Origin of the sequence: Anaerovirgula multivorans (assembly GCF_900188145.1) — a bacterium.
Taxonomy (GTDB): Bacteria; Bacillota; Clostridia; order Peptostreptococcales; family Natronincolaceae; genus Anaerovirgula; species Anaerovirgula multivorans.
In genome coordinates this window covers 57,672-115,342 of the sequence record NZ_FZOJ01000012.1, presented here as the reverse complement: position 1 = coordinate 115,342, position 57,671 = coordinate 57,672, and the positions used below count along the sequence as shown (strand labels likewise).

Genomic DNA, 57,671 nt, shown 5'->3' with positions numbered 1-57,671 from the left:
AGTAATAAAAAAATTGAAACACAATTTGAGATCATAAGAACCTTTGTGGCAATTTTGATGGCAATGACGCTAGCACTACTTATTATTTTATTAGTAAGTAAGCAACCAGTAGATGCCTTAACCTCTTTTTTAACAGGTCCCTTTTCCTCCATAAGACGATTTGGAAACGTAATAGAGATGACGATTCCCTTCGTTTTTTCTGGCTTAGCGGTGTGTGTTATGTTTCAGGCAAAGCAGTTTAATATGATCGGGGAGGGAGCTTTTTATGTTGGTGGCGTGGCGGCTTCCTTTATAGCGGTTAAATTTCTTCTCCCAGCGGGAATACATCCTTTTGCAGCTATTTTATTTGGAGGCGTTGTTGGAGGTCTTGTTGGTTTACTTCCGGGTTTTTTAAAGGTAAAATGGAATGCCAATGAGTTGGTTTCCTCTTTAATGCTAAACTATGTCTGTTTATACCTAGGATTATATATGATGAAAAGCACCATAAGAGATCCTAATGCTGGCATGATTGGTTCTTATGTGTTTCCTGAGACAGCTATGTTAAAGAAAATATTGGCTGGAACAAGAATTCATTCTGGTCTATTTATTGCTATATTATTTATTGCCCTCACCTATTTATTTATGTATAGAACAAAATGGGGTTATGCTTTAAGAATGACGGGATTAAACGAAAGTTTTGCAAAATATTCTGGTATCAATACGAAAAGAGTTATCATCTATTCTCAGGTTATAGGCGGTTTGATAGCAGGCATAGGAGGTGCTACAGAAATACTGGGGATGTACCAAAGATTTCAATGGTCTGCTTTGCCAGGATATGGATTTGACGGAATTATTATTGCAATATTAGCTAGAAATAATCCAATTTTTGTACCCATTGCGGCCTTCTTTTTAGCTTATCTAAGGGTAGGTGCAGATATCATGGCAAGAATGACAGATGTTCCAAGTGAAGTTATATCTGCGATACAAGCAATTATTATTGTATTAATAGCAGCAAAAAGATTTTTGGCAAAATGGCAACATAAAAGAATTATTAAAAATTCTCAAGAAAAACTTGCTGTTAAGGAGGGATAGTAGATGGAAAATTTATTGCCGATCATATTTTCAACCAGTTTTGCCTACTCAGTCTTAAGGGTAACAACCCCCATACTATTCGCATCTTTAGCAGCCATCATATCAGATAAAGCAGGTGTTATTAATATAGGATTAGAGGGAATTATGCTTTTTGCAGCTCTAATGGGGGTGATTTCCAGTGCCTTTACCCAAAGTGTACTCATAGGAGTATTATGTGCAGTTGCTACCGGAGTTTTATTATCTTTGGTATTAGCTTATTTCTCCTTAAACCTTAAATCTGATATTATTTTGACGGGGATTGCGCTTAATCTCTTTTCCAGTGGAGGGACAGTATTTCTATTGTTTTTAGCGGCACAAGACAAGGGTATTTCTGTATCACTACAGAGCAAGGTGGTGCCAGAAATTTCTATTCCATTGATCAATAGCATACCTGTGTTAGGAGAAATCTTATCAGGACATAATATTTTGACCTATGTCTCTTTACTATGTGTATTTTTAATTCATCTGTTTTTATATAAAACGCCTTTGGGGCTTAGAATAAGAGCAGTGGGAGAAACTCCAAATGCAGCTGATTCAGTAGGGATCAGTGTAAGAAGGATACAGTACATGGCGTTAATGATCAGTGGTGCCCTTGCAGGTTTAGGAGGAGCTTATATGTCAATGGGCTACGTTTCTTGGTTTTCCAGAGATATGACGGCAGGAAGAGGGTTTATAGCCCTTGCTGCGGAAGCTATGGGAAGAGGGACTCCTTTAGGAACATTTTTGGCAGCTATAATATTTGGTTTTGCAGATGCCTTATCTAATGTGATGCAATCCTTAAGGGTACCAGCAGAGTTTGTACAAATGATTCCCTATGTAACCACTATTTTGGGATTAGTCATTTATTCGATAAAACAAAACAACAAAATTAAGAAATATAGGAGGAACCAGGTATGAAGAAACCAGTGATTATGGATTGTGACCCTGGGCATGATGATGCCATCGCCCTTTTATTGGCCTTTGCTAGTGATAAACTGGAGGTAAAGGCAGTAACGATTGTTGCAGGAAATCAAACCCAGGAAAAAACATTAAATAATGCCTTAAGGGTATTAAGCTTTGCCAATATAGAAGCACCTGTTGCTAGAGGGGCTGAGAAGCCTTTGATGCGGGAGCTAATCACTGCCCCAGAAGTTCATGGAGATAGTGGATTAGATGGTCCTGAATTGCCAGAAGCTACCTTAAAACCAGTAGATTTATCTGCCATAGAGCTTATAGCAAAGGTTGTGAGGGAAAGTGATGAGAGGATTACTTTAATTCCAACCGGTGCTTTAACAAATATAGCGAAGTTTATTTTATGTTATCCGGAGTTGAAGAATAAAATCGAGCGAATTTCTCTTATGGGAGGGGCTTGCGTTGGTGGAAATTGGAGTCCTGCGGCAGAGTTTAATATACTAGTAGATCCAGAGGCAGCAGATATTGTTTTTAAGTCAGGGATACCTATTACCATGTGTGGACTAGATGTAACCCATAGGGCCTTAATCTATGAGGAAGATATAGAGAGAATTAGAAGTGTAGGGGGGAAGGTAGCTGTTATGGTGGCGGAGCTTCTAGAGTTTTTTGCCAAGTTCCACATGGACACAGGTTTTGAAGGAAGTCCTCTTCATGACCCATGTGCAGTAGCTTGGGTGATCGATCCTACCATTATAAACACAAAAAAACTCCATGTAGATATTGAAACAACAGGAATCCATACACTAGGAGCAACAGTGGTGGACTATCATGATGTTTTAAAAAAGGAAAAAAATGCAGAGGTTGCTTTTGATATTGATAGAGAAAAATTTGTTGACATGTTGGTTGAGGCAATGAAATTCTACCAATAAAGGAGGAACAGCTATGAAAACACCTGTAATTATTGATACGGATCCAGGAATTGATGATGCAGTAGCCATATTTTTAGCCTTCTCACAGGAGAAGATTTTAGATGTTAGAGGCATTACAACTATAGCTGGAAATGTAAATGTAGATAGAACTACAAGAAATGCATTGGATTTAGTAGGCCATATAGGGAAAAATGCAAAAATAGCAAAGGGAGCTCCCAAACCATTACTAAGATCATTAAAAACTGCTGAAGAAGTCCATGGAAAAACAGGGTTAGGACCTGTAGTGTTGAAGGAAAGTAAGCTGAAGTTCTATGAAAAGAAGGCTTGGGATCTTATTCATGAAGAAGCTGAAGCTTGGGATGGTGAACTTGAAATAATAGCATTAGGACCACTTACCAACATAGCTATCACATTGATAAAATATCCTGATATCAAGAAAAAAATCAAGAAAGTCACTTTAATGGGAGGGGCTTGTTTTTTAGGGAATGTCACTCCTTCGGCGGAATTTAATATATATGTAGATCCAGAGGCGGCAGATATTGTATTTCAGTCTGGGATACCTATAACCATGGTGGGGTTAGATGCAACCCATCAAGCACTTCTTTATGAAGAGGATATAGAAAACCTTACTTCTAGGAAAAATGTGATTTCTGAAACTCTAAAGATAATTTTAAAGGAAAATCTGGCCTTTCAGAAAAAAGTGGCTGGTCTTGAAGCTGCCATCATGCATGATGCTGTTGCAGTGGCTGCTGTGATTGATCCAACCATTATCCAGAAAAAGCATTATTATGTAGCTGTTGAAAAGGAGGGCTTCTTCACCTATGGGAAAACGGTGGTGGATTTAAATAAAGTCACGAAAAACAGCCCCAATGTAGAAGTAGCCTTAGGTGTTGATAGATTAAGATTTATTGATATGCTTAAGGAGATGATGAAGACTTATGAATTATTATGATATTGTATTAAAAAATACTAACATGATTGATGAAGAGGGAACCATATCTTATGGTAGAAATATCTGTATTCTCAAGGGGAAAATAGTAAAAATAACAGAAAATTGCCAAGAGGATGGACAGGAAGTTCTAGATTGTAGTGATCACTTCATTACCCCTGGCTTTGTAAATCTACATACCCATGTTCCTATGGGAATACTGAGGGGTTTAGCAGAAGATGTCTATATAGAAGATTGGTTTAATAAAGAGATATTTCCCTATGAAAGCCAATTTACAGCTCAGCATGTTTATTATGGAGCTTTGCTAGGGATTCATGAGATGATGGATAATGGTGTAACTGCCTTTGCAGATCACTATTTTTATGCAGAGGCAATTTGTGATGCGGTTATTGAAAGTGGCATTAGAGGGGATATTGCACCGACTTTATTTGGAATAACCGATAACTTTGAAGAAAGCTTTGAAAGTGTAACGCTTCTTATTGAGAAAAGAAGAAATGAAAACAATCGACTAAAGCTAAGAATGGGTCCCCATTCACCCTATACCTGTCCCCTAGACACGTTAAAAAAAATCATTAAAAAAGCTAAAGAATTAGAAGTAGGAATTCATATACATCTATCAGAAACAAAAGAGCAGGTAGAGGAAAGCTTAAAGCTTTATAAAAAAACTCCTTTTGAAGTATTGAAGGAGGTGGGAGGATTTGAGATTCCTGTTATTATAGGACACGGACTATGGATAACAGAAGAAGATAGGAAATACTTAAATGAGAAAACCTACATAGCTGTAAGTCCAAAAACCTATATGAAGCTAGGGATGGGTATTGGGAGGATATGGGAAAAATCTCATGAATTGTCCTTATGCATAGGTACTGATGGGGCTGCCAGCTCCAACACCTTAAATCCACTAGAACAAGTAAGGTTGCTGGCATTACTGGGGAAATTAAATGACAATGCTAGAGCCTTTACCCTTAAAGAGATGTGGCAGATACTAATGAAGGGGCATGAAGCGCTGTCTTTTAAATCTGGGATTTTGAAGGAAGGGTATGCTGCGGACTTATTAATATGGGATTTACATAAGAGCAATACCTATCCTGTCTACAATCCTCTAGCCTCCATTCTTTATAGTGGTGAAAGCAAAAATATAGTTCATTCCATTATAGATGGCAAATTTGTAAAAAAGAACAACGAAGTATTGTTCATGAATAATGCTATAAAAGAGGGGCTTAAGCAATGCTGTCAAGATATTTTAAGTAGAGGAAAGGGAGAGAAAAAAGTCAACTATTAAAAGGAGGACTTAGGGATGAGGAAAGCTTGGGAAATGGAACATGAATTAATGCAAAATGCTATTCCTGTTGTTTTAGAGGAAGAAGATCAAACGTGGGAAGAAGGAGCAGAGTTTGCAGGAGACTATGAAGTAGCAAAATTAAAGCTTCAATGGAAAAGTAATGTACCAGGCTCCTATGCTCCAGAGAGAATTATCATAGGTGCTATACAATCTATGGAGAACATGGGTTACTATGTTGAGGAAGCGGAAAAACTTATACCTCAAGGCTTAAAAGCATTGGAAGAGGAGGATATTATAAGTTTAAATAAAGTATCTGCTAAAATCTATCATATCCTAAATGAGGCAAAAAAAGATCTAAGTGCAGATTATTGGCAATATAAGCAGTATGAGGATTGGGAGGATTATAAAAGATCAGTAAGCTTTGTGAACTATCCTAAACTTGATTTTGATGGAGAATCTTTTCAAGAGAAAATATTAGCTGGATGGTTGGCACAAATATGTGGAGGAGCTTTAGGAACTGCTATTGAAGGATATACAACAGATAATATTGAGAAGACCTTCGGAGAGATATGGGGTTATGTAAGAAAACCAAACACTTACAATGATGATATTACCTTTGAATTGGCTTTTTTAAAAGCCTTCTATGAAAAGGGATATGCTATTACCTCTGAAGATATTGCTGAAGAATGGGTTGGGATGATTCCCATGGGTTGGTCAGCGGAAGACATTGCATTAAAGAACATAAGATCTGGTGTATATCCGCCTTTAAGTGGAAAATTCAATAACTATTATCGTGAGTGGATAGGGGCTCAAATGAGAGGAGCTATCTGTGGCATGGTGGCACCTGGAAATCCAGAGGAAGCAGCCAGACTAGCTTGGCTGGATGCTGTTATTTCTCATCATAACAATGGTGTTATTGGGGAGATTTTTAATGCAACCTTAGTATCTCTAGCTTTTGTTGAAGAAGATGTAAGGATTTTATTAGAAAAAACAATAGAAATGCTTCCAAAGGATTCAGAGTATTACGCTGTAATAGATTTTGCCTATACCCAATGTAAAAAACATCACCATTGGAAAGATGCTTGGAGGCCCTGTGAAGAAAAGTTTAAAAAGTATAATTGGATTCATGCCTATCCTAATGCGGCAGCAGAAGTGATCGCCCTTTATTTTGGAGGAAATGATTTTGATGAGACTATGCATATTATATCTATGGCAGGACAGGATGTAGATTGTAATGCTGCACAGATTGCAACCATCTACGGAATCCTTCATGGTTTAAAGGGTATAGATAAAAGGTGGGTAGAACCCATTGGTGACGATTTAAATACTTATGTAAGAGGGATGGAAAAGTTAAAAATCAGCGAGGTAGCAGCATTAACAATTGTGGCTATAAAAAAAGCTGAAAAGGGAGAATAAAGAATGAGATTTACCATAAAAGATATTGCTAGAGAAGCGAATGTTTCTATAGCCACAGTTTCTAGAGTGATTAATAATAAAAATGAGGGTATGAGTCTAGAAACAAGAGAAAAAATCTTAAATATTATGAAAAAGCATAACTATGTCCCAAGTAGTCTGGCTAGGAGTATGATAACGAAAAAAACCAATATCATAGGCCTTATTTTGCCTGATATTAACAATCCTTTTTTTCCTGGAATTGTTAGGGGGGCAGAGGATGCTGCCAATAGTTATGGATATAATATCATCCTATGCAATACTGACGATAATCCTGAAAAAGAAAAAACCTATATAGAGATACTGAAGGAAAAATGTGTAGATGGAATGATCTATACCTCCACATTAAATCCTATTGATGAAAATCTACAACTATTTAAACGGCATAAGATACCTACTGTATTTGTGGATAGAATTGTAGAATCTGATGATATACCTTTTATTTTTACTGATGGGAAAAAAGGAATGTTTAAAATCGTAGAATATCTAATACAGAATGGACATAAAGAAATAGCTTACATTGCTGGAGAAAAAAAATCACAGTTTAACCATAGTAGATTAGAAGGCTATAAAAGTGCTCTTAGTAAATACAACATACCTTTAAATCAGAACTTAATTTTTATGGGAGATTATAAGCTTAGTGGAGGAAAAAGATGCATGGAGTCATTGTTAGACTTAAAGGAAAAATTTTCTGCAGTAGCCTGTGAAAATGACCTTATGGCTATTGGTGCCTTAGAAATGTTAAATGACAGAAAAATAAAAGTTCCTAGAGAAATATCTATTACTGGATACGATAATATTTTTTTAACCAATGTAACTTCTCCTAAAATAACCACCATAGCTCAACCAATTTATGAGATGGGATACAAAGCAATGGAGCTACTTATAAAAATCGTCAATAAGGACAACGATCCAGTAGATAACAAAATCATATTAGAACCAGAGCTAGTAATAAAAGACTCTGTTTGGAAAAGAGGGGATTGATCTGAAAGTATTAGTGATAGGAAGCATAAATATGGATTATGTTTACACAGTAAAGGAACTACCTAGAAAAGGAGAGACTCTTTTAGTAGAGACTTTTATAGAAAATCCAGGAGGAAAAGGTGCTAATCAGGCGGTAGCGGCAAAGAGACTTGGTGCAGAGGTTACAATGATAGGTGCTATTGGGAAAGATATAGTAGGTAATAAATTAAAAGAAAATCTAGAAAAAGAAGGTATAAATGTTAAAAACGTTAAAAAGGTTGATTTCCCATCTGGTAATGCTATGATTACAGTTGATCAAAATGGAAACAATACGATTTTGGTTTATCCTGGTGCAAACCTTCATATTGAGAAGGAGGATATTGACAGATGTGAAGGGATTATTAAAGATAACGATTTTATCATATTACAACTGGAGATATCTATAGATACTGTGCTGCAGGCTGCAAAACTAGGAAAAAAGAATAACAAAAAGGTGATTTTAAATCCTGCTCCTGCAAAAGATTTACCAGAAGAAATCTATCAATACATTGATTATATTACCCCTAATGAAACAGAACTAACGGCTATGACTGGTATAGAGGATATTGAATTAGCAGCAAGAGAATTAATAAAAAAAGGCGCAAAAAATGTTGTGGTTACTTTAGGAGAGGAAGGTTGTTATTTCCTTGGAAAAGAGGAACTAAAGGTGCCTAGCTTTAAAGTAGAAGCTATAGATACCACCGCAGCAGGAGATTCCTTTAACGCTGCCTTGGCGATAGCCTTAGGAGAAGGTAAAGAGATAGAAGAAGCATTAAAATTTTGCAATGCTGTTGGAGCAATATCTACCACCAAAAGAGGAGCACAGACTTCCTTACCCTTTATTACTGAAGTGAAAAATTTCTATAAATAAATTCAATTTAGATGAGAAAAGGATAGAAAAATTTTATAATAATATAATAAAGGGATGACATAATACATAGGAAAGAATATGTTATAATATATATTAAATTAAAGCTTGTCATAAAGGGGAGATTTCTGTGATTTATTTAGATAATGCAGCTACATCCTTTCCAAAGCCAGAGATTGTATATGAAGCTGTTCTAAACAACATGAAAAATTACGGTGCTAATCCTGGTCGATCAGGCCATAAATTAGCGTTAGAAGCAGGAAGAACTATATATAAAGGTAGAGAATTGGTTTGCAGGTTATTTAATATAGACGATCCTATGCAGATTATTTTTGTATCTAATGCTACAGATGCATTAAATTTAGCTATAAAAGGAGTGTTAAATCAGGGAGATCATGTTATTACCACCAGCATGGAACATAACTCTGTATTAAGGCCTATAAAAGCAATGGAAGCCAATGGAGTAGAAAATACTATTGTTCAATGTGATAATAGAGGAGTGCTAGATCCTCAGCTTATAAGAGAAGCTATAAAAACCAATACAAAGCTGATTGTTACAACCCATGCTTCAAATGTAACAGGAACCATTATGCCTATTGAAGAAATTGGGGAAATAGCTAAGAAACATGGTATTTTGTTTTTAGTAGATGCTGCTCAAACCGCAGGAGTATATGATATAGATGTTGAAAAATTTCACATAGATCTTTTGGCTACTGCGGGACATAAAGGTTTAATGGGACCGCAGGGGACAGGAATACTCTATATAAAAGAAGGTGTTGAGGTAAGACATTTTAAAGAGGGAGGAACTGGAAGCAAATCCCAGGAATTATTACAGCCGCTGATGTTGCCTGATCGATATGAAAGCGGAACGCCGAATACTCCAGGCATAGCAGGATTAGCGGCAGGAATTGAATTTATATTAGAAGAGGGTTTAGATAAAATTAGGAAGCATGAGGAGGGACTTACTCAATATTTTATTGAAGGGTTAAAGAAAATTCCTGAAATAAAAATATATGGAGTACAGGATGCAGCAAAACAAGCGGCGGTTATCTCTATCAATATTGGAGATGAGGATTCTTCGGAAATAGGCTATGTTTTAGATAAGGTGTTTGATATAGGTGTGAGACCGGGGTTACATTGTGCCCCTATGGCCCATAAAACTATAGAAACCTTTGAGCAGGGGACAGTGCGGTTTAGCATTGGATACTTTACAAAAAAAGAAGAGATTAATGCTGCGCTAGAGGCATTAAAAAATATCTGTGAACAATTGTAAAAAAGGTAGTGTTTTAAGAGGGAGCTTAAAGGTTTATCCAAGTGAATAGAGTATAAATAGAGTATAAATAGAGAGAAGCGATGCTTCTCTTTTTTGCTGTAAAAGAAACATAATAAAATAAAGAGTTGAGAGGGAAAAATTACATGATGTTATTTTGAAAATTAAGAAGGGAAACTATAAAAGATTGTAGAATATTATTAAACTGCACTTCTAATTAATTTATACAAAATTTATTACTAGAATTATGAAATAGCTATCGAGGGGAGAATGAATATGCAGTCGATTTTATCTATTATAGATACTTACTCTTTAACCTTTATTTTTACTAGTTTAGTTATGAACTTATTTTTAATCATCTTATTAGTCATTAATTATAGCATGGTATCTAATCTAAAGGATAAATATAAGCGTCTAGTAAAAGGTACGAGTGGAAAGAACATAGAAAGTGTTTTAATGGAACATATTGATAAAGTAGAAGAGGTTCAAGAGGAATTCAAAGACCTGCATTCTAAGCTAGATATAATAGAAAACCGTATAAGTTTTTCTATTCAAAAAGTAGGAATTGTTCGTTATAATGCATTTAATGATGTAGGAAGTGATTTAAGTTACTCGATCGCCCTATTAGATGGTAATAACAATGGTATTGTTCTAACAGGCATTCACGGAAGAACAGAAACAATTTCCTATGCAAAACCTATTAAAGAGGGAAAATCCAATTACAATCTTTCGGTAGAAGAATTACAAGCTTTAGATAGAGCTAAATCCAATGACTTAGACAAAGCCAAAATAAAAGGTGCTAGAAGTAATAAAGATCAGGGGTAGGTGAAAAATTTGTCCTATCTATTATGCGGTGTCTATTTATAGAAGAGGGAGTCTTAGCAATATACTGAAGAATAAATAAAAAAAGATTTCTTAGAATGAAATCAACACCTTTTTGGCATAATAATCCAAGGAGGTGTTTTTTTGAAAAGGATAGCTATACAGGAAAATTTAGAGGAAATAAAAGCTGCTTTAATAGATAAAGGCTATGAGGTTGTTGGGTTTAAAGATCAAGGTTATATTGATGCCATTGTTTATACCGACGACTATGGAGGTTTAAAAAATGTAAATGATTCTGGCGAGACAAATAATTATGGTGCTGTATTAATTAATGCTAACAGCAAATCAATAGAGGAGATACAGTATATCATAGAAACAAGAAGATATGGAAGTTTGTTTAGTTAGAGACAGTTCTCTTTAGTCAATAAACCTCTATACAAACTTAAAGCTATGTAAATATAGGTCTCAATACGTTAATTTCAATACACAGGGTTCTATGGTTTCACCCTTAATGTATTCAAATTTATGAGCACATATCCATAAACAAGAATATGAGACTTTTTCAACAACCTGAATATTTACATAGCTTTATTTTTTTCACAAATAAATTTAGTTTTAAGTAAAGATCATGATAATAATTTTTCTTTGTTGATTTTCCAAATAGAAAACTTGATTCCCTCTGCTATAGCATCTGCCATTTTCATCACCAACTGCAACCTTGTATTTTGAAGAATCATATACTCCATATAGCCACCTAAATTAACTATTCCCATGATATGAAGATTTCCAACAGAAGGTAATCGCTTATTTACGCCAGCTCCGGGGGTCAAAGGACCTTCACCTATTGTTATACATCCAACCCTATCCACTCTACCTAAACAAGCATCAATAGCTATAATAAAAGGATTTTTACAGGTTTTATTAATTAAATTAATATACTCTTGTAGATTTTTTGCGTGGACAGGTTCAGCGAGGGTTCCATAGACATAAATATGATCATGTCTTGATAAAGGACGCTCCAGCTTATGACCAACAAGAGGACCCAAAGCATCTCCTGTGGAACGATCTGTTCCAATACACAGAAAAACAAGCTCATTATAGGAGGAAGTATAGTATTTACTTATATGTTTAATAAATAAACTGCTAAAATCTAAAGAAGCCAAGTTACTATTAATATGAATTGAATTAGAATCTTCTACAGGGTTTAAAGACACGTTCTTTCCTCCTTAGGGAATTTATAGTTAGAGTTTGCCCTAAAAAAATATATTCAATACCAATTTATTACGAATAACCCCCATATATGAAAAAATATAATGACTTTGAGGGGGGGATTTTATGACAAGAAAAAAATCTATAAGTACTTTAGCAAGTGTCTACATTGGCACTGTTATAGGTGCAGGATTTGCATCAGGGCAAGAAATATTGCAATTCTTTGGAAAACAGGGGATGTCTGGTATACTAGGGGTAGGGCTTTCAACCCTTCTCTTGGCGGTTATTGCATCAAAAGTACTCAAAAAAGTTTATAGACAAAGAATCCGTAACTTCGAAGAGTTTGGAGCCTATTACTTTTCAAAAAGGATTTTAACTTGGATTAATTTGATATTAGCTTTTTTACTGTTAGTTGGATACTTTGTGATGTTGGCAGGAAGTGGAGCGATAGTGAATGAACATTTTGGTTTTCCTGCTATCTATGGAATAATAGTTATGTCTTTATTGAGCTTTATAGTTTTTAACTTTGGAGTTAATGGTATTGCTAAAGCCAATAATCTTATTGTGCCTTTATTGATTGGGGTTATTTTTGTTGTGACATTTTTTGTTGTAACAAACAATCGATTTTTTTTTAGCAACTTAAATGCAGAAATTTTCTTAAGCTTTGATTCTATAAAACTATTTGGAACAGAAATAACTATAAAAAATATGATCCAAATAAAAACTGGCTGGATATGGTCGGCTTTTGTATATGCATCTCATAACAGTATAGGTGCTACGGTGGTAATGACATCTTTGTTACCCCTCATTTATGATGAAAGAGCAGCTGAATATGGAGGTATACTTGGAGCATTGGTGCTTGGTTTTATGGCTTCATTAATTCTATTATGTCTTTTGATTTTATATACCGATATTATAGGATTAGAGGTTCCTATGGTGGCTATAGCTCATTCTATAGGAAACATATATAAGCAAATCTATAGCTTGATTTTATTGTTAGCAATGTTTACCACTGCCATAGCAAATGGATATGCATGCATATTGAGATTTTCTTATATGACCGGATGGCGAGAGGGCTTAGTAACGATAATAATTTGTTTCATTGCTATACCTTTAGCAACATTAGGTTTCAAAAACTTAGTTTCGTTTTTTTATCCTTTGTTTGGATATTTAGGATTTCTATTTATAGGAACCATTCTAGTAAAACGTTAAAAATCTGTGGGTTCTTTAGAAAAGGAAAAAGGATTTCTTAAATATATGAGGAATAAGGTAAGAAGAAAAAGATACATTTGTTTCCCGTGAAACAGGAGGTGTGATGTGAATAACAAAAGAAAAGTTTTTGTTCTATTAATAGTAATCATGTTAATTTTGATTGGGCCCAGATTAATCAAGCAAGTGAAAAGTGTTTTAACAACTGTAGAAAAAGAGTTTTATTTATTACAGGAAATAGAAACAGGACATGAGGATGATTTAATTTATAAAAAATTAGATTCTGGTCTAGTTCAGTATTGGGATGGGATTTTATATTTTTATGATATGACAGGAAAACAAAAATGGCATACCTATATAGGTATTGTTAATCCTATTATCAAAACTAATTCAAATAGTGTTTATATGTTGGACAATGATAAAAACCAATTAATCCGTATAGGAAAAAATGGAGAGATTGTATATAGATACACAATAGAAGGTGCTTTGGCAAACTTTGAAGTCTGTGAAGAAAATTATGTTATACTACAATATTTTTCACAAAAAAATATTACCAATTTAAAAATATTAAATAAAGAAGGAAGAGAACATAATAATATTTTATTAACTGAAGGAGAGGTTATAAACATATCTATATCTAAAACCCATAATTATATAGGTATCAATACGTTAGTAACAAATAATGTATTAGAAAGTCGTCTTCTCACCTACAATATTGATGGACAATTGATAGGATCAAATAATTTAGAGGAGCAATTTGTACTAGGTTTTTTATACGATTCAAAAGGGAATATGATTGTTGTCAAGGAAGAAGAAGTTTTTAGTATCAATAAAAGCAATAGGGTTATATGGAGTGTATTTCTAGATAAAATTAAACTTTTTAAAGGGTTTTTAACGGAGCATATGGTTTTATATAGTGATGAATCTGGGAAAAATCCCCTTATCCATACAAAGGAAGGGGAAGAGATGAAAGTGCTACAATATAATGGTAAAGTAATAGGTGAATCTCAAATAGATGGAAAAGTGAATGGGTTAGATATTCACGAGGAAGCAATTGTTTTTTATTCTCCTAGAACCATCTATTTTTTAGATAAAAGAGGAAACTTAGAAGTGGAATATAAATACTCCAGTGATATAGAAGAAATTTTTGTTTTCTCTAAGGGACATTTAGTGATAGTAACTAAAGGAAAGTTATCTTTTATGAAAATGAGTGAGGGATAGAAAGAGGGGTTTATATGAAATGGTTTGATTTGTTGATACTCCTTATATTGGGGTTGAGTAGTTTAAGCGGTTATAAAAGAGGGTTTATATTAACTTTATTTAGTTTAGGAAGCTATATTATAGCTTTTATCACAGCAAAAACCTATTATCCTTTATTAGCCCAATGGATTAGGAAGTCTCCTTATATTTTTGAAGGTGTTCAAGGTTTTGTTGGGAAAAATATTAAACTTCATTTACCAGAAATCATGGAGTCGAATGTAGAAGGGTTTTCAAAACTTCCTAACTTATTAGAAAACTATTTATACAGAGAGATTTCTTTGGAGACCTATGCTAATCAAACAATGGAAGTTGTAAAGGGACATATTGTAGATGTGTTGGTTACCTTTTTTATTAATATGATTAGTATGATTATTTTGTTTATTGTGGTGAGAACCCTCATTCAGTTGATAGGACATGTGGTGAATCAAATTTTTGAGTTACCCGTACTGCGTACAGTAAATAATTTAGGCGGAGGAGTAGCTGGTTTTATTAGAGGTTTCATTTTTGTGGTTGTTGCTATATTGATTATGACACCAATAGCCATGACGAATCTAGAGGGAGTTATGGCTAAGGGGATGCAGGAGTCAACGCTATTACCAATACTATCGCAGCATGTTCTTTCCTATTTATTAGAATGGTTGTAGAGGAAGATGTATGATATAATTATATAGGCTTCTGAAGAAGCCTTGTTTATAGATATACGCATTTAGACTTAAATTTTAAGAGAACATCTATACACAAAAATAAAAGATAATTTAAATTAATAAAGGTGGTTTACATGGCATATAAAGCGTTATATAGAAGGTTTCGACCTCAGATATTTGAAGATGTTATAGGACAAAGTTCAATCACAACTACATTAAAAAATCAAATTAAGTCCTCAAATATATCTCATGCCTATTTATTTTCTGGAACAAGAGGTACAGGTAAAACCTCTACAGCAAAAATTTTTGCCAGAGGAGTGAACTGTTTAAATCCCCAGAATTATAATCCATGTAATGAATGTGAGGTATGTAAAGGAATCTTAACAGAAAATATAATGGATGTAATAGAAATTGATGCTGCATCCAATAATGGTGTAGATCATATCAGAGAGCTAAGAGAAAATGTAAAATATCCTCCCTCTAAAGGAAGATATAAGGTATATATTATTGATGAGGTACATATGTTAAGCAGCGGTGCCTTTAATGCTCTTTTAAAGACATTAGAAGAGCCTCCTAACCACGTTATTTTCATTTTAGCTACTACAGACCCGCAAAAGCTTCCTGCAACTATTTTGTCCAGATGCCAAAGGTTTGATTTTAAAGCAGTTACCACACAAGACATGCTAAAAAGACTTAAAGATATCTGTGATGCATTAGGGGTAGAGACGGAGGATAAAGCTCTAAGGATGATCGCCATTAATGCAGGTGGCGCATTAAGAGATGCTTTGAGTATTTTAGAACAATGTATTTCTTTTACTGATGGTAAACTTACGGAAGAAGAGGTAATAGATACTTTAGGAATTGTTAATTATGAAATTTTATTCGCATTAGTTGAAGCCATTGCTGAAAAAAACACATCTAAAGCAATTTCTTTAGTGCAAACAGTGGTTGGAGAGGGAAAAGATATCCAACAATTAATAAAGGATTTAATTCATTATTTTAGAAATCTTATGATGGCAAAAATGGAGGTTCAACTAGAAGAGCTCTTAAGTATGTCTAATGAGGTGCTAGATCAACTAAAGCAGCAGAGCAAAAGATTTAAAACGAAAGATATTACTGAAGCCATTTACACCTTATCTGACATAGAAGTCAAGGCGAAATATGCAGCACATCCCAGAATTCTATTAGAAGTAGGAATTGTTGCTTTATGTCAAGAGGAGGAAGAAATCTCTACAGAGAGATTAGTAGAAAGAATTCATCGATTAGAAAAAATAGTGGCATCACCTCCACCAAGAAATATTTACGAAAAATCTATTGAAAGCAATATCTCCAAGAAAAAACAAGATATAGCGCTAGTAGATGAAAAGGAAGAGATGTTATCGGTGGTTCCTCAAGAGGAATATGCATCAGAAGCATCCAAGGCGGAAGAGATAGAAGGTGACTTAGTGAATCCTCCAGATTTTTCTACTATAGAAGGTCAATGGCAGGAGGTAAAAGATGCTATAAAAAGAGATAAAAAAGCTCAAGTTGAGGCAATCCTTAAAGAAGGGGAGCTAGAGACTATAAAAGGACATACTTTAATTATTAGCTTTAAAGATGGTTATGGGTTTCATAGAGAAACCCTTGACAAAGAAAAGAATAAAGAATATATTGCTAGTGTTATAGAAAAAGTTACAGGTCAAAAACTAAAACTATCCTTTATAATGGCTTATGAAGCAACTGAGAAAGAGAAAAATAGCGAAGAAGATATTTTTGTTGAAAAATTAAAAAAATCGGTACCAGAAGGTCTTCTAGAGGTTTTTGATGAATAATAAATAGTAGAAGACTTAAGCTATAATAAGAGAAAAAGAATTGAAGGAGGAAAAAATTATGGGTAAAAAAGGTTTCCAAGGAATGGGTGGAATGCCTAATATGAATAACATGATCAAACAAGCACAAAAAATGCAAAAACAAATGCAGGAGATACAGGAAGAGGTAGAGAAAAAAGAAGTCGAAGCCAGTGCTGGTGGAGGAGCGGTTGTTGTTAAAATGACTGGTAAGAAAGAAATTGTCAACATAGATATAAAACCAGAGGTAGTGGATCCTGAGGATGTAGAAATGCTTCAGGACTTAATCATGGCAGCAGTAAACGAAGCTATACGTTCTGCTGAAGAAATGGTTAGCAAGGAAATGTCTAAAGTAACAGGAAATATGAATATGCCAGGACTATTTTAGTGAATACACTCTAATGATGAATATAGAAGGTGACTTTAAATGAATTATTACTCAACCCCTATTGCCAGATTAATAGAAGAGTTTACAAAACTTCCTGGGATAGGTAGAAAATCTGCCCAACGATTGGCCTTTCATGTTATAGGGCTGCCTATTGAAGAGGTGGAGATGCTGGCGAGTGCTATTAATGAGGCAAAACTAAGTGTAAAATACTGTAACATATGCACCAATCTAACGGATAGAGAGACTTGTAACATTTGTAACGATAAAAAAAGAGATCGATCTATTATCTGTGTTGTAGAGGATCCTAGGGATGTTGTTGCGATGGAAAAAACTAAAGAGTTTCATGGCTATTATCATGTGCTTCATGGTGTTATATCTCCATTAGAAGGAATAGGACCTGAAGAGATAAAAATTAAAGAATTGCTAGGAAGACTTACAGAAAATGAAGTGAAAGAAATTGTTTTAGCTACAAACCCTAACATCGAAGGAGAAGCAACTGCTATGTATTTAGCAAAGCTTCTAAAGCCTATGGGAATCAAAGTATCAAGAATTGCTTATGGAATTCCAGTGGGTGGAGATTTGGAATACGCTGACGAAATTACTCTTTCAAAAGCCCTTGAGGGAAGAAGAGAGCTGTAAAAAATTATTTGCGGAGATATATTTATAATTTTAAATCATGGTTAAAGAGGTAAGACTACCTCTTTAACCATGATTTTTATTTTTTCTCCTTCACTACAACATTCATTAGCTTTATTGAAAACCCTTATGTTTTACACATTTAAATCACAAAAAAAGCATAGTATTATATAGAGTGATAAATTCTCAAGTTTTATAGGAATATGTATAAATCCAAGAAAAATGGATAACATTACAGATATAAACTGGAGGGGGGGTTGTAATGATGAAAGAGAAAAACCAAATTAAAAAAAAAGAAGGCGTGTTGGATGGAATATCTGGAGTTATAAATGAGTTATACAGTAAAATACAACATATTCAGGAACCGGAAAAGGATGAAAAACAAGAATTTATAGAAATTGTGAAGCAAGCTCGTGAGGAATGGGAAAATGCAGAAAAAACTTTTCACAATGTATCAGAACCAGATTTAATAGACTATGCGATCTACAATGTTGAGGCTACTAAGGCAAAATATATCTATCTATTAAAACAGGCTAAGGAACTAGGAATCAAAACTAACTTTTATTAGGACAGCTTGTCATATTATCTATAGTGATATTATATAATATAAGGAGTAGTATATGTACTACTCCTTACTTCTTTCAAAAAAAGAAGAGGAATACTTTTTTATATAAAAAAGTAGTATAATTTATTTGAGGTTATAGCTTATTTGGCATATTATATATATAAGGCAAATATAGCTTTTTTTTAAATATTTAATAAAAGGTGGGAATTCATAATGGGTTTTGAATTAAGTATTATATTAGCCTATGCTTTTGGATTAATTTTACTTTATATTGTAGGATGGGTTTTGTTAGTACCATTAAAGTTTATTATAAGATTAATCTGGAATGGGGTTATCGGAGGTGTATTGCTATTTTTGGTAAATCTAGTAGGTGCTGCTTGGGGGATAGGTATTGTAATTAACCCTATTACTGCTATCGTTGCAGGATTTTTAGGAGTGCCAGGTGTAATCCTATTACTATTACTGCAGTACATTTTATAGTTTTGCTAAATTACTAACCAACTCAACTATAGTTTTTTATGAAAAACATATCATTGTTTTCTAAAATGATATATAATATTATAGGAATTAGAACAAAGTTTTTCTTTGGAAAAATTAAAGGATGATTTTCGGCGAAATAAGTAAGTGAAAATTATAATTTATTCACAACTGCAAGATGTTTATAATTTTTTATTGGTTATAAACAATGTATATCGGAGGAACTCAAGAGGAAAGGTGAACATTATGAAAATCGGTCCTAGGACCATTAAAACAGGGTTAGCTGTTGCCTTGACATTATTTGTGTCTAATATAATTGGGATAGAAAGTCCTTTTTATGCAGTAATAGCAGCGATTATCGTGATGCAGCCCACTGTATCAGATTCATGGAAAACAGGGGTGTATAGAATGTTAGGCACCATTACTGGAGCTGTAATAGGTGCAATTTTTGTCAGTATTTCTCCAGGTAATCCAATATTGGCAGGATTGGGGATTATTGCTATTATTTTAGTAATGAATAAGCTCCACTGGAGGGAATCCATATCCATAGGTAGTGTTGTTTTTATTGGTATTTTTTTAAATGCCGACACGAAATATGTTAGTTACTCTCTTCACAGATTGTTAGATACTTCTGTTGGAATAATTGTTGCAGTAGCAATCAATTATATGATTTATCCACCAACCTATGATGAAAAGATTATCGATGAAACAAAGCAAATTTCTAAAAATATTCTAAAATATACTACAAGATCACTACAAATGCTTTTAAAGGAAAAGGAAGAAAATATTGATTTGTTAGAAGAGCAAATTCAAGAAATAGAAAAAGAATTAGATGTATCGGAGAAATTTTTAGAATTACAGAAGAAGGAAGAACGGGTAAAATTTCAAGGGGATGTCACCTACAAGGAGATGTTAATGGCAATAAATTTGGAAAAAGAAACTTTTCACCATCTGCGCAACATGCAGAATGTTTTACAGAAAGGTATAAACAAAGAAGTGGTAAACCTTATTAAAGAAGATGTTTTTAAAATCAATTGTGCCTTGAAGCAGTTACATGAAGAGGAAAATGAGCTATGTGAATTATACAAGCATGATAATGAAAATCCTTTAAATTTAAATTATATTATTCAAGACATTAAAAAAGCAAAGATTGCTTTGAAAAACAACGAAAATATCAATAGTTATCCAACAGATGAGGTTGTAAAAATGCTGGTATTTTTATATAATCTTGAAGAATCTCTATTAAAATTCAATATGATCATCAGTTGTTAAGCATCGAAACTTTCGAGTGCTTCTTTTTTTAGTGAGAGAAATGATAGAAAAGACGAAGGAAAACCAATATTTAAATAGAATATGTAAATAATACATAGAAAAATAAGTGCTTTTGAAAACCTGGATAAATCATAAGATTCATCTAAGTTAGAAAAAAGTTTGCTTACAATTTGTTTTGAAGAAAAACTTTGTTTTAACCTATATACCAATAAAAAGAGTGTAGGATTTTGGTGGAGAAAAAGTAAGAAAAGGTTGCATTATTAAGGGGGATAAAGAAAGATGTTTCAAAACAATAAAAATAACAGTGATATTAGTAAAAACTTAAAGATGATAGACTTTTTAAAATGTGAGCTTTTAAATACAGTAGCTTTATTATTTGAGACAATGATAAAAGGATTAAAAAATAGTCAAGAATTAGTACTAGAATGTTTAGTAAATATTCTTTTAGTAACCTACACTTTAGGAAAAAGAATGGGCTTTGATTATAAACTGTTAGATAAAAAACTGGAAGAAAAAATAAAAATAAGTATATTAGAGGAGCATCATTTAGAAAAATGGTATGGAGACTTATCAAGTCTCAATGAACACTTGAACAATCATGGTAAATAATTAGGCAGGAGTGATTTTTTCGTGAATGAACGTAGTAATAAAAAAGCATTAATTGAATCAGCTTTAATGGCAACAATTACGTCCTTTTTTGTATTAGGCACATTCCATATTCCTCTTCTAGCTGTTCTGTTGGCTGTGCTTCCAGTACCTTTTATTATTTTATCTATTAGACATGGTACAAGGTATACGATTTTATCTTTAATTATTGTAAGTTTACTTATTGGTCTTCTAACCGGAATTTTTTATACAGTTTTTGTATTTATTATCTTTGCTCCGATTGCTTTGGCGATGGGATATGCCATTAGAAGAAGAAAAAAACCTTATGAAGTGATTGGTTTTGGGACAGCCGCCTCTGTTCTTTCTGTGTTCTTCTTACTACAGGTGATAGGTATTGCCAGTGGTATAAATATTATTGACGAAATCGCTATTATCATAGGAGAAGTAATGGATCATCAGATGGAAATGTTAACTGCCATGAATATAAATGCGGTAGATGTTAATGAAGCAATAAACTATATTTTGATGATTTTACCAGCTTTGATAATTATACAATCTATGATGGGGGCCTTTATTAACTACTATTTAACAGCAGCAGTAATCAATCGTTTCCGATTTATGGATCACTCTTTAGGGGAATTTAGTGATTTTAAACTTCCAGCAAACATTATTTTAGGATCCTTTACTATTTTTATCTTATCCATGATGACAAGGTATATAGAAGGATTGCAGCATATCAGTTTAATTGCCAATGTCACTATTATTTTTGTGGTATTATTCTTTTTACAGGGTATCACTTTTATAAGCTATTTGTTAAAGAAAGCAAAAGTACCTAAGTCTATTAGAATAGTTCTAATAATATTATTAGTGATAATTAGTCCTCTTATGACGCTGGTGGCGATTATAGGATTAATAGATGCATTACTGGATATACGAAGAGTTAGGACAAAGGAATAACTATGATTTTGTGGGAGGCAAACACACATGAGAAATTCTAGGTTTTTTAGAATGTTGGTGCCGGACACACGAATATATATTTTTATTATTGCCGTGTTAATTGCCGTGATTTCTATTTATAATCATATTATCGGCATAATAGGTATATTTTTATTAACTTATTTGATTTATTATAATTTAAAAACCACCAATATTCGTAGAGAAGAATGGACCCAATACATAGAAGGATTGTCATCAGATATAGACTCCGCTACAAAACAATCTATCTTAAATATGCCAATCCCTTTAACCATGGTAGAAATTGATGGGACAATAAAATGGTATAATAGGAAGTTTCTAGAGATGATTGGAACACAAGGAATATTAGAAAAAGACATTCAAGATATTGTGCCTGGATTTGATTTGCAAAATATTTTAAAGAAGGATGCAGAAGTAATAAAAAAGGCAAACATTAACAGTAGAAGCTTCAGGGTATTGTATAATATTATAAAATCAGGAAAAGATCCGGTATCCAACTATGTTATTATGCTCTATTGGATTGAAGATACTAATTATGAGCTTCTAAAGAAACGGTATAATGAAGAAAAGCTAGTGGTAGCTTTAATACAGATTGATAACTACGATGAAGTGATGCAAAGTGCTGAGGATGCAAATCGACCTTTGGTTATTGCAGAAATTGATCATAAGTTAAATCTATGGGGAAATCGTATTAACGGCATTACAAGAAAATATGCTAATGACAGATTTATTGTAGTTTTTGAAAAACAGCATTTAGAAAAATTAGAAACGAAAAAATTTGATATCTTAGATGAAATCAGGGAAATCAATGTGGGAAATAAAATACCTATTACTTTAAGTATAGGCATTGGAACAGACGGGAAAAATGCTTTGGAAAGTTTTGAGTTTGCCAATGGAGCAATGGATTTATCTCTAGGGAGAGGGGGAGACCAAACTACAGTTAAAAGAAATGACAAAATTAGCTTCTATGGTGGAAAAACCAAGGCGGTTGAAAAAAGAACAAAAGTAAAGGCCCGAGTTATTGCTTATGCATTAAGACAACTCATTGAGCAATGTGACAAGGTTTTTGTAATGGGACATAAATATTCTGATTTAGATGCTTTGGGTTCTGCTATGGGAATCTATCGAGCTGCTAAAAATAGAGGGAGAGATGCTTATATTGTATTAAACGGCAACAATCCTGCTATTAATTGTCTGTATGATAAGATACTAGAAAAAGATGAATATAAAAAGAGCCTTATTCATTGTGACGAGGCGAAACAAAGAGTAGATGGCAATTCTCTAGTAGTTGTAGTGGATACCCATCGACCAAACTTCACTGAGTGTCCAGAGTTATTAAAGCAAACCGATAGGATTGTTGTCATAGACCATCACAGAAGAGGAACAGAGTTTATTGAAAACACGGTTTTAACCTATCATGAAACCTATGTATCTTCCACTAGTGAAATGGTAACGGAAATTCTATCCTATATTGATGATAAAATTAATATAGAATTAATAGAGGCAGAAGCACTATTGGCGGGGATCGCCATTGATACCAAAAACTTCACCTTCAAAACCGGGGTAAGAACCTTTGAAGCAGCAGCTTTACTACGAAGAGCTGGTGCTGACACTACTTCGGTAAAGCAGCTATTCCAAGATGACTTAAGTATGGTTATAGCTAAGGCTGAGGTAGTGAAGCGGGCGAAGGTTATTAAAGAGGCAGTTGCTATCTCTACTTGTGAGGTAAATATAGAAGGCTCTCAGTTGGTTGCTGCCCAAGCCGCTGACGAACTTTTAAACATTAAAGGAATTAGAGCATCCTTTGTTTTAGGAAAAAATGATGATACAATGATATTTATAAGCGGAAGATCCATGGGAGATATCAATGTGCAGGTTATATTAGAAAAGCTTGGAGGCGGAGGTCACTTAACTGTTGCTGGAGCCCAGCTAGAAGGAGTTACCATGGAAGAAGCAAAAGAAACACTACAAAAACTAATAGAAGAATACTTAGACGAGGGGGAAGAATAATATGAAGGTTATTTTACTTCAGGACGTTAAAGGACAAGGAAAAAAAGGAGAAATTGTTAATGTTAGTGATGGGTATGCTAGAAATTTTCTATTTCCTAAAAATCTAGCAACAGAAGCGACTACTGGAAACATGAAGACCTTGGAACAACAAAATAAAGCAAAGAAGCTAAAGAAAGAACAAGAATTAGATAAAGCAAAGAAACTAGCAGCAGAAATTGAAAAGCTTACCGTAGAAATAAAGGCAAAAGCAGGAGAAGGAGGGAGGTTATTTGGTTCAGTAACCTCTAAAGATATTATTGAAGCAGTAGAAAAAAATCATAAAATGAAATTGGATAAGAAAAAGCTCGTTTTACCGGATCCAATAAGAGAGCTAGGGGTAAAGCATTTAGAGATGAAGGTATATCCTGGCGTGGTTGCTAAACTAAGAGTTCAAGTCATAGAAGAGTAGAGAATAAGGGTTGGAGAAATTCTCCAACCCTTATTTGGGAGGAATAAGTATGGAGGGAATGAATACATTTAAAGTACCACCCCACAGCATAGAAGCAGAACAATCGGTTTTGGGAGCTATGCTGATGGGTAAGGGGTCCATCATTGTGGTTTTAGAAATTTTGAAGCCCCAAGATTTTTATAAAGAGGCGCATAGGGAGATTTTTGAATCGATCTTTGATATCTTTAACAGAGAAGAACCAGTAGATTTAATTACGTTAACAGAAGAATTGAAAAAAAGAGGAACCTTGGATGCTATTGGAGGCATCCCTTATATTAATAGCTTATCAGAGGGGGTACCCATCACTGCCAACGTAAAATACTATGCTGATATTGTAGAGGAAAAAGCAACGCTTAGAAGATTGATTAAATCCTCTGAGGATATCATACAAATGAGTTTTAACACTGAGATGGAAGTACCTGAGGTGCTGGAGCTGGCACAAAAGCATATTTATGATATTTCACAGGGCAGATATCAAGAAGGTTTTACTCCAATTAAAACGGTACTATCAGATACCTTTGACAAGATAGAAGAACTATACGAAAACAAAACTACCATTACTGGACTAACCACAGGATTTGCAGATTTAGATAAAAAGCTAAGTGGATTTCATAATTCTGACTTAGTTTTAGTAGCAGCGAGACCTGCTATGGGGAAATCTGCATTTTCCCTTAACTTAGCTCAAAATGCTGCCATTAAAGCATCTGCTTCTGTAGCTATTTTCAGCTTGGAGATGTCAAAAGAACAGCTGATGCTAAGGATGTTGGCGTCTGAGTCTATGGTAAGTCTGAACAAAATACAACATGGTAATCTAAATGAAGAGGAATGGACGAAGCTTGCTGGAGCCATGCTTCCCCTATCTCAATCTAAGATATATTTTGATGATACAGCTGGTATTAGTATCACTGAAATGCGTTCAAAGTGTAGACGATTAAAGATGGAGTCAGGTCTTGACCTAGTGCTGGTGGATTACCTTCAGTTAATGCAAGGGGATGGAAGAACAGAAAATCGTCAACAGGAGATATCTGCAATTTCTAGAAATCTAAAGATCATGGCAAAGGAGCTGGATTGTCCAGTTATAGCATTATCTCAGTTATCTCGTGCTCCGGAGTTAAGATCAGATCATAGACCAATTTTATCAGATTTAAGAGAATCAGGGGCCATTGAGCAGGATGCAGACTTAGTTATGTTTTTATATAGAGATGAATATTATGACCCTGATAGTGAGAAAAAAAATGTTGCAGAAGTAATTATAGCAAAGCATCGTCATGGTGAAACAGGATCCATTGAACTCTTTTGGTCAGGAGACCATCAAAGGTTTTTGGATTATGAAAAGTATAGGGCAGAATAATCCTTAGAGGCGGAGGATATAAATGGTAATTGCAAGGGGGAAATTAACTTGTATCACAGAGCTTCAGAGAAAGCAAGTAGATAATATGCAGTGGTGGGGGCAACATAAGGACCCATTATTTAATAGCTATAACTTTCCTATTATGAATGAAATGGAAAGAGAATACTGGTATCGAAATAAAAAATATACCCTTACTAAAAGGTGCTTTGGCGTTTGTAATTTAGAAGGTAGGTTCGTTGGGTATATTGCCTTAAGAAATATTCGATGGGTGAGGAAAATCAGTGAACTAGGTATTGTTTTTGATCCAAACTATTTAGACAAGGGTTACGGTACTGATAGTTTGAAAAGCTTTCTAAAGTATTATTTTGAAAATATGAAAATGAAACAATTGGATTTGAAGGTAGCGTTGTTTAACAATAGAGCAGAAAAGTGTTATGAAAAATGTGGATTTAAATTAAAAGAAATAAAATATGATTCTTTTGAAGATCAAGAATTTCCAGTTTTTCAAGAAGATAATCTAATGAAGTATCGTAACTTTTTTAAAAAAGAGGGAAACTTGTTATTATGTAATTATAAACATATGTATATTACAAAAGAAATGTATTTAGAAAACAAATAACAAACTTATCCACAATATCCACCGAACACATGTGCATAGGTGGGGGAAAATGTGGATAAAACAGTGGGTTTTTAAAAAAAACCCACATAACAGTTGATAAAAAACGTAAAAAATGGTAACATTAAGTAACATATAAGTGAAATAAGTGATTAAAATAAGTAGAGAATCAATATATTTCCTAACAGATTCTATTGTGGATTCGTAGGAATTGAAGGAGGAATAGGAATGGTTAAAATTACAGAAGACATGACCATCATGGATGTATTAAGACAAGACCGAGAAACAGCAGAAATCTTTATGAAGTATGGGCTTCATTGTCTTGGTTGTCCTGGTGCTACAATGGAAAGCATCGGCGATGCTGGTAAGGTGCATGGAATTGATGTAAGCAAACTAGTTGAAGATTTAAACAAACATTTTGCATCAAAAGCTTAATAATAACAAAAAATGAAGTCTAGGTATTCTTTACCTAGGCTTTTGATTTTGAAGAAATAATTATCGAATGTTAAAATTGTTTTAAAAAATAAGATTCGTATAATAATTGACTAAAATGGATGTTTATGATAACATTAATATTATTTGTTCGATACATGCAGAACGTTTTTTAGAATCAGCAGAATATCATATGTTCTCTGGAAATATGAATAAGTTAGTATTCTAAAGGTGGTTATACCAAAAGTAGGAAATAAATCTAGTTTACTTAAATCTGTTGATTTCTTCTTTGTTTCATAAATATCTATCTTTTAATCTTTTAATGGAAAGATTAATAAAAAATACAAAGATATGAGGTGGGAAAAAATGCCATCAGTTGTTGTTATAGGAGCCCAATGGGGTGATGAAGGTAAAGGAAAGATTATTGATTACTTAGCAGGCAAGGCCCATGTAGTTGTCAGGGCACAGGGAGGAAATAATGCCGGACATACAGTAATTGTAGAGGATAAAAAATATGCATTTCATTTAATGCCATCTGGCGTCCTGTACAAGGAGAAGTTAAATGTTATTGCAAATGGTGTAGTATTTGATCCAGAAGGATTTTTAAAGGAGGTTGAAGTTTTAGAAGGACAAGGTATAGATACTTCTAATATCAAAATAGATGAAAGAGTGCATGTTATTTTCCCATATCATAAGAAAATAGATGCTTTAGAAGAAGAAGCTAGAGGAGAAGCACAAATAGGGACTACAAAAAAAGGAATTGGCCCCTGTTATATGGATAAAATAGAGCGTTCAGGAATAAGATTAGGAGAAATGATTGATCAAGAAACTTTTAAAGAACGATTATTTCATCAAGTAGATAGAAAAAATAGTATTATAGAAAAGATATATAGTGGTGAAGGTTTTAATAAAGAAGAAATATATGAAACTTATTGTGAGTATGTAGAAAAAATAAAGAAGTATGTAGCAGATACTACCATTTTGGTACATGACGCATTAGAGGAAGAAAAAAAGGTGTTATTTGAAGGCGCACAAGGAACTCTATTGGATATTGATTTGGGCACTTATCCATACGTAACTTCATCTCATCCCACATCAGGGGGGTTCTGTGTAGGTGCAGGAGTAGGACCTAACAGGTTGGACGAGATTATGGGAGTAGTGAAGGCTTATACTACTAGAGTAGGCTTAGGACCTTTCCCTACAGAGGAAGACAATGAAACAGGGGATTTAATTAGAAAAAAAGGAAATGAATTTGGTACTACCACAGGAAGACCAAGAAGATGTGGTTGGTTTGATGGCGTAATGGTGAAGTATACTGCTAGGGTCAATGGGCTAACAGGTATTTCTTTAATGCTTTTAGATGTGTTAAGTGGTTTTGAAAAGATTAAGATATGTACAGGCTATGAGCTAGAAGGAAAAGTACTTCAACACTTCCCTGCTAATATCAAAACACTAGGCAAATGCAAACCAATTTATGAGGAAGTAGATGGATGGCAAGAGGACATTACAAAGGTTGATAAATATGAAGATTTGCCGGAAAATGCAAAGAATTATATAGCTAAAATAGAAGCATATGTAGGATTACCGGTGAAAATTGTATCCGTTGGACCAAAGAGAAATCAGACAATTGTAAGGGAAACTATCTTTTAAAAAGTAGAAGCACTTTTTCCAAAAAGTGCTTTTATCTTTTTTCGACAAAAACTGTTGACACCTGATGAAATTTATATTATTATATATAACTGTGGGCATAACAAGACCCATTAGCTCAGTCGGTAGAGCACCTGACTTTTAATCAGGGTGTCCCGCGTTCGAGTCGCGGATGGGTCACCATTTTTTATTTTTGATAAAGCTTTCGGCAATTCTTGGTGTAAAGGAATACTGGGTTTTGCTGAAATTATTGGCCCCTTGGTCAAGCGGTCAAGACACCGCCCTTTCACGGCGGTAACAGGGGTTCGATTCCCCTAGGGGTCACCAATACATAAAAAGTCCTTATACTCAATAAGTATAAGGACTTTTTATGTAGCTGTTCACTTTTATACTTTAATTTTAATATACAAGGTCTTGGTTTCGATCCTTGGATGAAATAAGTAGCTAAGGACTGTAAATATAGCCTTTAGCATATTAAAATTCAGCGGGGAACATCTATAAGCAAAGTTAAAGTTAAACTTTAAGATTAGCATTTTATTCCCATCTTAAATCTTTGCCGTAAAACTTCAGCATTGTAAACTTTGAAAAAAGACGGGAACATATTCTATCGTCATACCTTTCACCGATATCCAAAGGGGTTAGATTAGTTGAAATAATTGTCTTTTTATTGGCTAAAAGGCGGCTGTTAATGATGTTAAAGAGTTCGCTATTGGTGAAAGTGTTGGTCATTTCTGTTCCTAAATCATCTATAATCAGAAGGTCTGCTTCAAACAATAGTTGAGCTTTTTCTTTATCATTAGAATTATGAAAACGAAGATCTTCTAATACTTCCAATAGTTTGAAAGATGTCTGGTATACTACTACCTTCCCCTTATCTAGCAAGGCTTTTGCAATACAGTTGGCTAAAAAGGTTTTTCCTGAACCTGTAGCACCATAAAAAAGAAGATTTTCTTCATTATCGCTGTCAAAGTTAAAGACAAAGCCTTCACAGGTATTAAGAATATGAAGCATATTTTCTCTAGGGGTCTTTCCCTGATTTTGAAAAGTTTCATCACTAAACAAACTGATATTGAAAGTATGAAAATTTTCCTTTTTTAGAACGTTAGAGAGATTAGACATAGCGTAGGTATGATTAATAAGCTGCTGCCTGAAGCAGCTGCATTTCTCTCCCTTTGACAAAAAACCTGTGTCTCTACACTGCTCACAATCAAACTGGTCTTCTAAAAATTCCAAGGGAATGTTGTTTTCTGTTAATAAAAAGGCTTTTTGTTGTCTAAGCTTTTCTAAAGATGTTTTTAGCTCCTGTAAAACTACTTCAGGGTTGTTATCTTCATTAAGCAGGGCTTTAGATAGGGTAAGCCCCATCTTTCGAATCTCATCGTCTATTCCTCTTATTTCAGGAACCTTATAATACACCTCTTGAATTCGCTTTTCCTTTTGTTCCTTGTTTCTATCTCTTTTTCTCTCATATTGTTTTAATATATCTCTTATTAACTGATTTTTCATAGAGGTTCACTCCTATAATTTGTTTTTTTGACGATTTAGTAGTAGTTCCTCCAATTCATTAGCTTCATATTTTGAAATTCTACTTTCAGACAGATGAAACTTAGTTTTTATCTTTGGTGCTTTGGGAGATGAGGGTGCAGGTGATACTTTTTTCTTCTGAACCGTCTGGTTAATGTCCTCCAGTTTTTTAACTCCCTTGGTGTGCCAATCAGTTAAAATACCATCAATATAATTGAGGTTTGGGTTAGAGGTTTTACTGCAGTTCTCACAGGCCTTTAGGATAATCTCTATAGAGAACTGATAGGTATCAACCCACTTGTCCATAATCTTCATCTCTGCTTCAGCTGGTTCTCTGTACATAAAGCCCATCGCTTTAAAAATTCTATCATATAACCCATATCTTTCCCCTTGCTTTTCTAAATACTCCTGAAGCTGTTCAATTGTTGTAATGTCTAAGTCATACCAGTTTCTAATCACTCCTGCCACATAGTTTACATTCTTTATATTTTTCTTATGGCGACAGTAACTGTAGGCTTTGATCACTAGAGGTGGATCAATATTATAATTATGAAACCATTCTAAGATTTGCATTTTTTCATTAGGTGTTAGGGACCTGCTAATAATTTTATTGATCTCTATAAACATTTGTTTGATTTCTGGAATTTTATTGGCATCTAATAGTTCTTTGGTAGAACAGCTATAGGAGGTGGACTCTGTTTCCTCTTGGTTTAAAGCTTGAAGAGATTTGTAGTTATTATCTATGTACAACTGCTTTAAGTTTAAGAAATCCACTGTATAGTCCCATTCATTTTCCTCCGACGATACAATTTTTCTAATAATTTTTTTGCTTTCCCAAAAATCCCATGCTGACAATACGTCCGACAATGGTATATTTAGATTTTTAGCAAGGGTTATATTGCTGACATTTTTATGGATATTTCCGTCACAGGCATATTTATAGCCTAACAAATAAACCTTTACAAAGGTGCCATTGGCAATGGGCATATATACATCGATGAAAATATTTTCGATGGGGGTATCCCCCAAATCTATAGAAGTAGTGGTTTTAATAAAACCCATGATCATCACTCCAAATTATTTAATCGGTATCATTATTATATCATAATTACCTTTATACTTTTCTAACAAACCTATATTAAAGAAAAAACATTTTAATAAATCACTTTACAACTAGGATTATAACTATATTATAGAGATCTGTTATTTAATTTTTGTAATAAAATCCAGAATTTAAAATAAAATTTTAGTAGCTTATAAGGATTATGATATTCGTCACTTCACATTGTGCAAAGAGATAAATGGAACACAAAGTTTCAAGTGGATTTAAATCGGGGGATTTTTGTAGAAGATGATGATAGGAGGTGAAGAAGTGAAGATCAGCAGAAAGTTGAGACTAATCATCATTATCTTTAGTGTGATGTTTATTACAATCTCTGCTCAGTATGTTTGGGATTTAAGACGGGTGGAGAGGGTTATAGCTCCCTATCAAGAAATAAATAATAAGACAGAATATATCATGACAATAGAGCTTATAGAGGAAGCAATGACAATTAAAGGGAGTGAAAAAGTAATCTACATTAATCAGGAGGAAAAAGCTTTGGGCAATCTCTACTTTCATTTATATCCCAATGCTTTTAAAACAAAGGATAGAGTACCCTTTGAAGAAAAGGAAATAACAAGGGCTTACCCCAATGGTTTTAGTTCAGGATATATAGAAATTAATGATATAAACGAGGGAAAAAAACCAATAAATTATAAAATTATGGGGGAAGGCTCTACTATTTTAAGAGTTACTCCATCAAAACCAATTGAACCTGGGGATAAGATTGAACTTTTTATGGATTTTCAAGTAAAGCTACCCAACACAGTTGGTAGAATGGGCTATGGAGACCATACGGTAAACATAACCAACTGGTTCCCGATTTTGGCAGTATACGACGAGAGGGGATGGAACTTAGATCCCTACTATGCTATTGGAGATCCTTTTTATAGTGAAGTAGCTAATTATAAAGTGACCACTGTTATACCAACAAAATATCAATTAGCTACAACTGGAAATGTTACAAAGATACATGAAAGAAAAGAGAACAAAACCTATGAAATAGAGGCTGACTTAGTAAGAAATTTTGCTATGATTCTTAGCAAGAAATTTGATGTGCAGGAAGCTATGTTAGAGAATACAAAAATTATATCCTACTCTATAGAGGGAATAAAGGGAAGAGAGGCTTTACAGTATGGATTAGATTCTTTAAAGATATTTAACGCTCTCTTTGGCAATTATCCCTATGATCAATTATCTATTGTAGCCTGTGATTTTTTTATAGGAGGAATGGAGTATCCTAATGTTGTGATGATTGGACAACAATTGTATGAAATGGAGGAGGATTTTCCTTTGGAGTATGTGGTAGCTCATGAGGTTGCACATCAATGGTGGTATGGAATTGTAGGTAATAATGAAGTAAGAGAACCATGGTTAGATGAAGCTTTAACGGAGTATTCTACGCTAATGTATTTTGAAAAAAAATATGGTCCACATATTAAAGAGCAAATTTTTGAAAAGATGATTAAGGCTCAATACGAAAATTATGTTAAATTTGAAACAGATAAAGGCGAGGGAATTTTAAGAAGTTTAAGGGAGTTTGATAGTTCTTGGCAATATAGCAGTATTGTTTACAGTAAAGGAGCTATGTTTATCCACGAATTAAGGGAAGAAATGGGAGAGGAAGCCTTTTTAAGGGCATTAAGAGAGTATTTTGAAGCATTTAAATTTAAAAATGCTTCAACAGAAGATTTTTATAATATTTGTCAAAAAAATTCTCGAAAAGATCTGAACTATTTGTTCAATCAATGGCTGAATGCAAAATTGTAATATTTTTCCTTGGAAAGGATATAATAATATAAAAATATATAAACAGAACGTAAGTTTGGGCTTGTATAAAAAGGGGAAAATATTATATAATATTTAAAGGTAATGTTACAGAATTGTTACAGAAATATAAACAAAAAATAAAGATGCTCTGCAATAACGGGTTGGAACCCTTCGAGAGGAGATCTCATGATGGAGATAAACCAAAGAGTTTTAGAGATTTACAATGGCGTAGTAAAGCAAATAATGCAGTTATGGGGAAAAAGAAAAGACAGGAAAGTCTTTACATATACAGCAGTTGGATTGGTTTTAGTAATCTTGGGGATCATCTTAAATGTCAGTATTAATGCCTCTCTACAGGCTTATGAGGTACAGTTGGATGGTAAAGTTTTAGCTGTTGTACGAAGTGAAGAGGATTTTACAGAAGCAGTTGAAGCAGTTAAAAAGGAGATTCAGACATTATACGATTACGAGTTTGCTGTGCCAGAAAATATAGAGATTGTAGAAACAAAAGCAAAAAATGAAGCCTTAACCGATACAAACACCATGATTCATAATATAAAAGGACAACTGGATATGAAGGTGAGGGCTACTGCTATTATGGTAGATGGCGAAAAAATAGCCTTTGTAAAAGATGAGACAACAGCAAATGCCATATTAGAAGAAATGAAAAAATTATATATTAGTGAAGAGAATGAGTATAATGATATTGGCTTTAGTGAAAAGGTAGCATTGGAAGAAGTAGCAGTAGCGATTAATGAAATTACAGGAAAAGACGAAGCTTTTCAATTAATTACAAAAGGTAGCAATGAAGAAAAAATTCATGAAGTAGCTTCTGGAGAGAGCGCATGGGCAATTGCTCGAAAGTATGATTTAAGAGTAGAGGACATTGAAGCAGCTAATCCTGGTATTAACCCTGAACGTCTTCAAATAGGCCAACAAGTTAGTCTAGTAGTACCTAAACCCTATATAACTGTAAAAACCAAGGAATATGTTGAACTGGTAGAGACTATTCCCTTTGAAACAGAGTATGAGGAAACCGATGCTCTTTACAAAGGAGATAAGAAGATTACAGTGCAAGGAACAGAAGGAGAAAGAGAAATAAAGGTTTATTTAATCAAAGAAAATGGTATTTTAGCGGATCGGCAAATTTTAGAAGAAAAAATATTATCAGAGCCTAAAACAAGAGTAATCGCAGAAGGTACTAAACCTAGACCAGCGACAGTGGCCACTGGAACCTTTATTAATCCAACGAGGGGCAGGCTCACATCTGGGTTTGGAACAAGATGGGGAAGGCGACATGAAGGAATCGATATTGCTAATTCTACAGGAACATCAATTACTGCCGCAGATGCAGGGCAGGTTTCTTTTGCTGCTTATAACGGATCCTATGGGAATCTAGTAATAATTAATCATGAAAATGGATATCAAACCTATTACGCCCATGCTAGTAGAATTCTTGTTAAAAAGGGTGATCGAGTATTTAAAGGGCAAGAAATAGCTAAAGTTGGCAGTACCGGAAATAGTACAGGACCACATCTTCACTTTGAGGTTAGAAAAAACGGTACACCTATTAATCCATTGCAATTTGTAAGGTATTAAGCGACCTAAAATAGGTCGCTTTTTTCGTTTTATAGTATTAGAATAAGGATGACAATTAATATTACAAAAAACCAACCGTCAAATATGGAGAAGATTCCTTTAGGACTGCGGCTTCCATTTTGGGGGATATCTTTCGGAGGCTGGGGTGATGGATTAGAGGTACCTATTATTTTTTTAATATCCAATAAACCTGCACCCTGAACATCTAGATCATAACCAAGATTAATACTGTTTTGCGTCATCATCCTTTTGATCTCTGTTGGAGTGAGATTTGGATTATTTTCATATAGTAGGGCTGCACAGCCAGCAGCAATTGGTGTAGCCATAGAGGTTCCTGATAGACTATGGTAGCCGTTATTTTTGTTGCTCAAGGAATTAATATCAACACCAGGTGTCAAAATATCAGGCTTGTGAAGGCCATCTACGGTAGGGCCCCTACTGGAAAAGTCAGCGATGGTACAATCTTCAGGCTTAGCAGCTTTACGGTCATCACAGGCTCCTACAGATATGATGTTTGGACTGATACCAGGAGAATTGATGGTGGAGCTATCTGGGCCACTATTACCAGCAGCAACCACAACAGTAATACCATGCCTTGCTGCTTGATCAACGGCCTTACATAATGGATCCTCCTGATAAGAAGCTTTTGCCTTAGTACCTAAGGATAAGGTCATTACTTTAATATTGTAGCGGTCTTTGTTTTCGATAACCCATTGAACACCAGCCACGACATCGGAAATGCTGCCTCCTCCATCTTTATTCAATACCTTTACTCCTACAATGTTTGCATCCGGAGCAATACCCATATATTTTCCGTTTGAAGCAAATCCGTTACCAGCTACAATTCCAGCTACATGGGTGCCGTGACCATCATCATCATAGGGAGTAGTTTTTTTATCAACAAAGTCTACAAATCCTACAATACGATTATTGGGTGTAGTTAAGTCACTGTGAGGATATACACCTGTATCCACAACTGCTACGGCAACATTCTTCCCTGTAAGGCCGTGTTCATTAGCATAATCAGCTGCTACTGTGACAGAAGCCTTATCCATCAGCTTCATTACTACATCATCAAAATGCACTTTGTTTATAGAGCTTTCCCTAGATAAACTTCTAACGCCAACAGGAGGAATATAAGCAGCCACACCGTTAATAATATGAAGTCTATGCTTTATAACACCTCCAAGGTCCTTCACGCACTTTTCTAAATCATCACATTCGCAATCATCACCAGTAATAATGACAGGGATGTGTTCTCCGTTTGATTTTAATAAATTTTCAATCACAAGATCTTCCACAACATTTGAATAACTAAACACATTATGTCCCCCTTTAACCTATTAATTAAAAAATCAATTTCACTGGTTAACCCAGCTGATTATAGATTTTTAAGAAGTATTTCATAACCTCATATAATAGATTATGCAGGCAGTAAAAAAAGGTGATTGTCTATAAAAGAGGAAATACCATTAATTCTCAAGGGTTATTTCATAGAAGTTTATAGGCTTTTATGTTATAATAGTTCTGTCTTACCTCACAGATGCTTCGTTGGTTATTGCACATGGTAAGGGGGATGAGGTATGATTATTAATAAAAGAAAGTCTATAATTCCTGTTAAGCTTCTTTTAATAGGTGTTATTGTAGCTGTAATAGTTTTTTTTTCTTATGGAATACAGACCTATAACTTAGCAATAGCTTTTCGTCCTATCATTAGAAACGTGGAAAATAAAATAGTTGATTATCGAACCCATAGATACCGATCTGTGGTGACGAATCATTTTATCATTCGATATGATGAGGGTATAAGTGAAGATGTGGTTGCCATGGTGGCCAAAACAGCTGAAGATAAATATAGACATACGGTAGAAATATTTGAATATGATCCTCAGGAAAAAATATTACTTGTTTTATATGATGATCCTGAGGCTTTAATGAGGACAACTATGTTAAAAAAAGGGTCTCCTCCTATGGGGGTTTATTATGGAAATACTGTTCATATTTTGAATCCAATTCATTGGGTAAAGGAACAAGAAAACCTTGAGGCCAGCTTTTATTCAGAGGGACCGTTGCTACATGAATTAGTTCATCTGTTTACAGACCACTTAGCAAAAGGGAATTTTCCTCTATGGTTTACAGAGGGAGTAAGTCTATATTTTGAGTATAGGATAGATGGATATGAGTGGGGTAAGGAAGTAGTATTTGAAGCTGGAGAATATTCCTTGGAGGATTTGACCAACAACTTCCATGGATTAAATGAATATTTAGCCTATACAAGATCCTTTAGGATCATAAATAATTTTGTTCAGGAGCGAGGTATTGATGCTTTAATGGAGATAATAAAGGCTTTAGGTGAAGGTAAAAATATAGAAGAATTTATTCATTTATTTTAAAGGCTGTCAGCGGGGAATATTGATTCTCCGCTTTTGAGCTTTGTAGGGAATTTTGGAAAAATCTTTGCATTTTTGAAAGATTTGAACATGTAAATATATATTAGCAAACATGTATTTTTAGGGAAAAAAATAGAAGTCTTAATAAGAGGCAGGAAAAAGTGAAAAAAGGTAGAATGTTTTACATATAATAACAGGTGGGGTGATTTGATATGGAAACAAAAATCCTAGTAGTTGAAGATGAGAAACCGATAGCAGATATTTTAAAATTTAATCTAGAAAAGGAAGGTTATAAAGTAGAGGTTGCTTATGATGGCGAAGAAGCTTTAAATAAAGTATCTCAAAATAATCCAGATCTTATATTGTTAGACGTAATGCTGCCAAAGATAGATGGTTTTCAGGTCTGCAGAAAGCTTAGAGAAGGTTTTGCTATACCAATCTTGATGTTAACGGCAAAGGAAGAAGAAGTTGATAAGGTTTTAGGATTAGAAATGGGAGCAGATGATTATATAACTAAACCTTTTGGTATGCGGGAGCTGTTAGCTAGAGTAAAAGCAAATTTGAGACGAATGAACACACCTATTGGAGATAAAAAAGCCTCCATCATAACTTCAGGAGGACTTGTCATAGACTTTAATAAATATGAAGTAAAGAAGGAAAATGATATTGTGGAATTAACTTCCAGAGAATTTGAATTATTAAAATTCCTAGCGGTTCAAGCAGAACAGGTTTTTTCTAGAGAGCAGCTCCTAAAAGAAGTATGGGGCTATGAGTATTATGGTGATATAAGGACGGTGGATGTTACTATAAGACGATTAAGAGAAAAGGTAGAGGATAATGCCAGCAGCCCTAAGTATATACTAACAAAAAGAGGAGTAGGGTATTACTTTAGGAGGGCGTAATATGTTTAAGAGCATAAGATTTAAATTTATTACCATCTATTTTTTATTAGTATTTATGGCAATGGTAATAGTTGGTGCATTTCTTTTACAGCAATTTGAGCAATATCATTTAGGTGTAGTAAGGGGAAACCTTACCCAAATTGCTGGTAGTGTTATGACTACACTAGAGGAAATTGATTGGCAAAACAATAAAGAAGAAATACAAAAAAATATTGGACCCTATGAAAAAATGGGAATGGAAATCTATGTAATAGAAAAAAATAATGATTTTACCATTATTTCCAGTACTAATTTATCCTATTGGAATCAGAATGCCATGTACATATTAGATTCTAATTTAATCATGTCAGCCTTCCATGGGGAGATTGAGGAAAAAGATATCGTATCTGGACAGGAAAATCAAATAAGCTCTAAAAACATGGTATTTCCCCTCTATGATGAACATAGTCGTATTGCTGGTGCAGTATATTTAAGACAAAATTTAGAGGATATCCATAAAACTTTAGACCAATCAAAATTCATTTTAACACGGGCAACCCTGTTGGCATTATTCACTACTATTTTATTAGGATATCTTTTAGCTAAAAGTATCACGGGACCTATTAATGATGTTACCATTAAGGCAGAGAAAATGGCTAAAGGAGATTTTGACCAAGTAGTAGAGGTAAAATCTGATGACGAAATAGGACAGCTGGCCAACATGTTCAATTATTTAACCGCCCGCCTTAAATCAGCGTTACAGGAAATGTCTAATGAAAAGAAAAAAATGGATACCATTATTAACAATATGGCGGATGGTTTAATTGCTGTCACAGCTGAAGGGAAAATCATTCATGCAAATCCAGTGGCCTTAGAAATGTTGAAGTTAGAAGGAAAAACCCTAGCAAATAAAAGCTTTGACGAGGTTTTCTATCCTTTAAATCAACACTTAACCTTAAACCATCTAACTAATCAAAAAAAATGGTATGGTAGCGAAATGATTGATATGGAAAAAGGAATAAAGCTAAGGGCAAAGTATGCTCCTATTATAAGAGAGGACGGCGACTTAGAAGGATTAGTTGTATTATTGCAGGATGTTACAGAGCATGAAAAATTAGAAAATATGAGAAAAGAGTTCGTAGCCAATGTTTCACATGAATTAAAAACACCTTTAACCACTATAAAAAGCTATACGGAAACCCTATTAGATGGGGCTATGGAAAGTAAAGAGCTAACAACTCAGTTTTTAACAGTGGTGGAAAGTGAAACGGATCGAATGACCAGATTGGTACAGGATTTATTACAGCTATCGAATTTAGACTTTAAGCAAGGTAGATGGAATAAAAAGGAAGTTTGTATTAATGATATCGTAAAAGATGCTGTACTAAAAATAGAGGTTTCTGCAAAAAATAAAAGACAACAGCTAGTTTGTAAAACCTCTGAGGAAGATACGATCACTTATGCTGATAAAGATAAAATAGAGCAGGTAATTTTAAATGTCCTAAGTAATGCTATCAAGTATACTTCAAAAGAAGGAAGGATTGAGATAGCAGTACAGACGGTTAACAATATTGGAAAAATTATTATCAAAGATAATGGTATTGGTATACCAAGTAAGGATTTGCCAAGAATCTTTGAAAGATTTTATCGAGTAGATAAAGCTAGGTCAAGAGAGATGGGGGGAACAGGTCTAGGATTATCTATCGCAAAGCAAATTGTTGAAGCCCATGACGGTAAAATCGAAATATTCAGTGAAGAGAAGGAACCTGGTACAAGCGTTGTTATTACTTTACCAACACTTGAAAAAGCAAGCGTCTTAAATTAACCCATAACAGGAAGAAATGTGTAATTTATTTTTAATTTCACTGTAATACCACTGTAATATAACTTTTATATAATGATACTAAAGATAGTTAGCCGTTATATGGGAGGAATCGATATGATAAAAAAGTTGATAGCCAGTACAGTTGTGCTTTTAATTATAGGTAGTTCCGGTGCAGTCGCTTATGCTAATCCAACGACAGTGCGAGTAACAACACCTGAAGGAACTAATACGGAAGAAACGAAAACTGAAGAACAAGAGAAGCCTCAACAGGAATCTCTTAAGCTCATTACCCCCAGTAGAGATATGGTGGTAACTGATAACAATTTAGTTTTAGCTTTTACAGCGCCAGAGGGTACAACCGTAACCATTGATGTGTACTACAACACCAGCGTAGCCAATAATAAACAAAACTATGTGGAGGCCTATGATGCTATTGAAGTAAATGTAGGTGCTTTACAGAGGGGATGGGCTGAGGTGGAATTAAAGAAGGGATTAAATAAAATAGATTTCACAGCAGTTTATAAAAATGGATTAGAGGATGTTATTAGCCGTATTGTTGAAGTAAAGGATATCGATGAAGTGAAAAAAGAGGTAGAAAAAAGCATTGCAAATAAATCTTCTACTGAGGCATTGAAAAGCATTGCTACTACAGAAGATAAGTAATCGTTTTCGGAGTGATTATGATGAATAGGGAACAAATAAAAACCCTTATATTAACTTTATTAATTATAATGAGCGTTGTTTTCACTCAAAAAATATGGTTTTATTCTCCTTTAAGAATATTACAATCTGAGGCTTCTTTTAAAGAAAGACAGGCATCAATAATCCTTGAGACCAGAGGTCAATTAGTAATACCAGAGCAAGCTATTATCAGTTTTGGAAATAACAACTATACCATTATTTCTTCTAATATGGAAGGTATATGGAGAGAAACTAGAGATGTTTTATCCCAGTATTTCAATGGAGAACCAGAGGTTACTCCCAGTACTTATGAAAAGTATAGAGAAAATAGCAGGTTAAAATCCATAGAATTACAATTTGGTAAAAACATTCCTTCTGTTTTGGTATCTTCTGTATTAGATACTGTAGACAATAAAGTTGTAAGCAGTATCAAAGAGATAAGCAGTATTTTAATACCTACATTAAATAGAGGAATCATTTATATTGTTGGAAAAGACAATAATATATATGAAATAAAGCTAGATGATTATGCGGAAAACAGACAGTTGATGGCATATATAGATAATCTTCAGACAACTAATTATGTGAGATATTATCCTCTTTTTGCTGATGTTGGTAACTATACAGTTATGCCTTTAAACTACGAAAAGTCTACACCTAAGGTTTTTGTGGAAAGTGAAATAAAAGTAGATGACGAAGAGGCGGTTATTGAAAGGGCAAAAAGTTTCTTTAATGAAAACCTAGACTTTGTCAAAACGATAAAAGAAACCAGCGGTGCAGTTGTCTTTATGTATGGTTACGGAGAAAAGGGTGTTCGAATCAATAATAGAGGAAGACTAGAGTACACTGAAGAAGTTGGTTCTATTACCAGCAATAATGTGTTGACTGCTCTAGATGCTGCCATTGACTTTGCAATAGATCATGGAGGCTTTCCAGAAGATAGTTACTTAAAAGAGATTAAGCAAGAGGATAAAAAAGGTTATTACTTTGGATTTGGTTATCGGATAGAAGGATTACCAGTTGTATTTAATAATCCTAATTTAGCACATCCTTTAGAGATCGAGGTGTATGGAGATAAAGTAAAAAACTATCGTTCTTTTGTTAGAGAGGAAATGACGTTGGGTAATTTTTCCACTAGCGAACCTACCCTATTACCTCAAAAAATTATAGAAGATCATATTGAACTATTGAAGGCTGATTATTTAATAGATACAGAAGAGACTCAGTTCTTAGATGAAAAGGAAATATTAAACTACATAGAAAAAAATATATCTAAAGCAGAGTTAGTGTATTATGATGAAATGGAGGAAACTACAAGGCAGTTGTTGACACCAGCGTGGAGAATAAAAATAGATAAAAGAGTTTACTATTTTAATAGTTATGATGGAGAATTATTACATAGTAGCCTTGTAAATTAGTGGGTGGTGAGGATTCTATGGATTGGTCAAAGGCAAAGAATGTTTTGATTGTTGCTTTTATCATAACTAATATTTTTCTTGTTTATAATATACAAAAAGATGCGTTTAATCGAGGTGATCTTCAACTCATAAATGATGCCCGTATAAAGAATGTAGAAAATTACTTAGAAGATAGTGGACTACAATTAGACATAGATATCCCTCGAGAAATTGTTTCTTTACCAAGACTAATGGTAAAATATAAGGTTTTTGAGCCTAAGGAATTGGCTGAAGAATTCTTAGGTGAAGATTACGAAACCCTGGAGAATAATGTATTCACATCAGAAGCTAAAATGGTCCAAAGTATAAGCAACAAAAAATTTGTTTATAAAAATCTTATGAATGAAGCAGGGTGTTATCCTCTTGATGAAGAGGGAGCTATAGAAATAAGTAATCAATTTTTAAAGAAGCATCGTTTGATGCAGGCAGATTTAGAGCTACAGCAAATATATTTCGGTGTAATTGAAGATTTTGGGGATATACCTCTATATAAACTAGTATACAATCAAACCTATAAAAATAAATTCCTAGCAGAAAGCTATGTACACGTCTATGTGAGGCATAAAGAGATTGTTGGAATAGAAGCTATGCTTTTAGAATTTGAAAGAACCTATGGAGATAAGAAGAAGGTTATACCAGCAACAGAAGCACTGTTAAGGAAAATGAACGATATTATAAAAGATAATCAAGAGTATAAAGATATTATTATCACCAATATGGAAATTGGACATTACTTTAATCCTACTGATAGTAACCTTAACTTTACAACATGGGATACAGTTGAGTCAGGAACAACTTCTCCCTCCTGGAAAATTGTATTAAGTAACGGGAAGACCTATTACGTTGAAGCTGAAAAAAATTAATGTTTTCGACAAAAAAAAGAGGATTTTTTTATTTTAAATAGAAAGAGTATAGTTGATACTCTTTCTATTTTTTATTTGGAAAAAAACTTTGCTATAAATAGAAAAAGAATTCAAAAAAACTTTAAGAGAAAAGTAGTTTTATTGGAAAAATAAAAATTAGTATAAATTTCCACAATAAGGGTTATTATCAAATTCCTATAGAAATGCTATAATGGTAAACAGTTGAGGATTTTCTTAACTGTACAAGATATGTTAATAAGAAGCCGATTTATTGATAGATTACTCGTTGAAAATATCATTTAGAAGGTGGTGACCACTGACGTTTGTCAGTAAATATATGGAGAAATTGATTATTGAGGGTGGAAGAAAATTACAGGGAGAAGTTGAAATCAGTGGGTTTAAAAATGCAGCTGTGGCACTTATACCTGCAACTGTTTTAGCAGGAAATATTTGTACTATTGAAAACCTACCCAATATTAGTGATGTCAGTATATTATCAAAAATACTCAGAGGGTTAGGAGCTAAGGTTTACCAGAAAGATGAAAGCGTTATAGAGATTGATACAAAAGGGATAAATAGCTGTTTTATAGATTATGAAGATGCAAAAGATTTAAGAGCCTCCTACTACTTTTTAGGAGCAGCATTAGGACGTTTTAAAAAAGCAAGAGTAGTATATCCTGGGGGATGCTGCATAGGGAGTAGACCTATAGATCAACATATTAAAGGGTTTGAAGCGCTAGGAGCCCAAGTGAATATTGAACATGGAATTATATCTGTAGAAGCTGAAAGGTTGATAGGAACAGAGATATACTTAGATGTGATAAGTGTAGGAGCTACTATTAATGTGATGCTGGCAGCCACTATGGCAGAGGGAGTAACTATTCTAGAAAACGCTGCTAAGGAGCCTCACGTAGTAGATGTTGCCAACTTCTTAAACTGTATGGGGGCAAATGTAAAGGGCGCTGGAACAGATACCATTAAAATAGAAGGTGTTAGCCAATTAAAAGGGTGTCAACATAGTGTGATTCCTGATCAAATTGAAGCTGGAACCTACATGATAGCTACTGCTGCCACTAGTGGAGATGTCTTGATCAATAATATTATTCCTAAGCATCTAGAGGCTATAACTGCAAAGTTAAGGGAGATGGGAGTAGAAGTCTCGGAAAATGGAGACTCCCTTCGAGTAAGAGCAACTCAACCATTAAAAAATATTAATGTAAAAACCTTAGTATATCCAGGGTTCCCTACAGATCTACAGCAGCCGATGAGTAGTTTGTTGACAGTAGCTCGAGGAACTGGGGTTATAACAGAAACTATCTTTGAAGGAAGATTTAAGCATGTAGATGAATTGAAAAGAATGGGAGCAAATGTTAAAGTAGAAGGAAGGATAGCTGTCATTCAAGGAGTAGAAAAACTAATGGGAGCAAAGGTTGCTGCATCAGACCTAAGGGCAGGAGCTGCTTTAGTGGTGGCAGGTCTAGCGGCGGAAGGAGTAACCGAAATAGAAAATGTCCATTATATCCATAGAGGGTATGATCGTTTATATGAGAAACTTATAGAGCTTGGAGCTAGCATAAGAAAAACATATTAATACACACCTTTAAGGTGTGTATTGCATTGGAGGCATATTTATGGGAATAGCTTATTGCGCTTTAGCAAGTGGCAGCAGTGGAAATTGTCATTTGATAATAAATAAAGAAAATAAACTGTTAGTGGATGCTGGATTAAGTGGTAAACGAATTCAAAATAGATTACAAGAGATAGGCTTTGATCCTAAAGATCTAACTGGAATTTTTGTGACCCATGAACACAACGATCATATATGTGGCGTGGGGATATTATCTAGACGATTTAATCTTCCTATTTATGCTAACGGAAAAACTTGGGAAGCGATGGAGACAAAATTAGGAAATATCAAATCAGAAAATATAAAAATTTTCGATACAGAAAAACCGCTTTTTCTTGGAGATCTGAAGGTGATTCCTTATGAAATCTCCCATGATGCTGCTGAACCCGTAGGATATACCTTTCAAGAGAAAGACATAAAAATTAGCATCACTACTGATTTAGGATATGTGAATGAGGGTATACTAGATAAAATAAAAGATTCCCATCTGGTGGTATTAGAGTCTAATCATGACATAGATATGTTAAAGGCGGGAAGCTATCCCTATTATTTAAAACGTAGAATTTTATCAGATTCTGGACATTTATCTAATGAGGCAGCAGGAAATGCTATTGTAGAATTAGTAAAAAACAATGTTAAAAATGTGATATTAGCTCACTTAAGTAAAGAAAACAATTTTCCTGAGCTGGCAATGATGACAGTGAAAAATATATTAGAGATTAACAAGATTTCCATTGGAGAGGACATAATTATAGATTTAGCCCATAGAGACAAAGTAAGCAGTATATATGCTTTTTAAGGATAAGGAGGTATGAATTATGGATTTCTATCATGACGATCAAAATCATAACGAGGAACAGGAAAAAAACAGAGAAAGGTTAGAAGACACTAGCATTTTTTCAAAAGAGGAATTTAATCCTCGGCTTCCTGGGCCGCCCCAACCACCGTATAAACTCCAAAAAGCTTCCAAGTTAGGATATATAGCTGTAGCTTTATTAGCAGCTATTATTAGCAGCGCTATTACGCTAGCGGCAGCCTATATGTACTTGCCAGAAATATTACAACAAAGAGGATTAATTAATATACCATCACCAAATGTTGTTATTGAACCACAGCAGGATCTAACAGTCTACAGTGCGGTAGCGAAAAAGGCAATGCCCTCTGTAGTTGGAATTACGACAGTTACCTTGCAAAGAGATACTTTTTTTGGCACTAGAAGGGCAAGTGGTTTAGGTACAGGAGTTGTTGTAGATGAGAGAGGATATATTTTAACAAACTCCCATGTAGTGGGGGACGGGGACGTAGAGGAAGTTATGGTGCTATTATATGATGGTACTAGGCTTCCGGCAGAGGTTCTATGGAATGAAAGAACTCTAGATCTAGCCGTAATCAAAGTAGAGGGAACGAACTTAACACCTGCTGAACTAGGAGACAGTGATAATTTGGAGGTAGGAGAGATTGCTGTAGCTATTGGTAATCCTTTAGGATTAAACTTTGAAAGAACATTAACCCAGGGAGTAATTAGTGGATTAAATAGAAGTATACCTTTAGGTCAAGGAGAAACCATAGAGGATCTGATTCAAACTGACGCTTCTATTAACCCTGGAAACAGTGGAGGACCTCTTCTAAATGCTCTAGGGCAAGTAATAGGAATCAACACCGCAAAAATTCAAACTGGAGAAGGTTTAGGTTTTGCTATACCTATTAATACAGCTAAGCCCATTGTAGATCAGTTTATTGAAAAGGGAGAGTTTGAAAGAGTGCTTTTAGGAATTAGAGGTGTTAATGCAGATGCTTTTGAAGGTTTAACAGGAACGAAACTATATGCTGAGTATGGTGTGTATGTAGTAGAGGTGGAAGCTAATTCTGTGGCGGAAAGATATGGTATACAACCTGGAGATGTTATTGTTGGAATAGGAGAAAATCCTACCGAAGTGATGGGGCATTTAATTCGGGAGCTTTATCGATACAGACCAGGAGATGAAACCACAGTAGACATATTAAGAAATGAAAGAGAAATGCAAATAGATGTGATATTGCAATAATAGAGCATTGTTAAAGGCAGCCCAAGCGAAGCTTGGGTTGTTTCACGTGAAAAAATAGCTTTTTAGCTACTTATGCACTATAACGAATTAATTGAAATATATCGAAACTTGGTATATAATGGAACAATATAACAGGCAATAAAAAAATGTAAATAATGTATGAATGAATGAAGAAAGTAATTTAACAAATAATAATATTAATGAATTAACATTATGGTGTAAATGGAGTGAAAAAGATGTATGTTGTGTGTAATGAACATTTAGATAATGCTATAGATGACTTTGTTGACGTATATGAACAACCACCAGATCTGTATGAATTAGAGGCAGTGACTTTTACAGATTGGACTGCTCCTAGATGTTGTGATTATTGTGATCATATTCCTAGATTTTTGGTTGTTTAATTATTGTTGAGCAGGTATTAAATGGAGAGCAAGGTATATTGATAAAAGCTCTCTTTATTTCACTCTGTACAAGAGACTGGATTTAATTAAGCTTTGTAGTGTATATGAACCTGTTTGTAAATTATAAATCTACATAAAAGGAAATAATCTAGAGGGAATCCTTTTTCAGTAATACTCAAGAAGGATTCTTTTTCATAGGCATGAAAATTTTAAGAAAGATTTAGTACAAGTTATGTAACGATGATAAAGGAGAATGATTATCATGAATATCACCATTATTTCCGTAGGAAAACTAAAAGAAAAATATTTAAAACTAGGTATAGATGAATACAGTAAAAGATTAACTAGATATTGCAAACTTAGCATTGCTGAAGTTCCTGATGAAAAAGCACCAGAAAACCTAAGTGATGCAGAAATAGAAACTATTAAAAGAAAAGAAGGGGAGAGTGTTTTAAGATATATAAAAGAAGGAATGTATGTTATAGCATTAGACATAAAAGGGAAAATGCTCTCATCAGAAAAACTAGCTTCACACCTAGAAAACCTAGGTATTACAGGAAATAGTAATATAGCCTTTGTTATAGGAGGCTCTCTTGGGCTATCTAAGGAAGTCCTAAAAAGATCAGATTACAAGCTATCCTTTTCACCCATGACATTTCCACATCAATTGATGAAGCTGATTTTACTTGAGCAAATTTATAGGGCTTTTAGGATTATTAAGAACGAACCGTACCATAAGTAACGGCGGTTTTTTGTTAGTTAAGTATGGCTCGCCTTATGGCAAGGAGTGTTAAATGACTTGAAGAATAGAGGTCAAGAAGATGTTTTAGTGTTGATGGTTTAGTTGGAATGAAAGAGGCAATAAATGCCGTATACCCCAAAGCCGAAATACAAAGATGTGTAATTCATCAATTAAGAAACTCCTTCAAACATGTATCTTACAAAGACAAAGTCCATTTTTCTATCTGACCAAAAAGATGCTATACTTAGCAAGCCAGAATGTAATGAAAAAATGGACCCAAAGATATCGTAATTGGAACATAGTGCTTAATCAGCTAATGATCCTATACAGTAGTAGGATAGAAACTCCACTATAATATCAACAATAGATTCATCTTAGCTAAAAAACTTACCTAAAGTTAAAGTGTAGATGGAATTCCGGTAGCAAAGTATACTAATGTCCCAATTATATAAAATTATTGCCAAAGGTATACAGTTTTATGTATAGGACTGCATACTCTTGGCAAATATAAAAGCAAATATTTTTCTCATTAACCTCATCATTAATATCTTGTCAGAAAGGTTCTATACCTTTAAGAACAAAGTTATTTACAGACTCTAAGTATAATAGTGCTGTTATATTTTTGATTTATCTGTTTTGAGACAATGCCTTACCTTCTAGATAGGTCTCTAAAGTTAAATCCTTGTCATATATTTCTTTTGCTGCATCCGCTCCTACATATCTAAGATGCCAAGGCTCATATTTATACCCAGTTAAATGCTCCTTACCTTTTTCATACCTTATAATATAGCCATATTTATGTGCATTTTCAGCCACCCATTCACCATCACGTGTAAAGGCAAAATCCTCTGAAAGTGCGAATCCTGCCCCTTTACTTGTTATATCCATTGCTAAGCCTGTTTGATGTTCACTATGACCTGGCTTTGCAGAAATTCTATCTGCTTCTATTTGTCCTAATTTTTCAACAGAGTTTTTATAGATAGCTTGCTGTCTACTATAGGATCTAAAGCCTGATACTGCATAAAGGTAAAATCCTTCCCTTTCAGCGGCCTTAAATAAGCTTTCCAGTGCTTGTGCTGCTTCTTTTCTCATGTTTTGCTTTTCATGTGGTCCTTCAAAGCTAAATCTAACATTAGGGACTGTTAAATCGGTTGGTTTATAATCAGACGGAAACCCAATTTCTTTGTTAATCAGGATAAGGATATCATTCAAATCCTTTTGAGTAGGAGGTAATTTTTCTTCAGTATTAGAATTAGAAGTTTTGACAGGTGGTTTTACTTCTATTTCTTCTTTTATAATGTCTTCTCTATTATTCGTATCTACAGGTGTTATTTCTTGAGGCTTAGAGGAAGTAATTTTATCATTTGCTTCAATAGGTGCAGGTTTTTGTTCAACAGCGATTACTTTTGCATCAACCTGATTGTTATTCCAAAAAATTCCAATTACCAAAGCTGAAATACACATTACAGCTAATGTCAGTAGCCTTCTTTTCATCATATTTCTTTTCCTTCTTTTCATCATATTCATTTTACTTCTCTTACTGGTTCTAGGTGCCATTGAACCATCGTTTCTTTTATCTTGAATCATTTTATATACCCCCTTTTTTATCCTTTGTTCTACAAGTTAGTAATTATCTAGACAAGCTATAGTACTAATTATAAAGGGCAAATGTATCTGAAGTTTACATAACTGTATATAATTTATAAATAACTTGTATCTAAGTTGTAAATTATATAGATATTCAATAAACTAGAGATAGAAAATAAGGTATCATAAGGGGAGGGAGGTATAGCTATGGTTAATAAGAAGATACTCATTATAGAAGATGAAGAAGCAATATCAAATCTTATTTCATATTCTTTGAAAAAAGAAGGATTTATCACAAATGTTGCTGCTACTGGAGAGGAAGGACTAAAGCTTTTAAAGGAGTTTAAGCCAGACTTGATAATATTAGATTTGATGCTGCCTGATATCAGCGGATTTGAAATTTGTAAAACTATAACAAGGGAGTACATCATACCAATCATAATGATTACTGCCAAATCAGATACAGTTGATAAGATTTTAGGAATGGAATTGGGTGCCGATGATTATATTACAAAGCCCTTTGATATAAGGGAGGTCATCGCAAGAATAAAGGCAGTCTTCAGACGAATTGATTTAATTTCAGAAGCAGGAGAAAACAACGAGTTTGAAGGTATAAGGATAGGAAAAAATATTGAAATATTTAAGGAAAAGAGAGAGGTATTTAAAGATAATACTAGAGTAGAGCTTGCCAACAAAGAATACGAATTATTAGTATTTCTAGCAGAAAGTAAAGGAAGAGTCTTTTCACGGGCAGATTTATTGGATAGAGTTTGGGGGTTTGAATTTGCTGGAGACACAAGAACCGTTGATATACATGTGCAAAGGCTTAGAAAGAAGCTGGATGAAAATAAGAACAGTTCTATTATAGAGACTGTTTTCGGAATTGGTTATAAAATATTATAAAAAAGGACAGTTGATCCTATGAGATATTCAATTCAGTATAAAATATTGATTCCCTTTATACTAGTCATATTCATTGGAATGACTTCTCTACTTTTTGTTTCATATAACATAAATGAACAAAACACCTTACAAGTTGTAGAGAAGGATATGATTGGAGATAGAAAAAGTCTCGACTTATATTTGAGACAGTATTTTTTAATTAATAATTTAGAATTAAATAAAATATCTCTGGAAGCTGAAGCAGAAAAGCTATCTAAGGGTTTAAGTGCTCAGATAGGAAGTATGATAGAAATAAATAGTCTTACAGGAAAAAGTGGAAGGGACTTTTTAGAAGAAGAAATTGTATTAGATGAGGATTTTTTACGAGCATTACTGGGTGAAACGGCATATACAATTAATAATGAAGAAAATAGAGTTATTGTTACTTTATCTTATCCGATTGAATTAAATCAGAATATCATAGGCATTATGAGAAGCACAAAAGACTATACTGAGCTTTTCAATTACAATAGGAGATTTAATAATGTTATAAATTATTTTGCTATTGCTATTTTTGTTCTTATATTCCTTACTTCCTTTTACTTATCTAGGCAACTAACAAAACCAATAAGACAGCTTATAAAGGGGTCAGAGCAAATTTCAACTGGAGATTACGATTTAAATATTAATATTAACTCACCTGATGAAATAGGCGAACTGGCTGATAGGTTCAAGTTTATGGCTCAGAGAATCAAAGAACAAATTAAAATTATACAAGGAGATAGAGATAAGCTGAAGGAGGTTCAAGCTCAAAGCAAAGTCTTTTTTGATAATGTAACTCATGAATTGAAGACTCCTTTAACTACAATAATGGGTTATGCCCAGGTGTTAAAGGAAAATGGATTTTCTGATAAAGACTTTTTTGATAAAGGGACATCCTACATTATTAACGAGAGTAAAAGACTAAATAAATTGGTTATTGAAATACTAGAGCTTTCTAAGACCGCTACAATGGATTTCAGCTATCATTATGAAAAGGTCAATTTATCAGAGTTAATTGCCGAGACTTGTGATGAAATGAAGATGAAGGGTAAAAAGTACAATATTGCTATTCATTACAGCCTTCAGAAGGACCTGTTTCTAAAGGGTGATAGAAATAAGCTTAAGGAAGTACTAATTAACTTGCTTGATAATGCAATAAAATATGGAAGAGTTAATTCTTCCATTGATGTGGATGCTTACAGACAAGATGGAGCTATTATATTAAAAATTAAAGATCAGGGTGAAGGGATTTCGGAAAAGCATATTAACAAAATTTTTGAACCTTTTTATAGAATTTCATCGAACACTTCAAAGGAAAAAGGCAGCGCTGGCTTGGGGTTAACTATTGTTAAAAATATTATAGAAAACCATCGTGGTACGATTGACATAAAAAGCAAATTAAACGAAGGAACAGTAGTTATTATTGTATTTGGAGGTGAGGGCAATATTTAAAAAAGGATATTTTAAAAAATACGAAAGTTTAATTATTTTTGTATTAGCCTTAGGCGTGTTTGTTCTTACCTTTTATATGTTAAGCAATAGTTTTATAGATACCACAAAGTCTAAAACAATTATCTTGGATAAAAGCATATTCGATGATAATACATTAAGACCTGAACTAAAGCTAGTAGTGGAGAGCTTAGATAAATTCAGTTCCCCATATCATATTTGGAATATAAACATTTTAGATAGTACTTCCTTGCTGTTTAACACACTTGAAGACAGAGGGAAGGGAGGTTCCTTCGGTATTCAGCTATTAAATATAGTTAACAAGACAGTACATCAAATAGTTAATGAAAATGCCTATACTTTTAGTCCTTCACCTGATGGAAAGAGTTTGCTATATAATACAATTAACGCTACTAAAGAAACTCAAATATATGATCTAGAAAAGCAAGAGGTTGTTAAATCCTTTAAGGGTACTGGGCATCAAATACTACCTGATGGAAATCGCTATATTGGAATGGATGGTGATAATCTATTTATACAAGAAATAGAAAGTGGCATGAAAAAGAATATAATTAGCTTATCAGCTTTTTATGAAAAACAAAAAGGGCCTCAAGAAATTTATGAAAGTATTAATGATATCAAAGTAAAGTATTATTTAGGACATACCAAGTATAAGTTTTCAATAGATGGAAACAAGGTATATTTTCTAGCCCCTTATGGAAACGGTGTAGCGATATATATGTTGGATTTAAATAATGATAATTCATTGGAGGTATTATCTACAGGATTTGTTGTTGATTTTACTCTACTAAACAGCAGAAATTTAATGCTCAGAGGAAATATTAACGGCGAAGAGGGCATTTTTATTTATAATACCGAAGACAAAACCTACAAGACAATTACAAAGGGGAATATCTATTATTTTGATATTACCTCCGATGGTAAACTTGCCTATATACTTCAGAATACAAAAGGCTCCAATGAATTACACATTGCCTATTATGATGGTGAAGTGATTAAATCTGATGAAATAATATATATAGATACAAATTATGTAACCTTCATAGGGTGGACTAAAGGAGGAAATCAGCTTTATTATGTAAGTGACAATATTGGTAGAAGTGAAATACTGAGATTTAATTTTAAAAGATTATAGAGTCAAAGACGTTCCTCTTAAAAGACATGTAAAAGACATGGGGACGTTTCGCTTGTCTTCTTTTTCTTTTTTTGCTATTCTTAAACAGAGGTGATAGAATTGGCACGAATGGCAAGAACAAAGAGTAAAACAGGGATATATCATATCATGCTAAGAGGAATTGATAAACGAAATATTTTTTTAGATGATGAAGACCGGATGAAGTTTTTAGAAAAACTGTTGAAGGCAAGAGAAGTAGGCAGATTTAAATTATACGGCTACTGCCTTATGGACAATCATGTACACATGTTAATAGAAGAACAGGAAGAGATCGGCAAAAGCATAAAGCGAATTACAGTAGGATACGTTCAATGGCATAATACTAAACATGAAAGAACAGGGCACTTATTTCAAAATAGATATAACAGTGAAGCGGTTGAAACAGAAGGATATTTAATAAATGTTTTAAGATATATACACCAAAACCCGGTAAAAGCAAAGATGGTAAGAAATGCAAAGGATTATCCATGGAGTAGCTATCATCAATATCTGTTAGAATATAACCAACAGAGTTCCTTTATAGACACAGAAATTGTAATGTCATATTATGCCGGACAGGAAGAATTTGAAAACTATATGAATACAGAGACAAAGGAAGAGTTTCTAGAATACAAGCAAACAAAAAAATACACAGATACTTCACTTAAAAAAATAATTGAAAAAGACATTAGAATAGAGGACTTGGTTCATCTTCCCATAGAAAAAAGAAATAAAAGAATAAAAGACATCTATCGAAATACAGAAGCCAGTATAAGACAATTAGCCAGGGTATTGGAGCTAGGAAAAGGGGTAATTGAGAAGGCAGTAAAATCAAAGGTATAACAAAAAAAGTTTAAATAGAGGACAAACGAAACGTCCCTTTGTCTACTTTACTTTGTCTACATAGCATAATAGAATGCATCAAAGTGACAGAAAAAAGAGTTTGCTACTGAAACAACTTTTTTCATACGTCCTTTAAAGGAAGAGATAGTGGAGGCACTAAAAGATATCCTAGGATTTAATTGATGAAATTCCCCTAAGATTTGCCTATAGGAAACTTTGACCACATAGGAAAGATAAAGGGTTTGAAAGATAAAATCGAAGGAATATTAATAATATGTTATGCGTTGGTGTACAGATATCCAAAGTGGATGAGGGCAGGTTAATAAAAGTATTTTCTGCATTGAGTATGGCGGTTGATTTATGGTCAAATATATCCATACTGCTTTCTTTTCATTAGAATAAACCCAAGTGTAATAAAAGAGGCAACCCCATCTGCCACCACAACAGTCAGCCAAACCCCATTAATTCCTATAATTAATGGCAAGGTGAGGATAATCACTGTAGGGAGTAGAAGCGTTCTTAGAAAAGATAGAGTTGCAGAAACTACTCCGTTGCATAGAGCAGTAAAAAAAGCTGAGCCGAATATACCAACGCCAGTAAAGAAAAATGATAGTGAATATAGCCGGAAGCCTTTATTCGTAAAAGCCGCAAGTGCAGTGTCACCTCTGGAAAAGGAGGATGCAATGAAACTTGAAAATAACTGTGCTAGTATCACCATGACTAATGATACAACGCAAACAACGACAGTGCTTTTTTGAAGCAGGTTTTTCAATTCAGCTTTATTGCCAGCACCATAATGGAAGCTGATAATTGGTGCTGTGCCGATGGAAAATCCTATAAAAATTGCTACAAAAACAAAACTCACATACATAATAGCAGAATAAGCTGCTACGCCAGACTCTCCGATAAGTTTCATCATTTGCAGATTGTAAAGTACCGTAACAAAGGACATGGATATGGTTGATACCATCTCCGAAGAACCATTCAAGCAACTTTTTAGAAGCATTCTAGGATATAGTTTGGTTTTGGTAAAATGCAAAATATCATTGTCTCGTACAAAATAATAGGCAATAGGAATCATACCCCCGATGATATATCCGGTAACCGTTGCCCAAGCTGCACCTGCAATCCCCCACTTGAATACATATATAAACAAAAAATCCAAAAAAATATTAGTAATACCGGAAACCACGGTCAATAAAAGACCGAGTTTTGGCTTTTCTGCTACTATAAAAAAGGTTTGAAAAGAAGTTTGAAGCATAAAAAAAACACTTCCCAATATTAGAATAGAGCCATAGGTGACACAATCTTCAATTAGTAAATCGCTTGCACCAAGTAAATACGAAAGTGGGCGAATCAGCACAATACAGATCGCTGATAAAACGATACCGCAAGCAATAATGGTAAGAACCAAGGTAGTAAAATACTGCTTTGCTTCATTTGTTTTTCCTTCACCTAATGACTTTGAAATCTCTGCACTGCCTCCGGTGCCAAGCATGAAACCAAAAGCACCAACGGACATAACCAGAGGCATAATAATATTGATAGAGGATAGTGCGTTGCTGCCTACAAAATTGGATACAAATAATCCATCTACTACGCCGTAAATGGAGGTGAAGACCATCATTACAATGGAAGGTATTGTGAATCTTAATAAGTGTCGATAGTTAAAATGATCTGATAATTGAATTTTCATAAGTTACTCCTTGTTTTTTCATATTCTTGTTTTTGTAAAATGTCTGCTAAATTTTTTCGTAACGCATTGAGGTAATCTTTGGAACCTTGAATTAAAGCAGTCCGTGATGATTCGCTTAGTTCCATAAAGGTTTTCTCTTCTGCTACAAAGATAACATCCAGATGTTTTTTTGCAAAAGCTTCTCCTTCTGGTGTTAATTGGATCTGTTTACTACGTCTGTCAACCTCGGAAGGATGTAAAGTAATCATTCCTTTTTTATTCAGTACTTTTAGTGCTGAATTTACGGTTTGCTTGCTCATAGACCATTGTTTACAGATGCTTTTTTGTGTGCATCCATTTTGGGATTGACGGATAAAATATAAAGTCCAATGTGCACTTACGGAAAGTCCACTTTGTATTGCCAATTGAGTGAAAAAGGCATCTATCTCATTGGAGATAGCATAGAATTCCATTAATTGTTTGTGCAAATTCACAAAAATAACACCTCCAAATAGTCCGATATCAGACTATACAATAAACTAATATTGAACTTTTGTCAAGTGTAACATTCCTAGCTCAGAGCGTATCCTATAGGAATATGTGATGAACTGATGATGTTATAAATGACAACACGCTAGTAATAGACTCTTCGGCACAAACACTTATTAAAAAAGAGAACATAAAGACGGAGACAAAAATTTTTAATGGATTTTTCTGAAAAATATTCTTCCGCCAAGGGGGTACTCTCGACTAAGGACATCATTTTTGTCTCCTCGAGGCAGTAGGAAAGCCAGTCCTTAAGCCACAATGTTAAGCTGGGTATCCGATATTGCTATCACCAAGGTGAAGTCCAGGTCAACCACAATTAGTTCTTGGGATATAATCAAATAGGTAGTCATCAAATAAGAACCGTCCCTGCTTACCCATGCCCTTGATGAGAAGAAGTAAAACAACGGAAAGGCATAAAACTCATCTAAATATGAATTTTTTTGTCTTAAGTAGAAGAATAGGAGCATGCTTAGAAAAAAACCGAGATTTCTATTGTGATAAACTTATCATTGTAACATAACTCTGAGAGTCTTTATTACAATAGGGGGGATAACATTGAAAAAGAAAATAAGCAAAATGATGGCACTTTTATTGTGCATGGTGATGGGGTTTACCTTAATCGCTTGTGATACAACGCAAGTAAGCAGTACAAACTATAAGGCAGGAACTTATACCGCCAGTGCTATCGGAAAAAATGGAGAAGTTGTTGTAGAGGTAGTTTTTACAGAGGATGAGATTGAATCGATAGAAATCATCGATCATAAGGAAACTGCTGGATTTGCCGACGTTCCAGTAAGAGATATTCCTAAAAAGATACTATTAAATCAATCGCTTGCAATAGATTCCATCAGCGGTGCTACAGTCACGAGTCAAGCTATATTAACAGCAGTTGAAGACTGTGTAAAACAGGCTGGAGGAAATTTAGAGGCTTTGATGTTAAAGGTAGAAGCATCAACAGTTGATAAGGTAGAGGAGCTTTCCTTTGACATAGTAGTCGTTGGTGGGGGTGCAGCTGGTAGTGCAGCAGCTTTGGCGGCTAGCGAAAGTTCCGACAGTGTTTTGCTACTTGAAAAGACAGCCAGTCCAATGGGTGCCGGTACTCTAGCAGGAGGGATGTTTGCAGCTGAGAGCTCTCTTCAGAAAAAAGCTGGAAAAGTTGTTGATAAGAAATGGATTTTTGACGAGTATATGAAAGCTTCAGATGGTTACATGAATTCTGTATTAGTACGTACTATTATTGATGAATCAAGTGAAACAGTTGACTGGCTAATGAAAAATGGAATGGAATTAAATTTAGCAGATGCTGGAAGTGGCTTTAGTTTCGCAAATGTAGGTAGACCATCAACTCTTCACGGCTATAATGAAGGTGGAATAGTAGCCATAAGCAAGCTTATAAAGGAATTTGAAGGAAACAATGGGACTGTTATGTTTTCAACCCCTGCAACAGACCTGTTAATAGATGATGATGGAAAGGTTACAGGAGTTATTGCTGCAAAAGATGATGGAAGCAAATTAAAGATAAATGCGAAGGCAGTTATATTGGCTACAGGAGGTTTTGGTGGAAATAAAGAAATGTTAAAGGAATACTTTGGTGAAAAGTATACAATAGGAGAGGTTACTTCATGTACAGGAGATGGAATAAAAATGGCATGGAGTGCCGGCGCAGCAGAATATGGTACTGCAACAGCCCATTATTTCTGGCAGACATTCACAGGGGAGGAATTCGGTGCATTGATAAATGCTGTGGGGGATGACTTCTTTTCATTGACAGAGTTTACTTTTTACCCTCATCTTAGAGTAAATATACTAGGTGAAAGATTCTGCGATGAAACGACAGTTACTGATTTTGCAACACACGGTGCACAACTTCATATGCAACCTAAGCAGACAGAGTACTTAGTTTTGGATACCAGCGTTCTGGAACAGATTGCTGAAAAGGGCTATGTTTCAGTAGAAGACCACTTTGGAACCTTCAAAGACAATAGAAATTTTTATATGGAGTTCAATGAGCCTAATGACACAGACCAACTTATTGAGAAAGAAAATACACCTAGGGATTATACACCTCTGTTAGAGGCAGCAGTAGGCACAAATGTGGTGTTTAAAGGTGAAAGCATAGAAGCGTTAGCAAAAAATATGGGGATAGATGCCGTGACATTTAAAGCAAGTGTAGATCAGTATAATAAGGCAATTGAATTAGGAAGAGATGAAATGTATTTCTCTGATACGAAAAGGCTTGTTCCTATAAAAAAAGGACCATATTATGCAGTCAAGTATGTCACTCGGAATTTAAGTACATTGGGTGGCGTGGCTATTAATGAAAAGATCCAAGCAATAGATGAAAATGGGGTTTCAATTCCAGGACTATATGTAGC

At 34.1% G+C, this 57,671-nt stretch carries 54 protein-coding genes, 2 tRNA genes and 1 pseudogene (3 of these 57 running past the window's edge); 50 read left to right on the top strand and 7 right to left on the bottom strand.

Translation table 11 applies throughout. The features are described from left to right. Positions 1–5, top strand: the end of a protein-coding gene (locus CHB72_RS13570; protein WP_089283419.1) for an ABC transporter ATP-binding protein. The gene continues 1,549 nt to the left of window position 1, outside the view; only the last 5 of its 1,554 coding nucleotides appear in the window; the start codon falls outside the window, past its left edge; it ends in the stop codon at positions 3–5. Next, positions 1–1,071, top strand: the 3' portion of a protein-coding gene (locus tag CHB72_RS13565) for an ABC transporter permease (RefSeq protein ID WP_089283418.1). 3 nt of this gene lie to the left of the window's left edge; the window shows 1,071 of its 1,074 coding nt (coding positions 4–1,074); the start codon falls outside the window, past its left edge; the stop codon is at positions 1,069–1,071. Before CHB72_RS13570 ends, CHB72_RS13565 begins: the two co-directional genes overlap by 8 nt. A gap of 3 nt (positions 1,072–1,074) precedes the next feature. Beyond that, entirely contained in the window at positions 1,075–2,007 is a 933-nt protein-coding gene (locus CHB72_RS13560) for an ABC transporter permease (RefSeq protein ID WP_089283417.1), read from the top strand. Further along, positions 2,004–2,930, top strand: a complete 927-nt coding sequence (gene rihA, locus CHB72_RS13555) for a pyrimidine-specific ribonucleoside hydrolase RihA (RefSeq protein WP_089283416.1) — start codon at positions 2,004–2,006, stop codon at positions 2,928–2,930. Before CHB72_RS13560 ends, rihA begins: the two co-directional genes overlap by 4 nt. A 13-nt stretch (positions 2,931–2,943) precedes the next feature. Further along, on the top strand, positions 2,944–3,882 hold the full coding sequence (locus CHB72_RS13550) for a nucleoside hydrolase (RefSeq protein WP_089283415.1): 939 nt from the start codon (positions 2,944–2,946) through the stop codon (positions 3,880–3,882). Then, positions 3,869–5,161, top strand: a complete 1,293-nt coding sequence (locus CHB72_RS13545; protein ID WP_089283414.1) for an amidohydrolase family protein — start codon at positions 3,869–3,871, stop codon at positions 5,159–5,161. Before CHB72_RS13550 ends, CHB72_RS13545 begins: the two co-directional genes overlap by 14 nt. A 15-nt stretch (positions 5,162–5,176) precedes the next feature. Beyond that, positions 5,177–6,577 (top strand): ADP-ribosylglycohydrolase family protein, encoded by a 1,401-nt coding sequence (locus tag CHB72_RS13540; RefSeq protein WP_089283413.1) that lies wholly within the window; start codon positions 5,177–5,179, stop codon positions 6,575–6,577. Positions 6,578–6,580: 3 nt separating this feature from the next. Next, complete coding sequence (locus tag CHB72_RS13535) at positions 6,581–7,597, top strand: LacI family DNA-binding transcriptional regulator (RefSeq protein WP_089283412.1); 1,017 nt, start codon at positions 6,581–6,583, stop codon at positions 7,595–7,597. A gap of 13 nt (positions 7,598–7,610) precedes the next feature. Further along, the gene (gene rbsK, locus CHB72_RS13530; protein ID WP_278277840.1) at positions 7,611–8,486 is read left to right on the top strand and encodes a ribokinase; all 876 of its coding nucleotides are present in this window, start codon (positions 7,611–7,613) and stop codon (positions 8,484–8,486) included. A gap of 127 nt (positions 8,487–8,613) precedes the next feature. Continuing rightward, complete coding sequence (locus CHB72_RS13525) at positions 8,614–9,756, top strand: aminotransferase class V-fold PLP-dependent enzyme (RefSeq protein ID WP_089283410.1); 1,143 nt, start codon at positions 8,614–8,616, stop codon at positions 9,754–9,756. A 273-nt stretch (positions 9,757–10,029) separates the two neighbouring features. Beyond that, positions 10,030–10,578 (top strand): DUF4446 family protein, encoded by a 549-nt coding sequence (locus tag CHB72_RS13520; RefSeq protein WP_089283409.1) that lies wholly within the window; start codon positions 10,030–10,032, stop codon positions 10,576–10,578. A 141-nt stretch (positions 10,579–10,719) separates the two neighbouring features. Beyond that, complete coding sequence (locus tag CHB72_RS13515; protein ID WP_089283408.1) at positions 10,720–10,980, top strand: YkuS family protein; 261 nt, start codon at positions 10,720–10,722, stop codon at positions 10,978–10,980. A gap of 221 nt (positions 10,981–11,201) precedes the next feature. Here CHB72_RS13515 and yyaC read toward each other — a convergent pair whose 3' ends face one another. After that, positions 11,202–11,789 carry a spore protease YyaC gene (yyaC, locus tag CHB72_RS13510; RefSeq protein ID WP_089283407.1) on the bottom strand — a complete coding sequence of 196 codons (588 nt, stop codon included), beginning with the start codon at positions 11,787–11,789 and terminating at the stop codon, positions 11,202–11,204. A gap of 121 nt (positions 11,790–11,910) precedes the next feature. Between yyaC and CHB72_RS13505 the strand changes: the two genes are divergently transcribed. The 19 genes from CHB72_RS13505 to CHB72_RS13415 all read left to right on the top strand — a co-directional run bounded on the left by CHB72_RS13505 (position 11,911) and on the right by CHB72_RS13415 (position 28,512). Next, complete coding sequence (locus CHB72_RS13505) at positions 11,911–12,996, top strand: YkvI family membrane protein (RefSeq protein WP_089283406.1); 1,086 nt, start codon at positions 11,911–11,913, stop codon at positions 12,994–12,996. Positions 12,997–13,101: 105 nt separating this feature from the next. Continuing rightward, a complete protein-coding gene (locus tag CHB72_RS13500) occupies positions 13,102–14,214 on the top strand; it encodes a DUF5711 family protein (RefSeq protein ID WP_089283405.1) in 1,113 nt (370 codons plus the stop codon). 14 nt (positions 14,215–14,228) lie between these two features. Continuing rightward, positions 14,229–14,897 (top strand): CvpA family protein, encoded by a 669-nt coding sequence (locus CHB72_RS13495; protein ID WP_089283404.1) that lies wholly within the window; start codon positions 14,229–14,231, stop codon positions 14,895–14,897. A 134-nt stretch (positions 14,898–15,031) separates the two neighbouring features. After that, entirely contained in the window at positions 15,032–16,708 is a 1,677-nt protein-coding gene (dnaX, locus tag CHB72_RS13490; protein ID WP_089283403.1) for a DNA polymerase III subunit gamma/tau, read from the top strand. 58 nt (positions 16,709–16,766) lie between these two features. Further along, positions 16,767–17,111, top strand: coding sequence for a YbaB/EbfC family nucleoid-associated protein (locus CHB72_RS13485; protein ID WP_089283402.1), 345 nt, complete (start codon positions 16,767–16,769; stop codon positions 17,109–17,111). A 39-nt stretch (positions 17,112–17,150) separates the two neighbouring features. Then, the gene (recR, locus tag CHB72_RS13480) at positions 17,151–17,750 is read left to right on the top strand and encodes a recombination mediator RecR (protein WP_089283401.1); all 600 of its coding nucleotides are present in this window, start codon (positions 17,151–17,153) and stop codon (positions 17,748–17,750) included. A 259-nt stretch (positions 17,751–18,009) separates the two neighbouring features. Further along, positions 18,010–18,315 (top strand): YaaL family protein, encoded by a 306-nt coding sequence (locus tag CHB72_RS13475; RefSeq protein ID WP_242975129.1) that lies wholly within the window; start codon positions 18,010–18,012, stop codon positions 18,313–18,315. A 210-nt stretch (positions 18,316–18,525) separates the two neighbouring features. Beyond that, complete coding sequence (locus CHB72_RS13470) at positions 18,526–18,792, top strand: pro-sigmaK processing inhibitor BofA family protein (protein WP_089283400.1); 267 nt, start codon at positions 18,526–18,528, stop codon at positions 18,790–18,792. A gap of 243 nt (positions 18,793–19,035) precedes the next feature. Continuing rightward, entirely contained in the window at positions 19,036–20,061 is a 1,026-nt protein-coding gene (locus CHB72_RS13465) for an FUSC family protein (RefSeq protein ID WP_089283399.1), read from the top strand. A 279-nt stretch (positions 20,062–20,340) separates the two neighbouring features. Then, a complete protein-coding gene (locus tag CHB72_RS13460; protein ID WP_089283398.1) occupies positions 20,341–20,670 on the top strand; it encodes a MazG-like family protein in 330 nt (109 codons plus the stop codon). A 21-nt stretch (positions 20,671–20,691) separates the two neighbouring features. Further along, complete coding sequence (locus CHB72_RS13455) at positions 20,692–21,624, top strand: DUF2232 domain-containing protein (protein ID WP_089283397.1); 933 nt, start codon at positions 20,692–20,694, stop codon at positions 21,622–21,624. Positions 21,625–21,651: 27 nt separating this feature from the next. Continuing rightward, on the top strand, positions 21,652–23,652 hold the full coding sequence (locus CHB72_RS13450) for a DHH family phosphoesterase (RefSeq protein WP_089283396.1): 2,001 nt from the start codon (positions 21,652–21,654) through the stop codon (positions 23,650–23,652). A gap of 1 nt (position 23,653) precedes the next feature. After that, entirely contained in the window at positions 23,654–24,100 is a 447-nt protein-coding gene (gene rplI / locus CHB72_RS13445) for a 50S ribosomal protein L9 (protein WP_089283395.1), read from the top strand. 49 nt (positions 24,101–24,149) lie between these two features. Then, positions 24,150–25,490, top strand: a complete 1,341-nt coding sequence (gene dnaB / locus CHB72_RS13440) for a replicative DNA helicase (RefSeq protein ID WP_089283394.1) — start codon at positions 24,150–24,152, stop codon at positions 25,488–25,490. A gap of 22 nt (positions 25,491–25,512) precedes the next feature. Further along, positions 25,513–26,109 carry a GNAT family N-acetyltransferase gene (locus tag CHB72_RS13435; protein ID WP_089283393.1) on the top strand — a complete coding sequence of 199 codons (597 nt, stop codon included), beginning with the start codon at positions 25,513–25,515 and terminating at the stop codon, positions 26,107–26,109. 225 nt (positions 26,110–26,334) lie between these two features. After that, a complete protein-coding gene (locus tag CHB72_RS13430; RefSeq protein WP_089283392.1) occupies positions 26,335–26,541 on the top strand; it encodes a DUF1858 domain-containing protein in 207 nt (68 codons plus the stop codon). Positions 26,542–26,904: 363 nt separating this feature from the next. Beyond that, a complete protein-coding gene (locus CHB72_RS13425) occupies positions 26,905–28,188 on the top strand; it encodes an adenylosuccinate synthase (protein WP_089283391.1) in 1,284 nt (427 codons plus the stop codon). Positions 28,189–28,292: 104 nt separating this feature from the next. After that, positions 28,293–28,368 (top strand) — tRNA-Lys (locus CHB72_RS13420). Between the two features lie 69 nt (positions 28,369–28,437). Then, positions 28,438–28,512 (top strand) — tRNA-Glu (locus CHB72_RS13415). A gap of 207 nt (positions 28,513–28,719) precedes the next feature. On the opposite strand, the gene CHB72_RS13410 is transcribed toward CHB72_RS13415, so the two are convergent. Together CHB72_RS13410 and CHB72_RS13405 are read right to left on the bottom strand one after the other, a co-directional pair. Beyond that, a complete protein-coding gene (locus CHB72_RS13410; RefSeq protein WP_089283390.1) occupies positions 28,720–29,691 on the bottom strand; it encodes an ATP-binding protein in 972 nt (323 codons plus the stop codon). A 12-nt stretch (positions 29,692–29,703) separates the two neighbouring features. Beyond that, positions 29,704–30,771, bottom strand: a complete 1,068-nt coding sequence (locus tag CHB72_RS13405) for a DnaD domain protein (protein WP_089283389.1) — start codon at positions 30,769–30,771, stop codon at positions 29,704–29,706. Between the two features lie 310 nt (positions 30,772–31,081). On the opposite strand from CHB72_RS13405, the gene CHB72_RS13400 reads away from it, so the two are divergent. After that, complete coding sequence (locus CHB72_RS13400) at positions 31,082–32,581, top strand: M1 family metallopeptidase (RefSeq protein ID WP_242975128.1); 1,500 nt, start codon at positions 31,082–31,084, stop codon at positions 32,579–32,581. Positions 32,582–32,770: 189 nt separating this feature from the next. Continuing rightward, positions 32,771–34,180 (top strand): LysM peptidoglycan-binding domain-containing M23 family metallopeptidase, encoded by a 1,410-nt coding sequence (locus tag CHB72_RS13395; RefSeq protein ID WP_242975127.1) that lies wholly within the window; start codon positions 32,771–32,773, stop codon positions 34,178–34,180. A 29-nt stretch (positions 34,181–34,209) separates the two neighbouring features. Here the strand turns inward: CHB72_RS13395 and CHB72_RS13390 are convergent, their stop codons facing one another. Further along, positions 34,210–35,502 carry a S8 family peptidase gene (locus CHB72_RS13390; RefSeq protein WP_089283387.1) on the bottom strand — a complete coding sequence of 431 codons (1,293 nt, stop codon included), beginning with the start codon at positions 35,500–35,502 and terminating at the stop codon, positions 34,210–34,212. Positions 35,503–35,763: 261 nt separating this feature from the next. Between CHB72_RS13390 and CHB72_RS13385 the strand changes: the two genes are divergently transcribed. The 12 genes and pseudogenes from CHB72_RS13385 to CHB72_RS13330 form a co-directional block, all read left to right on the top strand. Then, a complete protein-coding gene (locus CHB72_RS13385; RefSeq protein ID WP_089283386.1) occupies positions 35,764–36,573 on the top strand; it encodes a peptidase MA family metallohydrolase in 810 nt (269 codons plus the stop codon). A gap of 209 nt (positions 36,574–36,782) precedes the next feature. Then, entirely contained in the window at positions 36,783–37,472 is a 690-nt protein-coding gene (gene yycF, locus CHB72_RS13380) for a response regulator YycF (RefSeq protein WP_089283385.1), read from the top strand. 1 nt (position 37,473) lies between these two features. Beyond that, a complete protein-coding gene (locus tag CHB72_RS13375) occupies positions 37,474–39,276 on the top strand; it encodes an ATP-binding protein (RefSeq protein WP_089283384.1) in 1,803 nt (600 codons plus the stop codon). A 114-nt stretch (positions 39,277–39,390) separates the two neighbouring features. Continuing rightward, on the top strand, positions 39,391–39,939 hold the full coding sequence (locus tag CHB72_RS13370) for a hypothetical protein (RefSeq protein WP_089283383.1): 549 nt from the start codon (positions 39,391–39,393) through the stop codon (positions 39,937–39,939). Positions 39,940–39,959: 20 nt separating this feature from the next. After that, positions 39,960–41,375 (top strand): YycH family regulatory protein, encoded by a 1,416-nt coding sequence (locus CHB72_RS13365; RefSeq protein WP_176431373.1) that lies wholly within the window; start codon positions 39,960–39,962, stop codon positions 41,373–41,375. Positions 41,376–41,392: 17 nt separating this feature from the next. Next, positions 41,393–42,277: a two-component system regulatory protein YycI gene (yycI, locus tag CHB72_RS13360; RefSeq protein WP_141131415.1), complete on the top strand. Its 885-nt coding sequence runs from the start codon at positions 41,393–41,395 to the stop codon at positions 42,275–42,277. A gap of 337 nt (positions 42,278–42,614) precedes the next feature. Beyond that, positions 42,615–43,868 (top strand): UDP-N-acetylglucosamine 1-carboxyvinyltransferase, encoded by a 1,254-nt coding sequence (locus tag CHB72_RS13355; protein ID WP_089283380.1) that lies wholly within the window; start codon positions 42,615–42,617, stop codon positions 43,866–43,868. A gap of 40 nt (positions 43,869–43,908) precedes the next feature. Continuing rightward, on the top strand, positions 43,909–44,703 hold the full coding sequence (locus CHB72_RS13350; RefSeq protein ID WP_089283379.1) for an MBL fold metallo-hydrolase: 795 nt from the start codon (positions 43,909–43,911) through the stop codon (positions 44,701–44,703). Between the two features lie 19 nt (positions 44,704–44,722). Beyond that, a complete protein-coding gene (gene htrA, locus CHB72_RS13345) occupies positions 44,723–45,949 on the top strand; it encodes a serine protease HtrA (protein WP_089283378.1) in 1,227 nt (408 codons plus the stop codon). Between the two features lie 236 nt (positions 45,950–46,185). After that, on the top strand, positions 46,186–46,353 hold the full coding sequence (locus CHB72_RS13340) for a CxxH/CxxC protein (protein WP_089283377.1): 168 nt from the start codon (positions 46,186–46,188) through the stop codon (positions 46,351–46,353). A 262-nt stretch (positions 46,354–46,615) separates the two neighbouring features. After that, on the top strand, positions 46,616–47,095 hold the full coding sequence (rlmH, locus tag CHB72_RS13335) for a 23S rRNA (pseudouridine(1915)-N(3))-methyltransferase RlmH (protein WP_089283376.1): 480 nt from the start codon (positions 46,616–46,618) through the stop codon (positions 47,093–47,095). A 36-nt stretch (positions 47,096–47,131) separates the two neighbouring features. Beyond that, a pseudogene (locus CHB72_RS13330) lies at positions 47,132–47,450 on the top strand (transposase); the annotation flags it as partial. A 272-nt stretch (positions 47,451–47,722) separates the two neighbouring features. Here CHB72_RS13330 and CHB72_RS13325 read toward each other — a convergent pair. After that, entirely contained in the window at positions 47,723–48,682 is a 960-nt protein-coding gene (locus tag CHB72_RS13325; RefSeq protein WP_207652559.1) for a M15 family metallopeptidase, read from the bottom strand. 207 nt (positions 48,683–48,889) lie between these two features. On the opposite strand from CHB72_RS13325, the gene CHB72_RS13320 reads away from it, so the two are divergent. The 4 genes from CHB72_RS13320 (at position 48,890) to CHB72_RS13305 (ending at position 53,072) form a co-directional block, all read left to right on the top strand. Next, a complete protein-coding gene (locus tag CHB72_RS13320) occupies positions 48,890–49,585 on the top strand; it encodes a response regulator transcription factor (RefSeq protein WP_089283375.1) in 696 nt (231 codons plus the stop codon). A gap of 18 nt (positions 49,586–49,603) precedes the next feature. Next, entirely contained in the window at positions 49,604–51,058 is a 1,455-nt protein-coding gene (locus CHB72_RS13315; RefSeq protein ID WP_089283374.1) for a sensor histidine kinase, read from the top strand. Continuing rightward, complete coding sequence (locus tag CHB72_RS13310; protein WP_207652558.1) at positions 51,036–52,211, top strand: TolB-like translocation protein; 1,176 nt, start codon at positions 51,036–51,038, stop codon at positions 52,209–52,211. The genes CHB72_RS13315 and CHB72_RS13310 overlap by 23 nt, the downstream gene beginning before the upstream one ends. A gap of 108 nt (positions 52,212–52,319) precedes the next feature. Next, positions 52,320–53,072 carry an REP-associated tyrosine transposase gene (locus CHB72_RS13305; protein ID WP_242975133.1) on the top strand — a complete coding sequence of 251 codons (753 nt, stop codon included), beginning with the start codon at positions 52,320–52,322 and terminating at the stop codon, positions 53,070–53,072. Between the two features lie 364 nt (positions 53,073–53,436). On the opposite strand, the gene CHB72_RS13300 is transcribed toward CHB72_RS13305, so the two are convergent. Next, the gene (locus CHB72_RS13300; RefSeq protein WP_089283371.1) at positions 53,437–54,768 is read right to left on the bottom strand and encodes an MATE family efflux transporter; all 1,332 of its coding nucleotides are present in this window, start codon (positions 54,766–54,768) and stop codon (positions 53,437–53,439) included. Next, positions 54,765–55,241, bottom strand: a complete 477-nt coding sequence (locus tag CHB72_RS13295; RefSeq protein ID WP_089283370.1) for a MarR family winged helix-turn-helix transcriptional regulator — start codon at positions 55,239–55,241, stop codon at positions 54,765–54,767. The genes CHB72_RS13300 and CHB72_RS13295 overlap by 4 nt, the downstream gene beginning before the upstream one ends. A gap of 610 nt (positions 55,242–55,851) precedes the next feature. Between CHB72_RS13295 and CHB72_RS13290 the strand changes: the two genes are divergently transcribed. After that, on the top strand, positions 55,852–57,671 hold the 5' portion of the coding sequence (locus CHB72_RS13290) for an FAD-dependent oxidoreductase (RefSeq protein WP_089283369.1). It continues 124 nt past the right edge of the window; the window shows 1,820 of its 1,944 coding nt (coding positions 1–1,820); the start codon lies at positions 55,852–55,854; the stop codon falls past the right edge of the window.

Excerpts from the sequence above, each read along its gene's own strand:
- CHB72_RS13300 (WP_089283371.1), bottom strand. The coding sequence starts at position 54,768 with ATGAAAATTCAATTATCAGATCATTTTAACTATCGACACTTATTAAGA.
- dnaB (WP_089283394.1), top strand. The coding sequence starts at position 24,150 with ATGGAGGGAATGAATACATTTAAAGTACCACCCCACAGCATAGAAGCA.
- CHB72_RS13520 (WP_089283409.1), top strand. The coding sequence starts at position 10,030 with ATGCAGTCGATTTTATCTATTATAGATACTTACTCTTTAACCTTTATT.
- CHB72_RS13425 (WP_089283391.1), top strand. The coding sequence starts at position 26,905 with ATGCCATCAGTTGTTGTTATAGGAGCCCAATGGGGTGATGAAGGTAAA.
- CHB72_RS13325 (WP_207652559.1), bottom strand. The coding sequence starts at position 48,682 with ATGATTCAAGATAAAAGAAACGATGGTTCAATGGCACCTAGAACCAGT.
- CHB72_RS13450 (WP_089283396.1), top strand. The coding sequence starts at position 21,652 with ATGAGAAATTCTAGGTTTTTTAGAATGTTGGTGCCGGACACACGAATA.
- yycI (WP_141131415.1), top strand. The coding sequence starts at position 41,393 with ATGGATTGGTCAAAGGCAAAGAATGTTTTGATTGTTGCTTTTATCATA.
- CHB72_RS13550 (WP_089283415.1), top strand. The coding sequence starts at position 2,944 with ATGAAAACACCTGTAATTATTGATACGGATCCAGGAATTGATGATGCA.
- CHB72_RS13355 (WP_089283380.1), top strand. The coding sequence starts at position 42,615 with ATGGAGAAATTGATTATTGAGGGTGGAAGAAAATTACAGGGAGAAGTT.
- CHB72_RS13465 (WP_089283399.1), top strand. The coding sequence starts at position 19,036 with ATGAAAATCGGTCCTAGGACCATTAAAACAGGGTTAGCTGTTGCCTTG.
- CHB72_RS13535 (WP_089283412.1), top strand. The coding sequence starts at position 6,581 with ATGAGATTTACCATAAAAGATATTGCTAGAGAAGCGAATGTTTCTATA.
- yycF (WP_089283385.1), top strand. The coding sequence starts at position 36,783 with ATGGAAACAAAAATCCTAGTAGTTGAAGATGAGAAACCGATAGCAGAT.
- CHB72_RS13320 (WP_089283375.1), top strand. The coding sequence starts at position 48,890 with ATGGTTAATAAGAAGATACTCATTATAGAAGATGAAGAAGCAATATCA.
- rlmH (WP_089283376.1), top strand. The coding sequence starts at position 46,616 with ATGAATATCACCATTATTTCCGTAGGAAAACTAAAAGAAAAATATTTA.
- CHB72_RS13375 (WP_089283384.1), top strand. The coding sequence starts at position 37,474 with ATGTTTAAGAGCATAAGATTTAAATTTATTACCATCTATTTTTTATTA.
- CHB72_RS13405 (WP_089283389.1), bottom strand. The coding sequence starts at position 30,771 with ATGGGTTTTATTAAAACCACTACTTCTATAGATTTGGGGGATACCCCC.
- CHB72_RS13350 (WP_089283379.1), top strand. The coding sequence starts at position 43,909 with ATGGGAATAGCTTATTGCGCTTTAGCAAGTGGCAGCAGTGGAAATTGT.
- CHB72_RS13435 (WP_089283393.1), top strand. The coding sequence starts at position 25,513 with ATGGTAATTGCAAGGGGGAAATTAACTTGTATCACAGAGCTTCAGAGA.
- CHB72_RS13315 (WP_089283374.1), top strand. The coding sequence starts at position 49,604 with ATGAGATATTCAATTCAGTATAAAATATTGATTCCCTTTATACTAGTC.
- CHB72_RS13560 (WP_089283417.1), top strand. The coding sequence starts at position 1,075 with ATGGAAAATTTATTGCCGATCATATTTTCAACCAGTTTTGCCTACTCA.
- CHB72_RS13545 (WP_089283414.1), top strand. The coding sequence starts at position 3,869 with ATGAATTATTATGATATTGTATTAAAAAATACTAACATGATTGATGAA.
- CHB72_RS13475 (WP_242975129.1), top strand. The coding sequence starts at position 18,010 with ATGATGAAAGAGAAAAACCAAATTAAAAAAAAAGAAGGCGTGTTGGAT.
- CHB72_RS13340 (WP_089283377.1), top strand. The coding sequence starts at position 46,186 with ATGTATGTTGTGTGTAATGAACATTTAGATAATGCTATAGATGACTTT.
- rihA (WP_089283416.1), top strand. The coding sequence starts at position 2,004 with ATGAAGAAACCAGTGATTATGGATTGTGACCCTGGGCATGATGATGCC.
- dnaX (WP_089283403.1), top strand. The coding sequence starts at position 15,032 with ATGGCATATAAAGCGTTATATAGAAGGTTTCGACCTCAGATATTTGAA.
- CHB72_RS13485 (WP_089283402.1), top strand. The coding sequence starts at position 16,767 with ATGGGTAAAAAAGGTTTCCAAGGAATGGGTGGAATGCCTAATATGAAT.
- CHB72_RS13395 (WP_242975127.1), top strand. The coding sequence starts at position 32,771 with ATGGAGATAAACCAAAGAGTTTTAGAGATTTACAATGGCGTAGTAAAG.
- CHB72_RS13410 (WP_089283390.1), bottom strand. The coding sequence starts at position 29,691 with ATGAAAAATCAGTTAATAAGAGATATATTAAAACAATATGAGAGAAAA.
- CHB72_RS13385 (WP_089283386.1), top strand. The coding sequence starts at position 35,764 with ATGATTATTAATAAAAGAAAGTCTATAATTCCTGTTAAGCTTCTTTTA.
- CHB72_RS13370 (WP_089283383.1), top strand. The coding sequence starts at position 39,391 with ATGATAAAAAAGTTGATAGCCAGTACAGTTGTGCTTTTAATTATAGGT.
- CHB72_RS13470 (WP_089283400.1), top strand. The coding sequence starts at position 18,526 with ATGGGTTTTGAATTAAGTATTATATTAGCCTATGCTTTTGGATTAATT.
- CHB72_RS13430 (WP_089283392.1), top strand. The coding sequence starts at position 26,335 with ATGGTTAAAATTACAGAAGACATGACCATCATGGATGTATTAAGACAA.
- recR (WP_089283401.1), top strand. The coding sequence starts at position 17,151 with ATGAATTATTACTCAACCCCTATTGCCAGATTAATAGAAGAGTTTACA.
- htrA (WP_089283378.1), top strand. The coding sequence starts at position 44,723 with ATGGATTTCTATCATGACGATCAAAATCATAACGAGGAACAGGAAAAA.
- rplI (WP_089283395.1), top strand. The coding sequence starts at position 23,654 with ATGAAGGTTATTTTACTTCAGGACGTTAAAGGACAAGGAAAAAAAGGA.
- CHB72_RS13495 (WP_089283404.1), top strand. The coding sequence starts at position 14,229 with ATGAAATGGTTTGATTTGTTGATACTCCTTATATTGGGGTTGAGTAGT.
- CHB72_RS13540 (WP_089283413.1), top strand. The coding sequence starts at position 5,177 with ATGAGGAAAGCTTGGGAAATGGAACATGAATTAATGCAAAATGCTATT.
- CHB72_RS13365 (WP_176431373.1), top strand. The coding sequence starts at position 39,960 with ATGAATAGGGAACAAATAAAAACCCTTATATTAACTTTATTAATTATA.
- CHB72_RS13305 (WP_242975133.1), top strand. The coding sequence starts at position 52,320 with ATGGCAAGAACAAAGAGTAAAACAGGGATATATCATATCATGCTAAGA.
- CHB72_RS13460 (WP_089283398.1), top strand. The coding sequence starts at position 20,341 with ATGTTTCAAAACAATAAAAATAACAGTGATATTAGTAAAAACTTAAAG.
- CHB72_RS13505 (WP_089283406.1), top strand. The coding sequence starts at position 11,911 with ATGACAAGAAAAAAATCTATAAGTACTTTAGCAAGTGTCTACATTGGC.